At 57.3% G+C, this 56,007-nt stretch carries 56 protein-coding genes (2 of these 56 cut by a window edge); 36 read left to right on the top strand and 20 right to left on the bottom strand.

What is annotated here, in order from left to right; all coding sequences use genetic code 11:
- Positions 1-223: the 3' end of an allantoin racemase gene (hpxA, locus tag ACTJKZ_RS10235; RefSeq protein ID WP_161734546.1), read on the top strand. 509 nt of this gene lie to the left of the window's left edge; 223 of the gene's 732 nt are visible here — the last part of the coding sequence; its start codon lies off the left edge, out of view; it ends in the stop codon at positions 221-223.
- 34 nt (positions 224-257) lie between these two features.
- Positions 258-1,211, top strand: coding sequence for an allantoinase PuuE (gene puuE, locus ACTJKZ_RS10230; RefSeq protein ID WP_161734544.1), 954 nt, complete (start codon positions 258-260; stop codon positions 1,209-1,211).
- A gap of 49 nt (positions 1,212-1,260) precedes the next feature.
- Here the strand turns inward: puuE and hpxZ are convergent, their stop codons facing one another.
- The 4 genes from hpxZ to ACTJKZ_RS10210 are packed head-to-tail and all read right to left on the bottom strand — an operon-like array spanning position 1,261 to position 4,816.
- Positions 1,261-1,641 carry an oxalurate catabolism protein HpxZ gene (gene hpxZ, locus ACTJKZ_RS10225; RefSeq protein ID WP_161734541.1) on the bottom strand — a complete coding sequence of 127 codons (381 nt, stop codon included), beginning with the start codon at positions 1,639-1,641 and terminating at the stop codon, positions 1,261-1,263.
- Complete coding sequence (locus tag ACTJKZ_RS10220; protein WP_161734539.1) at positions 1,641-3,038, bottom strand: AtzE family amidohydrolase; 1,398 nt, start codon at positions 3,036-3,038, stop codon at positions 1,641-1,643. Before ACTJKZ_RS10220 ends, hpxZ begins: the two co-directional genes overlap by 1 nt.
- On the bottom strand, positions 3,035-3,217 hold the full coding sequence (hpxX, locus tag ACTJKZ_RS10215; protein ID WP_161734537.1) for an oxalurate catabolism protein HpxX: 183 nt from the start codon (positions 3,215-3,217) through the stop codon (positions 3,035-3,037). The genes ACTJKZ_RS10220 and hpxX overlap by 4 nt, the downstream gene beginning before the upstream one ends.
- A gap of 12 nt (positions 3,218-3,229) precedes the next feature.
- A complete protein-coding gene (locus tag ACTJKZ_RS10210) occupies positions 3,230-4,816 on the bottom strand; it encodes a gamma-glutamyltransferase family protein (protein ID WP_161734535.1) in 1,587 nt (528 codons plus the stop codon).
- Positions 4,817-4,954: 138 nt separating this feature from the next.
- Between ACTJKZ_RS10210 and hpxU the strand changes: the two genes are divergently transcribed.
- The 9 genes from hpxU (at position 4,955) to uraH (ending at position 12,153) form a co-directional block, all read left to right on the top strand.
- The gene (gene hpxU / locus ACTJKZ_RS10205; RefSeq protein WP_161734533.1) at positions 4,955-5,794 is read left to right on the top strand and encodes a MurR/RpiR family transcriptional regulator HpxU; all 840 of its coding nucleotides are present in this window, start codon (positions 4,955-4,957) and stop codon (positions 5,792-5,794) included.
- A gap of 191 nt (positions 5,795-5,985) precedes the next feature.
- Positions 5,986-6,771, top strand: a complete 786-nt coding sequence (locus ACTJKZ_RS10200) for a transporter substrate-binding domain-containing protein (protein ID WP_161734531.1) — start codon at positions 5,986-5,988, stop codon at positions 6,769-6,771.
- A gap of 10 nt (positions 6,772-6,781) precedes the next feature.
- Positions 6,782-7,450 (top strand): amino acid ABC transporter permease, encoded by a 669-nt coding sequence (locus tag ACTJKZ_RS10195; protein WP_161734529.1) that lies wholly within the window; start codon positions 6,782-6,784, stop codon positions 7,448-7,450.
- Positions 7,450-8,106 (top strand): amino acid ABC transporter permease, encoded by a 657-nt coding sequence (locus ACTJKZ_RS10190; protein WP_161734556.1) that lies wholly within the window; start codon positions 7,450-7,452, stop codon positions 8,104-8,106. Before ACTJKZ_RS10195 ends, ACTJKZ_RS10190 begins: the two co-directional genes overlap by 1 nt.
- Positions 8,087-8,818 (top strand): amino acid ABC transporter ATP-binding protein, encoded by a 732-nt coding sequence (locus tag ACTJKZ_RS10185; RefSeq protein ID WP_061061686.1) that lies wholly within the window; start codon positions 8,087-8,089, stop codon positions 8,816-8,818. The genes ACTJKZ_RS10190 and ACTJKZ_RS10185 overlap by 20 nt, the downstream gene beginning before the upstream one ends.
- Before the next feature lie 20 nt (positions 8,819-8,838).
- Positions 8,839-10,074, top strand: coding sequence for a pyridoxal-phosphate-dependent aminotransferase family protein (locus ACTJKZ_RS10180; protein WP_161734527.1), 1,236 nt, complete (start codon positions 8,839-8,841; stop codon positions 10,072-10,074).
- On the top strand, positions 10,071-11,324 hold the full coding sequence (gene hpxK, locus ACTJKZ_RS10175) for an allantoate amidohydrolase (protein ID WP_161734525.1): 1,254 nt from the start codon (positions 10,071-10,073) through the stop codon (positions 11,322-11,324). Before ACTJKZ_RS10180 ends, hpxK begins: the two co-directional genes overlap by 4 nt.
- 2 nt (positions 11,325-11,326) lie before the next feature.
- Positions 11,327-11,821, top strand: coding sequence for a 2-oxo-4-hydroxy-4-carboxy-5-ureidoimidazoline decarboxylase (gene uraD / locus ACTJKZ_RS10170; RefSeq protein WP_161734523.1), 495 nt, complete (start codon positions 11,327-11,329; stop codon positions 11,819-11,821).
- Positions 11,818-12,153 carry a hydroxyisourate hydrolase gene (gene uraH / locus ACTJKZ_RS10165; RefSeq protein ID WP_161734521.1) on the top strand — a complete coding sequence of 112 codons (336 nt, stop codon included), beginning with the start codon at positions 11,818-11,820 and terminating at the stop codon, positions 12,151-12,153. The genes uraD and uraH overlap by 4 nt, the downstream gene beginning before the upstream one ends.
- A gap of 23 nt (positions 12,154-12,176) precedes the next feature.
- On the opposite strand, the gene ACTJKZ_RS10160 is transcribed toward uraH, so the two are convergent.
- Both ACTJKZ_RS10160 and ACTJKZ_RS10155 read right to left on the bottom strand, forming a co-directional pair.
- Entirely contained in the window at positions 12,177-12,944 is a 768-nt protein-coding gene (locus ACTJKZ_RS10160; protein ID WP_161734519.1) for an amidohydrolase, read from the bottom strand.
- Entirely contained in the window at positions 12,932-14,092 is a 1,161-nt protein-coding gene (locus ACTJKZ_RS10155) for a pyridoxal phosphate-dependent aminotransferase (RefSeq protein ID WP_285086366.1), read from the bottom strand. The genes ACTJKZ_RS10160 and ACTJKZ_RS10155 overlap by 13 nt, the downstream gene beginning before the upstream one ends.
- Positions 14,093-14,433: 341 nt before the next feature.
- Here ACTJKZ_RS10155 and ACTJKZ_RS10150 point away from each other — a divergent pair, with 341 nt between their 5' ends.
- Genes ACTJKZ_RS10150 through ACTJKZ_RS10140 form a run of 3 tightly spaced genes read left to right on the top strand, consistent with a single transcriptional unit; the run spans position 14,434 to position 16,272 of the window.
- Positions 14,434-15,048, top strand: coding sequence for a methylthioribulose 1-phosphate dehydratase (locus ACTJKZ_RS10150; protein ID WP_260057564.1), 615 nt, complete (start codon positions 14,434-14,436; stop codon positions 15,046-15,048).
- Complete coding sequence (gene mtnC / locus ACTJKZ_RS10145) at positions 15,045-15,728, top strand: acireductone synthase (RefSeq protein ID WP_440829505.1); 684 nt, start codon at positions 15,045-15,047, stop codon at positions 15,726-15,728. Before ACTJKZ_RS10150 ends, mtnC begins: the two co-directional genes overlap by 4 nt.
- A gap of 1 nt (position 15,729) precedes the next feature.
- The gene (locus ACTJKZ_RS10140; protein ID WP_061061694.1) at positions 15,730-16,272 is read left to right on the top strand and encodes a 1,2-dihydroxy-3-keto-5-methylthiopentene dioxygenase; all 543 of its coding nucleotides are present in this window, start codon (positions 15,730-15,732) and stop codon (positions 16,270-16,272) included.
- A gap of 56 nt (positions 16,273-16,328) precedes the next feature.
- On the opposite strand, the gene mtnA is transcribed toward ACTJKZ_RS10140, so the two are convergent.
- A complete protein-coding gene (mtnA, locus tag ACTJKZ_RS10135) occupies positions 16,329-17,351 on the bottom strand; it encodes an S-methyl-5-thioribose-1-phosphate isomerase (protein ID WP_440829504.1) in 1,023 nt (340 codons plus the stop codon).
- Positions 17,352-17,472: 121 nt separating this feature from the next.
- Here mtnA and mtnK point away from each other — a divergent pair, with 121 nt between their 5' ends.
- Positions 17,473-18,672 carry an S-methyl-5-thioribose kinase gene (gene mtnK, locus ACTJKZ_RS10130; RefSeq protein WP_440829503.1) on the top strand — a complete coding sequence of 400 codons (1,200 nt, stop codon included), beginning with the start codon at positions 17,473-17,475 and terminating at the stop codon, positions 18,670-18,672.
- Between the two features lie 395 nt (positions 18,673-19,067).
- On the opposite strand, the gene fadE is transcribed toward mtnK, so the two are convergent.
- Entirely contained in the window at positions 19,068-21,518 is a 2,451-nt protein-coding gene (gene fadE, locus ACTJKZ_RS10125; RefSeq protein ID WP_161734505.1) for an acyl-CoA dehydrogenase FadE, read from the bottom strand.
- Positions 21,519-21,771: 253 nt separating this feature from the next.
- Here fadE and lpcA point away from each other — a divergent pair, with 253 nt between their 5' ends.
- Entirely contained in the window at positions 21,772-22,350 is a 579-nt protein-coding gene (lpcA, locus tag ACTJKZ_RS10120) for a D-sedoheptulose 7-phosphate isomerase (RefSeq protein WP_013356896.1), read from the top strand.
- Positions 22,351-22,401: 51 nt separating this feature from the next.
- On the top strand, positions 22,402-23,169 hold the full coding sequence (locus tag ACTJKZ_RS10115; protein WP_440829502.1) for a class II glutamine amidotransferase: 768 nt from the start codon (positions 22,402-22,404) through the stop codon (positions 23,167-23,169).
- On the opposite strand, the gene dpaA is transcribed toward ACTJKZ_RS10115, so the two are convergent.
- Entirely contained in the window at positions 23,140-23,883 is a 744-nt protein-coding gene (gene dpaA, locus ACTJKZ_RS10110; protein WP_161734503.1) for a peptidoglycan meso-diaminopimelic acid protein amidase, read from the bottom strand. The two genes, ACTJKZ_RS10115 and dpaA, sit on opposite strands and share 30 nt — an antisense overlap.
- Positions 23,884-24,127: 244 nt before the next feature.
- Here dpaA and dinB point away from each other — a divergent pair, with 244 nt between their 5' ends.
- The gene (gene dinB / locus ACTJKZ_RS10105; protein WP_440829501.1) at positions 24,128-25,183 is read left to right on the top strand and encodes a DNA polymerase IV; all 1,056 of its coding nucleotides are present in this window, start codon (positions 24,128-24,130) and stop codon (positions 25,181-25,183) included.
- Positions 25,184-25,219: 36 nt separating this feature from the next.
- On the opposite strand, the gene ACTJKZ_RS10100 is transcribed toward dinB, so the two are convergent.
- The 4 genes from ACTJKZ_RS10100 to pepD form a co-directional block, all read right to left on the bottom strand.
- Complete coding sequence (locus ACTJKZ_RS10100; protein WP_161734497.1) at positions 25,220-26,287, bottom strand: sugar ABC transporter substrate-binding protein; 1,068 nt, start codon at positions 26,285-26,287, stop codon at positions 25,220-25,222.
- Between the two features lie 25 nt (positions 26,288-26,312).
- Positions 26,313-27,314: an ABC transporter permease gene (locus tag ACTJKZ_RS10095; RefSeq protein ID WP_161734495.1), complete on the bottom strand. Its 1,002-nt coding sequence runs from the start codon at positions 27,312-27,314 to the stop codon at positions 26,313-26,315.
- A complete protein-coding gene (locus tag ACTJKZ_RS10090) occupies positions 27,311-28,816 on the bottom strand; it encodes a sugar ABC transporter ATP-binding protein (protein ID WP_440829500.1) in 1,506 nt (501 codons plus the stop codon). Before ACTJKZ_RS10090 ends, ACTJKZ_RS10095 begins: the two co-directional genes overlap by 4 nt.
- Before the next feature lie 260 nt (positions 28,817-29,076).
- Entirely contained in the window at positions 29,077-30,534 is a 1,458-nt protein-coding gene (gene pepD / locus ACTJKZ_RS10085; protein WP_161734491.1) for a beta-Ala-His dipeptidase, read from the bottom strand.
- A gap of 254 nt (positions 30,535-30,788) precedes the next feature.
- On the opposite strand from pepD, the gene gpt reads away from it, so the two are divergent.
- The 3 genes from gpt to crl all read left to right on the top strand — a co-directional run bounded on the left by gpt (position 30,789) and on the right by crl (position 33,143).
- Positions 30,789-31,247: a xanthine phosphoribosyltransferase gene (gene gpt / locus ACTJKZ_RS10080; RefSeq protein ID WP_003851171.1), complete on the top strand. Its 459-nt coding sequence runs from the start codon at positions 30,789-30,791 to the stop codon at positions 31,245-31,247.
- A gap of 115 nt (positions 31,248-31,362) precedes the next feature.
- A complete protein-coding gene (frsA, locus tag ACTJKZ_RS10075; protein WP_161734489.1) occupies positions 31,363-32,610 on the top strand; it encodes an esterase FrsA in 1,248 nt (415 codons plus the stop codon).
- Positions 32,611-32,741: 131 nt separating this feature from the next.
- Positions 32,742-33,143 (top strand): sigma factor-binding protein Crl, encoded by a 402-nt coding sequence (gene crl, locus ACTJKZ_RS10070; protein ID WP_161734487.1) that lies wholly within the window; start codon positions 32,742-32,744, stop codon positions 33,141-33,143.
- Between the two features lie 408 nt (positions 33,144-33,551).
- On the opposite strand, the gene ompC is transcribed toward crl, so the two are convergent.
- A complete protein-coding gene (gene ompC, locus ACTJKZ_RS10065; RefSeq protein ID WP_161734485.1) occupies positions 33,552-34,664 on the bottom strand; it encodes a porin OmpC in 1,113 nt (370 codons plus the stop codon).
- Between the two features lie 238 nt (positions 34,665-34,902).
- Between ompC and proB the strand changes: the two genes are divergently transcribed.
- The 11 genes from proB to ymcF all read left to right on the top strand — a co-directional run bounded on the left by proB (position 34,903) and on the right by ymcF (position 43,596).
- The gene (gene proB, locus ACTJKZ_RS10060; RefSeq protein ID WP_010255198.1) at positions 34,903-36,006 is read left to right on the top strand and encodes a glutamate 5-kinase; all 1,104 of its coding nucleotides are present in this window, start codon (positions 34,903-34,905) and stop codon (positions 36,004-36,006) included.
- Positions 36,007-36,016: 10 nt separating this feature from the next.
- Entirely contained in the window at positions 36,017-37,270 is a 1,254-nt protein-coding gene (proA, locus tag ACTJKZ_RS10055; protein WP_285086351.1) for a glutamate-5-semialdehyde dehydrogenase, read from the top strand.
- A gap of 360 nt (positions 37,271-37,630) precedes the next feature.
- Positions 37,631-38,362, top strand: a complete 732-nt coding sequence (locus tag ACTJKZ_RS10050) for a S24 family peptidase (RefSeq protein WP_161734481.1) — start codon at positions 37,631-37,633, stop codon at positions 38,360-38,362.
- A gap of 423 nt (positions 38,363-38,785) precedes the next feature.
- On the top strand, positions 38,786-39,064 hold the full coding sequence (locus ACTJKZ_RS10045) for a hypothetical protein (protein ID WP_161734479.1): 279 nt from the start codon (positions 38,786-38,788) through the stop codon (positions 39,062-39,064).
- Between the two features lie 204 nt (positions 39,065-39,268).
- A complete protein-coding gene (locus ACTJKZ_RS10040; protein ID WP_013356911.1) occupies positions 39,269-39,736 on the top strand; it encodes a glycoside hydrolase family protein in 468 nt (155 codons plus the stop codon).
- Positions 39,733-40,080, top strand: a complete 348-nt coding sequence (locus tag ACTJKZ_RS10035; RefSeq protein WP_161734477.1) for a hypothetical protein — start codon at positions 39,733-39,735, stop codon at positions 40,078-40,080. The genes ACTJKZ_RS10040 and ACTJKZ_RS10035 overlap by 4 nt, the downstream gene beginning before the upstream one ends.
- The gene (locus ACTJKZ_RS10030; RefSeq protein ID WP_161734475.1) at positions 40,077-40,370 is read left to right on the top strand and encodes a hypothetical protein; all 294 of its coding nucleotides are present in this window, start codon (positions 40,077-40,079) and stop codon (positions 40,368-40,370) included. The genes ACTJKZ_RS10035 and ACTJKZ_RS10030 overlap by 4 nt, the downstream gene beginning before the upstream one ends.
- Before the next feature lie 204 nt (positions 40,371-40,574).
- Positions 40,575-42,329, top strand: coding sequence for a glycosyl hydrolase family 28-related protein (locus ACTJKZ_RS10025; protein ID WP_161734474.1), 1,755 nt, complete (start codon positions 40,575-40,577; stop codon positions 42,327-42,329).
- Positions 42,330-42,573: 244 nt separating this feature from the next.
- Positions 42,574-42,909: an Ivy family c-type lysozyme inhibitor gene (locus ACTJKZ_RS10020; RefSeq protein WP_237566711.1), complete on the top strand. Its 336-nt coding sequence runs from the start codon at positions 42,574-42,576 to the stop codon at positions 42,907-42,909.
- A gap of 300 nt (positions 42,910-43,209) precedes the next feature.
- Positions 43,210-43,422, top strand: a complete 213-nt coding sequence (cspE, locus tag ACTJKZ_RS10015; RefSeq protein WP_003854408.1) for a transcription antiterminator/RNA stability regulator CspE — start codon at positions 43,210-43,212, stop codon at positions 43,420-43,422.
- A 3-nt stretch (positions 43,423-43,425) separates the two neighbouring features.
- Positions 43,426-43,596: a cold shock small protein YmcF gene (gene ymcF / locus ACTJKZ_RS10010; protein ID WP_098053076.1), complete on the top strand. Its 171-nt coding sequence runs from the start codon at positions 43,426-43,428 to the stop codon at positions 43,594-43,596.
- A gap of 226 nt (positions 43,597-43,822) precedes the next feature.
- Here the strand turns inward: ymcF and ACTJKZ_RS10005 are convergent, their stop codons facing one another.
- The 3 genes from ACTJKZ_RS10005 to ACTJKZ_RS09995 all read right to left on the bottom strand — a co-directional run bounded on the left by ACTJKZ_RS10005 (position 43,823) and on the right by ACTJKZ_RS09995 (position 46,895).
- The gene (locus ACTJKZ_RS10005; protein ID WP_161734470.1) at positions 43,823-45,400 is read right to left on the bottom strand and encodes a methyl-accepting chemotaxis protein; all 1,578 of its coding nucleotides are present in this window, start codon (positions 45,398-45,400) and stop codon (positions 43,823-43,825) included.
- A gap of 302 nt (positions 45,401-45,702) precedes the next feature.
- Positions 45,703-45,852, bottom strand: coding sequence for a hypothetical protein (locus ACTJKZ_RS10000; RefSeq protein ID WP_202604978.1), 150 nt, complete (start codon positions 45,850-45,852; stop codon positions 45,703-45,705).
- 80 nt (positions 45,853-45,932) lie between these two features.
- Positions 45,933-46,895: a chemotaxis protein gene (locus ACTJKZ_RS09995; RefSeq protein ID WP_013356916.1), complete on the bottom strand. Its 963-nt coding sequence runs from the start codon at positions 46,893-46,895 to the stop codon at positions 45,933-45,935.
- 167 nt (positions 46,896-47,062) lie between these two features.
- Between ACTJKZ_RS09995 and ACTJKZ_RS09990 the strand changes: the two genes are divergently transcribed.
- Positions 47,063-47,455 (top strand): YgiW/YdeI family stress tolerance OB fold protein, encoded by a 393-nt coding sequence (locus ACTJKZ_RS09990; protein WP_161734468.1) that lies wholly within the window; start codon positions 47,063-47,065, stop codon positions 47,453-47,455.
- 35 nt (positions 47,456-47,490) lie between these two features.
- On the opposite strand, the gene dbpA is transcribed toward ACTJKZ_RS09990, so the two are convergent.
- The 3 genes from dbpA to ACTJKZ_RS09975 form a co-directional block, all read right to left on the bottom strand.
- Positions 47,491-48,873, bottom strand: coding sequence for an ATP-dependent RNA helicase DbpA (gene dbpA / locus ACTJKZ_RS09985; RefSeq protein WP_161734465.1), 1,383 nt, complete (start codon positions 48,871-48,873; stop codon positions 47,491-47,493).
- A 1,104-nt stretch (positions 48,874-49,977) separates the two neighbouring features.
- A complete protein-coding gene (locus ACTJKZ_RS09980) occupies positions 49,978-51,366 on the bottom strand; it encodes an amidohydrolase (protein WP_222924463.1) in 1,389 nt (462 codons plus the stop codon).
- A gap of 90 nt (positions 51,367-51,456) precedes the next feature.
- Positions 51,457-52,317: a LysR family transcriptional regulator gene (locus ACTJKZ_RS09975; protein WP_222924461.1), complete on the bottom strand. Its 861-nt coding sequence runs from the start codon at positions 52,315-52,317 to the stop codon at positions 51,457-51,459.
- Between the two features lie 87 nt (positions 52,318-52,404).
- On the opposite strand from ACTJKZ_RS09975, the gene ACTJKZ_RS09970 reads away from it, so the two are divergent.
- The 3 genes from ACTJKZ_RS09970 to lldR all read left to right on the top strand — a co-directional run.
- A complete protein-coding gene (locus tag ACTJKZ_RS09970) occupies positions 52,405-53,574 on the top strand; it encodes a cyanate transporter (protein WP_222924460.1) in 1,170 nt (389 codons plus the stop codon).
- Positions 53,575-53,779: 205 nt separating this feature from the next.
- Positions 53,780-55,435, top strand: coding sequence for an L-lactate permease (gene lldP, locus ACTJKZ_RS09965; protein ID WP_161736670.1), 1,656 nt, complete (start codon positions 53,780-53,782; stop codon positions 55,433-55,435).
- A protein-coding gene (gene lldR / locus ACTJKZ_RS09960; protein WP_161736669.1) for a transcriptional regulator LldR crosses the window boundary here: on the top strand, positions 55,432-56,007 show its 5' portion. 198 nt of this gene lie beyond the right edge of the window; 576 of the gene's 774 nt are visible here — the first part of the coding sequence; the start codon lies at positions 55,432-55,434; its stop codon lies beyond the right edge, outside the window. Before lldP ends, lldR begins: the two co-directional genes overlap by 4 nt.

Below are 56,007 nucleotides of genomic sequence, written 5' to 3'. Positions count from 1 at the left end.
GCGGGAAGATGGCAGCGGGGCGATTGTGCTGGGCTGTGGCGGAATGGCGACGCTGGCTGCTTCGCTGACCCAGGAACTGGGCCTGCCAGTGATCGATGGTGTCAGTGCAGCAGTAAAAATGGTCGAATCGCTGGTGGCGCTTGGCTTTGGCACCAGCAAACATGGCGATCTGGCCTGGCCTTTGCAGAAACCTCTCTCAGGTGCGTTTCAGCATCTAAACTAACGGAACTTTCCCGAATCCCGAAAGGAAGCCAGTGATGACTGACGCTGCAGAGAAGAAAGAGTACAGCTTTAACAAAAACTATCCGCGCGATTTAATCGGTTATGGCGCTAATCCGCCACACGCCGCCTGGCCCAACAACAGCCGTGTGGCGGTGCAGTTTGTTCTGAACTACGAAGAAGGCGCTGAAAACAGCGTGCTGCATGGCGATGCCGGCTCGGAGCAGTTTCTCTCCGATATCATCGGTGCAGCGAGCTATACCGATCGGCACATGTCGATGGAGTCGCTGTATGAGTACGGCTCCCGCGCCGGATTCTGGCGCATCCACAATGAATTTCAGAAACGCGGTCTGCCATTAACCGTGTTTGGCGTGGCGATGGCGCTGGCACGTCATCCGGAAGTCGTTGAGGCGATTAAACAGGCGGATTACGATGTGGTCAGCCACGGCTGGCGCTGGATCCACTATCAGGGTATGGATGCAAAAACTGAACGTCAGCATATGCAGCAGGCGGTCGATGTGCTGGTGGATCTGTTTGGTAAAGCGCCGACCGGCTGGTACACCGGCCGCGACAGCCCGAACACCCGTCGGCTGGTGGTGGAGCAGGGCGGTTTCAGCTACGACAGCGACTACTACGGCGACGATCTGCCGTTCTGGACCCAGGTCACCTGTCAGGATGGCACGGTGAAACCGCACCTGATTATCCCCTATACCCTGGAGTGCAACGACATGCGCTTTGCCTCGCCGCAGGGGTTTAACACCGCCGAACAGTTCTTTACCTATCTGCGTGATACGTTCGATGTGCTGTATGAAGAGGGTGAAACCGCGCCGAAGATGATGTCGATCGGCATGCATTGTCGCCTGCTGGGCCGTCCTGGCAAATTCCGCGCGCTGCAGAACTTCCTTGATCACATCCAGCAGCATGACGATGTCTGGATCTGTACCCGCCAGCAGATCGCCGACCACTGGATCACCACGCACCCGGCACCGTAAGCCGGTTCCGGCGCTTGCCCCTGTTGAGCGGGCGAAGCGCCGGACAGTGTCAGCTCATCAGACTGACCTGCGCCGCCACGATGCACCAGCCGTGGGGCATTCGCACCCAGGTCTGCTGCTGACGGCCAATTTTATCGCTACCGGTGCGGGTAAATTCAGTGCTGCAGACCGCATAATTCTCACCAAAAGTGGTAATCACGGTGTTGCGCAGCGTCCGGTTCAGCCCGGCTGACGGACGCGCGGCACGGAAGGCCCGAATCTCATCAATGCCATACAGGTTCTCACCCGCGCCAAGGCGCACGGTTCGCGGGTCGTGCCAGAACAGGGCATCCAGTTCGGCCACATCATTGCTGACCAGCGCCTGCTCGTAGCGATAAAACTGCGCCGTCACCTCGGTAAGCACCTGCGGTAAATTAATCTCTCTGTTCATCAGGCTCCTGCCATATTGATTTGCGGCATCGTGATGCCGCGTTGTTCCAGTGTCCAGGCGGCACGTAACACCGCCTCTTCGTTAAACGGACGGGCGATAAGCTGTAATCCAATCGGCAGACCACTTCGGGTCGCCAGCGGCACGGTACAGACCGGTAATCCCAGGAAGGAGATCGGCTGCGTCAGCATCCCCATGCTCGCCTTAGCAGGCAGCGATTCGCCCTGAATCGTCAGGGTCTGCTGACCGATAGTGATCGCGCTGCAGGGCGTCGCCGGCGCGATCAGCACATCGAAGCGATCAAACAGCGGTAACACCTGCTGCTGGAAATGACGACGGAAGCGCTGCGCCTGCACGTACCAGGCACCTGGCATCATGGCACCCGCCAGCAGACGCTCACGGGAGTTTGGTTCAAACTGCTCCGGTATCTGACGCAGGGCAGGGAGATAGTGATTGCCACCTTCTGCGGCGGTCATGATAAACGCCGCCGAGCGGGCCACCTCTGCGTCCGGCATCAGCACCTCTTCCTGGGCTTCAAGCGCTGCCGCAACCACCGCGACGGCAGCGCGGGCATCCTCATCGCACCAGCGGGCAAAAAAGCCACCCAGCACGCCGCAGCGTAATCCTTCGCTGCCCAGTGACAGCCCCGGCAGCGTCGCGGCCACCGGACGATCGGCCTGAAACGTATCGGTGTGGTCTGCGCCCTGTAACAGATCATATACCAGCGCCAGGTCTTCAACCCGCCGCGCCAGCGGCCCGATGTGATCGAGGCTGGCAACAAACGGATGACTGCCGCTGCGAGATAACCGGCCAAAGGTCGGCTTAAGACCAAAAATACCGCACAGCGACGCGGGCACCCGAATCGAACCGTTGGTGTCGGTGCCGAGCGAAAAGTGGACCAGCCCGGCGGCTACCGCGGCGGCCGAACCGCCTGACGAACCGCCCGCCACGCGGCTGAGATCGCGCGGATTGTGGGTCGCACCATAATGGCTGTTTTCGGTGGTAAAACCATACGCGTAGGCATCCATGTTCAGCATGCCCGACAGCAGCGCGCCAGCATGCCGCAGTTTTCCGACGGCAAACGCATCGGCCTGTGCCGCAGGGCGATCGCGGAACAGGCTGGCACCGGCCAGCGTGCTGTGACCCGCCACATCAAACAGGTTTTTCACCGCATACGGGATGCCCGCCAGCGGGGGCAGCTTGTCGCCACGCTGCCGCTGCGCATCAATGGCGCTGGCCTCTTTTAACATGCGCGGCCCGGTGACCTCCGTCCAGGCATTCAGCGCCGGATTATGCTGCTCAACTGCCTGCAGCGTTCGCTTTGCCACTTCCAGTGCGCTGATCTCACCCTGCTGGATAGCCTGTTGCAGCGTCTGAATTGAAACGTCACCTAATCTCATGCCTGGTATACTCCTGCCACTTCCAGTCGTTCATCCAGCGGAAACGCCATCAGCGGCGCAGCCATCACCGCGATACGCGACAGCTGGATCAGCAGTTCAGCGCGACGCGCGTCATCCAGTTCCAGTTGCAGGATCTGCTCCATATGGCCGATGTAGCTGGCCCACTCGTGTTGATTCATGATTCGCTCCTGTTAAAAACCGGCGGCGCTGCCGTTACTGCGCGGATCGCTTGCGCCCTCGAACATGCCGTTGCTGTGGCGCACAATCGCGCCCGCATGGCCCACGGATTCGCTGAAATCCGGCAGCATTTCCACCTCATGGCCCCACAGACGCAGCATCAATACCGTTTCATCGTCAAAGCGGCCTTCCAGTTTCAGCGAGTCTGACGATTGCCCCCAGGTACGGCCCAGCAGCCAGCGCGGCGCACTGACCGCCTGTTGCAGCGGCAGGCCCTGAATCACATGGCGGGTGAAAATCGCCGCCTGGGTCTGCGGCTGTCCATCGCCGCCCATCGCGCCATACACCATTGTCCGGCCATCTTTCAGCCGTGCGGCGGCGGGATTCAGGGTATGAAACGGCTGCTTGCCGGGCGCAAGGGCCAGCAGATGCTCAGGGTCGAGGCTGAACGCCGCGCCCCGGTTCTGCCAGGTAACGCCCGTGCCGGGCAGCACCACACCACTGCCAAACTCGTGATAGATGCTCTGAATAAAAGAGACAGCCAGACCGCTGCTGTCCATTACGCCCATCCAGACCGTATCGCCCGGTCCGCGTCCGCTGCCCCAGGCGGCGGCCTCGCCATCGGCGATCTGGCTGGCGAGCGTGGCGAGGTGATCGCTTTCCAGCAGCGCCTGCAAATCTTCGGTGACGTGACGCGGATCGGTGATGTGTTTGTCGCGCAGGGCAAAGGCTTTTTTGGTGGCTTCAACGATGCGATGCACCGTCTGTGCGTCGTCAGCCTCGGCCATCTCCAGGCGATCGGTGATGCCGAGGATCGCCAGCGACACGACGCCCTGGGTCGGCGGAGCGATATTCCAGATGTCGCCTTCGCTGTGGGCGAGATGCAGCGGAGTCGTGCGACGGGCGCGATGCTGCTGCAGATCGGACAGCGTCACCGGCATGCCCAGCGTCGCCATCTCGTCGGCCATATGGTGAGCCAGCGGACCGCGATAAAAGCTGTCGAGTCCCTCTTCGGTGAGCTGGCTCAGGGTATTCGCCAGCGCGGGCTGGGTAAAACGGCTGCCCGGCTGCGGCACATCGCCGTCGGGCATAAAATGGGCACTAAAGCCGGGCTGATGCTGCAACTCACTGCGGAAGTTCGTGGTCGCGGCGGTCTGTGAGGCGCTCACCGGAATGCCGTCGGCGGCGTAGCGAATCGCATCCCGCAGCAGACGGGCCAGCGGCAGTGGCGGGGTGCCCATCTCCGCAGAGAGCGTCAGGGCCTCCTGCCAGCCGCTGACCGTACCGGCCACCGTCAGCGCCGCTTTCGGCCCACGATGGGGGATCTTCGGGTGATCGGCGTAAAAATCGCGGTGAGCCAGCGAACCGGCGGCACCGCTGGCGTCGATAGCGACAGGGCCGCCGCCGGGCGGCAGAATCAGCCAGAAGCCATCGCCGCCCAGTCCGTTCATGTGCGGATAGACCACAGCGATAGTCGCGGCAGCGGCTACCATCGCTTCAATGGCATTACCGCCATCACGCAGCACCGCGAGCGCACTTTCACTCGCCAGATGGTGTGGCGTTACCGCCATCCCCTGCGGGGCCATATTGCTTTGAATCATCTTTTTCTCGTTCTTTGGGTGACAGAACCCATAACAAAGCAAGAGCTGTTCCAGTTTTCATGCTCCGCTGACGATGCACCGGTTAACCTGGCGTAAATTGTGCTAGCTTCTGCTGAAACAAAAGTTACAGGACGCCTTATGAAACAGCTTGATGAACGACTCAGAAGTCACTATGCCCAGCTCTCTCCGCAGGAGCAGCGTATTGCCGACTTCGTGTTTGACCACTTCGATGATCTGATCAGCTACAACAGCGCCGAGCTGGCGCGGCTCAGTGGCGTGTCGAAAGCCACAGTCAGTCGACTGTTTAAGCGTCTGGGCTATGAGAAGTACAAGGATATGCGTGATGAGCTTCGCATCCTGCGCCAGAGCGGCATGCCGCTGACCGATAACCGGGATGCGGTGCAGGGCAATACGCTGCTGGCACGTCATTACAAGCAGGAGATGGCTAATCTGACGCAGTGGGTAAACAGCCTGGATGCCCGGCACTTTAACGAGGTGATTCAGCAGCTGGCGCAGGCTAAACGTCTCTTTATCATCGGCATGCGCAACGCCTATCCGGTAGCGCTGCATCTGCGACAGCAGCTGGTACAGGCGCGTTCGCAGGTGCATATTCTGCCGCAGCCGGGCCAGACGCTGGCTGAGGAGCTGGTGGATATCACGCCGGACGATATGGTCATTGTGATGGCGTTTCGTCGTCGTCCGCGCATCATTCGCCCACTGATGCAGCAGCTGCAGACGGCTGGCATCCCGCTGCTGGCGCTGTGTGAGCCACAGGCGCAGACGGTGATTGCGCTGACACGCTGGCAGCTCTGTACGCCGCTCGACAGCGTTTCCGCCTTCGACAGTTACAGTGCCGCCATGAGCCTGGTTAACCTGATCGCCAATGCGCTGCTGCATGAAATGCTGGCACAGGGACGCCAGCGGATTCATCAGATCGCCGACCTTTACCAGCAGTTTGACGAGCTGGAGCACCGTTAACAGGCACCGTTTTGGTGCTTTGCCCCATTTCAGAACACCCCTTCCGCGGCGTGATTGCCCCGATTACGCCCTATTTCCGTAGAACTCTCTGTCGCTTAACCCTTTTTCTGTTGCCGCCCGGATTGGCACATTAGTTGCAGATTGCTTGTCAAAGAATCTTTTGTTTCACGTTAATCTCACCGGGGTGCATAATGAAAAAAGTTTTGATGGCGGTTGCGACAGCGGCATTACTGATGGCACAAACGGGCAGTGCGCTGGCCGATCAATTGCAGGATATCCAGAAGCGCGGCGTCATCCGCGTCGCCGTGCCGCAGGATTTCCCGCCGTTTGGCTCGGTCGGCACTGACCTGCAGCCGCAGGGATATGACATCGACACGGCGAAATATCTGGCAAAGCAGATGAAACTTAAGTTGCAGCTGGTGCCGGTCAGCAGTGCCAACCGCGTGCCTTATCTGCAAACCGACAAGGTCGATCTGGTTATCTCCAGCATGGGTAAAAACCCCGAGCGTGAAAAGGTGATCGACTTTACCCGCGCCTATGCGCCGTTCTTTCTGGGCGTCTTCGGTCCGAAAGGCGATGAAATTAAAGCGGCGTCGGCTCTGAGCGGCAAGTCGATTGGCGTCACGCGCGGTGCGGTAGAGGACATGGTGCTCAGCGAAGTGGCCCCGAAAGATGCGCAGGTGAAACGCTATGAAGACAACAACACCACCTTGTCTGCGTATCTCTCCGGTCAGGTGCAGTATGTTGCGACCGGCAACCTGGTCGTCGCCGCCATTGCGCGCCAGAATCCGGCCAAAGCGCCCGTCGCGCAGTTTATGCTGAAAGATTCACCCTGCTTTATCGGCCTGAAGAAAGATGAGCCTGCGCTGAAAGCGAAAGTGAATGAACTGATTGAGCAGGGCATTAAAGATGGCACGCTGAATAAACTCTCTGAAGAGTGGCTGAAAGCACCGCTGCCTGCGAACCTCGGCGCCTGAGGACGGATTCATGATCGGGCAACTTAACTTTCCCGCCCTGTGGCCCTACTGGCCGGAGCTGCTCTCCGGTCTGTGGGTCACCATCCAGCTGACGGTGCTGGCGACCACCGGTGGCGTGGCGCTGGGCATTGCGGGCGCCGCGCTGCGCAGCGGCAAACCGAGCTGGATGAGCCGTCTGTGGGGCATCTATGTCGAGCTGATCCGCAATACGCCGTTTGTGGTGCAACTGTTCTTTATTGTTTTTGGTCTGCCTGCGCTGGGGCTGAAACTCACTGCGGGTGAGGCGGCGCTGCTGGCGATGCTGATCAATCTTGGCGCCTACAGCACCGAGATCATCCGCGCCGGGATCCAGGTGACGCCCAAAGGGCAGTGGGAAGCGGGACGGGTGCTGGGATTAACCCGCAGCCAGACCTTTCTGCGGGTCGTGCTGCCGCCTGCGCTGCAGCGCATTTATCCGGCGCTGGTGAGTCAGTGCATCATCGTCATGCTGGGCTCGTCGGTGGTGTCGCAGGTCTCCTATGAGGAGCTGACCTTCGCAGCCAACCTGATTCAGTCGCGCACCTTCTTAAGTTTTGAGGTCTATCTGGTGACCACGCTGATCTACCTGGCGTTGTCGATTGCGATGCGCCATCTGCTGCTGGCGATTGGCCGTAAATGGTTTGGAGTGCAGGCATCATGATGACGACCTTTACCGACTGGGACATCCTGCGCAATCTGCTTCTGGCGGCGCGCTGGACTCTGTTGCTGTCGCTGGTGGCCTTTGTCGGCGGCACGCTGGTGACGCTGCCGCTGCTGTTTCTGCGACTGCTGCAGCGTAAGTGGCTGACACGCGCGGTACGCGGTTACACCGCGCTGTTTCAGGGCACGCCGCTATTGATGCAGCTGTTCCTGGCGTTTTTTGGCGTCGGCCTGTTTGGTATTGATGTCGCGCCCTGGACCGCCGCCTCGCTGGCGCTGACCTTTTACACCAGCGCCTTTCTGGTCGACATCTGGTACGGCAGCATCCGCGCCCTGCCGAAAGGGCAGTGGGAAGCGTCGCGCTGCCTCGGCCTGACCTTCGGTCAGACGCTATGGCGGGTGGTGGCACCGCAGGCGATCCGCATCGGTATCGCCCCGACCGTAGGATTCGCGGTCCAGGTGATTAAGGGCACCGCGCTGGCGTCAATTATCGGCTTCATCGAGCTGACTAAAGCCGGCACCATTCTGAACAACGTGACCTATCAGCCGTTTAAAGTCTTTGGGCTGGTGGCGCTGGGCTACTTCCTGATGTGTTATCCGCTGTCTCGCTACAGCCAGTATCTGGAGAAAAAATTCAATGCCGCTCATCACCATTAATCAGGTGCAAAAATATTACGGCGACAACCATGTGTTGAAAGGCGTGGATCTGGATATCGACATGGGCGAAGTGATCTCGATCATCGGTCGCAGCGGATCGGGTAAAAGCACGCTGCTGCGCTGCATGAACGGTCTGGAAGGCTATCAGGAGGGCAGCATCAAGCTCGGCGGGATGACGATCACCGACCGCGATTCGCAGGCGCGTGAAATCAGCCGCTCGGTCGGGATGGTGTTTCAGAGCTTCAACCTGTTCCCGCACATGACGGCGCTGGAGAACGTCATGCTGGCGCCACGCCGTGTGCTGAAGAAAAGCGAGGCCGAGTGCCGGGCGCTGGCTGCGCAGATGCTGGAGAAGGTCGGGCTGGGCGAACGCCTTAACTACTATCCTGCCAGCCTCTCCGGCGGTCAGCAGCAGCGCGTGGCGATTGCCCGTGCGCTGGCGATGACGCCGAAAGTTTTACTCTGTGATGAGATCACCTCCGCGCTCGATCCCGAACTGGTGGGCGAAGTGCTCAAAGTTCTTGAGCAGCTGGCGGCAGAGGGAATGACGCTGATCCTCGTCACTCATGAAATGAACTTCGCCCGCGACGTGGGCGATCGTGTGGTCTTTATGCATCAGGGGCGCGTCTGGGAGCAGGGCGACAGTAAAACGCTGTTCGCCCAGCCGCAGACGCCGGAACTTAAGCAGTTTATCTCTTCGGTTCGCCTCTGATTCTGAAAAAGGAAAGGAAGATGGATATCAATCACTACCCGCAACTCAATCCGCCACAGCGTCTGCTGATGGGACCTGGGCCGATCAACGCGGATCCCCGCGTGCTGCGCGCCATGTCGAGTCAGCTGCTGGGGCAGTACGATCCCGCGATGACCCACTACATGAATGAAGTGATGGCGCTCTATCGCGGCGTGTTTCGCACAGAGAACCGCTGGACGCTGCTGATTGACGGCACCTCCCGCGCCGGTATCGAAGCCATTCTGCTGTCATCGATCCGGCCTGGCGACAAAGTGCTGGTGCCGGTGTTTGGCCGCTTCGGTCATCTGCTGTGCGAAATTGCCCGCCGCTGTCGTGCGGAAGTCCACACCATTGAAGTGCCGTGGGGTGAAGTCTTTACCCCGGACCAGATCGAAGATGCGATTAAAAAAGTGCGACCGCGCCTGCTGCTGACCGTGCAGGGTGACACCTCGACCACCATGCTGCAGCCGCTGGCGCAGTTAGGCGCAATCTGCAAACAGTATGACGTGCTGTTCTACACCGATGCTACCGCGTCGCTGGCGGGTAACGCGCTGGAAACGGACGCCTGGGGACTGGATGCCGTCTCGGCGGGGATGCAGAAATGCCTGGGCGGCCCATCGGGTACCTCGCCGATCACCCTGAGCGCAGAGATGGAAGCCGTGATCCGCAAACGCAAATGCGTAGAGCAGGGGATCCGCACCGAAGCACATCAGGATGGCGAAGAGGAGATGATCTACTCCAACTATTTTGATCTCGGCATGATCATGGATTACTGGGGCCCGGAGCGGCTCAACCATCATACCGAAGCCACCAGTGCGCTGTTTGGCGCGCGCGAGTGCGCCCGTCTGATCCTGCAGGAGGGTCTGGATAACGGCATCGCCCGTCACAAACTGCACGGTGAAGCGATGCTGAAAGGCATTCAGGGGATGGGGCTGGAGACCTTCGGCGACCTGAAAAACAAAATGAACAACGTGCTGGGCGTGATGATCCCGTCTGGCGTGAATGGCGATCAGGTGCGCAAACTGATGCTGGAAGATTTCGGCATTGAGATTGGCACCTCGTTTGGCCCGCTGCATGGCAAGGTGTGGCGCATCGGCACCATGGGCTACAACGCGCGCAAAGACTGCGTGATGCAGACGCTGTCCGCGCTGGAAACGGTGCTGACCTATGTCGGCTATCGCACGCCACAGGGTGCCGCCGCGCAGGCCGCCTGGGATCACTACGGGAGCCACGCATGATGATGAGCGCCAGCGAAGCCCAGGCCGCTGCACAGCGCGTTATGGCGCGCTGCGATGCGCTGGCGGCGATCAGCGAAACGGCTGAGGGGCTGACCCGCGTCTACCTCTCCCCAGAACATCTGCGCGCCAACGCCTGCGTCGGTGAGTGGATGCAGGCGGCGGGGATGCAGGTGTGGCAGGATGCGGTCGGCAATATCTGCGGGCGCTACGAGGCGGCAGAAGCGGGTGCGCCTGCGCTGCTGCTTGGCTCGCATCTCGACACGGTGCGCAACGCCGGTCGCTACGACGGGATGCTGGGCGTACTCAGCGCCATTGAAACCGTGCAGTGGCTTAACGAACATCAGTGCCGCCTGCCGCTGGCGATTGAGGTGATTGGTTTCGGCGACGAAGAGGGCACCCGTTTTGGCATTACGCTGCTCGGCAGTCGTGGCATTACTGGCAGCTGGCCGCAAAGCTGGGTGACCCATCCTGACGGCAACGGCATCACCGTAGCGCAGGCGATGGCCGATGTCGGGCTCGATAGCGACAGAATCGCCTCTGCGGCACGGCGGGTTGAGGATATCGTCGGGTATCTTGAGCTGCACATCGAGCAGGGCCCCTGCCTGGAGCAGGAGGATCTGGCGCTGGGCGTGGTTACGGCGATCAACGGTGCGCGCCGGCTCAACTGCCGTTTTACCGGAGAAGCGGGCCATGCGGGCACCGTGCCGATGACCCATCGCAAAGATGCGCTGGCCGCCGCTGCCGAGTGGATGGTGTTTATCGAGCAGACGACGCGTGAGCAGGACCCGCAGCTGGTCGCCACCGTCGGCACGATTAACTGCGCGCCGGGGGCGGTCAATGTCATTCCGGGTGAGATATCACTGTCGCTGGACGTGCGTGGTCCGCTGGATAATCCGCTGGAGACGCTACTCTCCAGCCTGTTAACCCAGGCCGAGGCGATTGCGCTTCGCCGTGGACTTCGCTTCGAGTCGAACGAATATTATCGCATCGGTGCCACCGCCTGTGACTCTGCGCTGCAACAGGCGCTGAGCCATGCGGTTGAAACGGTGCAGGGTCGCAGCCTGTCGCTGCCGAGCGGCGCCGGGCACGACGCTATCGCCATCGCTGAACGCTGGCCGGTCGGCATGTTATTTGTGCGTAACCATCGCGGCATCAGCCATCATCCGGCGGAGTCGGTGGCGGTGGAAGATGTGGCACCTGCGCTGCAGGCTTATTTACAGGCGGTCTCGCTGATTGCCGGACGGAGCTGAACATGGAATTAGCCGCATTTAATCAGCTTTCCGCTGACGAAGCGCAGGCGGCCATCCGGCACTGTGTGGCGCTCCCGCACTGGCAACAGGCGCTGGTGGCGGCCCGGCCTTTTGCCACCACCGATGCATTACTGGCAACTGCCGATGCGCTGGCGCGTCAGTGGCAGCAGCCTGAACTGGAGGCCGCACTGTCGGCACATCCGCGCATCGGTGAACGCGCAAACGGTGCAGATAAAGAAGCCGCGTTGTCGCGCGGCGAGCAGTCTGCAATGCAGCAGGCCGATCACGCTCTGCAACAGGCGATGCAGCAGGGCAATCAGGCATATGAAGCGCGTTTTGGCCGGGTGTTCCTGATACGCGCCAGAGGGCGCAGCGGCGAGCAGATGCTGGCAGAGTTGCAGCGCCGGTTGCAGAATAGTGAGGTTACCGAGCAGCAGGAGGCGCTGGACCAGCTGCGTGAAATTACTCTGTTACGCCTGAAGGAGACGATGCAATGAGTACCGTGACGACCCATATTCTTGACACGGCGCTGGGCAAACCGGCCAGCGGTGTGGCGATTTCACTGGAGCAGAACAGCCCGGAAGGGTGGTTTCCGATTTCTCAGGGTGAAACGGACAGCGACGGACGTCTGAAAGATCTGACGCCTGAGCCGCTTACGCCGGGTCATTACCGTTTAACGGCGGAAATTGGCGACTATTTTGCCGTCGCCGGTCGGGATGCGCTCTACGTCAGCGCGCAGATCGATTTTGTCATTGCCGAGGCGGGCAGCCACTTTCACCTGCCGTTTCTGATTTCGCCCTGGTCGTGGTCAACTTATCGCGGCAGTTAAAGGCTGATGGCCGCGCCTGCGATTTACAGCGAAAAACGATCCGCATCCTGCCAGGCCGGAAAACGCTCGCGGTAAGCATTAAGTGCGTCCAGCGACAGCTCAGCATCCAGTCGGGCGCGCTGATGCGGCTCGGCTGCGCTAAGGATCTCGCCCTGCGGCGAAATAATCTGGCTGTCGCCACTATAGTGATGCTGATTGCCGTCACTGCCGACGCGGTTACAGCCTGCCACATACGCCTGATTTTCAATCGCCCGCGCTAACAGCAGCGCCTGCCAGTGCAGCGCGCGTGGCGCAGGCCAGTTGGCGACATAGAGCGCCAGATCGTAATCGTTGCGGTTGCGCGAGAAGACCGGGAAGCGCAGGTCGTAACAGATTTGCGGCAGGATGCGCCAGCCGCGCCACTCAAAGACCTGACGCTGCTCACCAGGCAGATAGTGATGATGCTCGTCCGCCATGCGGAACAGGTGACGCTTGTCATACTGATGCAGCGTGCCGTCCGGCTCGACCAGCAGGAAACGATTTACCGCGCCGTTTTCGGTCTGGATTGCCGCGCTGCCGCCGATCAGCGCATCGGTGCGACGGGCATGCTGATGCAGCCATTCAACCACCTGCGCCTCTGGCAGGGAGCTCTTTGCCGCCTCCATCGCAAAGCCGGTAGTAAACATCTCTGGCAGCAGAATCAGATCGCGTCCGGTGAATCCGGCCAGCTGCGCGTCAAAATGGCGCAGGTTGGCCTCGCCATCCATCCAGCTCAGCGTCTCCTGCAAAACGGTAATTTTTAAAGCTGACATAAGCGCTCCGCGGCGGCATCTAATGTCGCCGGCTTTTTGGCAAAACAGAGGCGGATCAGTTTATAGGGGAAAGCATCGGCGCAGAACACCGACAGGGGAATCGCGGCGACGCCCACTTCGCGGGTCAGCCACTGGCAGAAACTGACATCATCCAGATCGGAGATGGCGCTGTAATCGACCAGCAAAAAGTAGGTGCCTTCGCAGGGCAGTACCTTAAAGCGGCTGTTGCTCAGTGCCGTCGCCAGTCGATCGCGGCGATCGCGATAGAACGCCGGCAGCTCAAGATAGTGTTCCGGATGCTCACGCAGCATATCGGCGATCGCCAGCTGCGCCGGGGTATTCACCGAGAAGGTCAGGTACTGATGCACCTTGCGCAGTTCGGCGCTGATTGCCGCAGGGGCAATGCAGTAACCCACTTTCCAGCCGGTCATGTGGAACGTCTTGCCAAACGACGATACCGCAATGGCGCGCTGCCGCAGTTCAGGATGGGCCAGCACGCTGGCGTGGCCCGTCTCATCGAAGCAGATGTGCTCATACACTTCGTCGCTCAGCACATAGATTGGGTGCTGAGCAATTGCCTGCCACAGCGCGGCGAAATCCTGCTGCTGCCAGACGGTGGCCGAAGGATTGTGCGGCGTATTCAGGATCACCAGCCGGGTTTTGTCACTCAGTAGCGCAGCAAACGCCTGCCAGTCCACCCGAAAAGCGGGCGGTTGCAGCGTAATGCGTTTCATCACGCCGCCCGACAGCTCCACCGCAGGGGCATAGCTGTCGTAGCTGGGATCAAAGCAGATCACCTCATCGCCTGGCCGCACCAGCGCGGTAATCGTCGCATAAAGCGCTTCTGTTGCGCCCGCCGTCACCGTGATTTCCGCCTCAACATCCGGACGATAGTCATAAAGTCGCGCGGTTTTCTCTGCAATCGCCTCACGCAACGGCAGCGCACCGGTCATCGGCGCATACTGATTCGCGCCCTGGCTGACGTGATACGCCAGTCGCTGCTGCAGATAGTCCGGGCCGCTGAAATCGGGAAAGCCCTGTGAGAGATTGATGGCGTTGTGCTGCTGCGCCAGCGCACTCATCTGGCTGAAAATCGTGGTGCCGAGCAGAGGGAGTTTACTCTCGGGGATCAGGTTGTGCTGCGTCATGGTGTCAGGCCTTAAGCGCGAAGATTGATGCGGTGTCACCCGGTGTTTGTGCCACTATAAACAGGATGGTAGTATTTGGCAATCAAGACGCTTAGACGGCTAAATGCGTCATGCTCCACACCTCAGCTTCGTTAGCTTCGTTTGCTTACCCCGGTCACTGACAAGTGTCAGCTCACGGGGATGCGCGCACTTGCTGCCTCGCTGAGATGCGGATCATTTCGCATTTACATGCGCCATGTTACACACGGTCCATTTAGCATTTACATGCGTCATGAGCTGCGCGTCGGCGGCGTTGGCTACCCGTACTTATCCGGAATTATATTTCACCGCAAGGAACCTTTATGTCGCAGAGTCTTCCGTTAGATCAACTGGTCGCCGCCTGTCACTGGATTGGGGCGAAAGGCTGGGCACCGGCCACCGGCGGGAATATGTCCGTGCGCCGTGATGAACATGTCTGCCTGCTGAGTGAATCGGGCAAAGATAAAGGCACGCTGACGCGGGATGACTTTATCGAGGTCGATATCGCCACCAGCCAGTCGCTCTCTGGCCGTAAGCCGTCGGCAGAAACCGGGCTGCACACGATGATCTATCGCCTCTTTCCGGAGGCAGGCGCGGTGCTGCACACCCACACGGTCAATTCGACCGTACTGTCGGGGGTGGAGCAGGGTGCGGCGCTGCTGCTGCATGGCTATGAGATGCAAAAATCGTTAAGCGGCCAGCACACCCACCTGGATACCCTGGCGATTCCCGTTTTCGACAACAGCCAGGACATTACGGCGCTGGCGTCAGAAATTGAAGATTACGCTGCCCGCTTTCCGCTGCGTTATGGCTTCCTGCTGCGCGGCCACGGCTTAACCTGCTGGGGCCAGGATGTCAGCGAAGCCCGCCGTCATCTGGAAGGTCTGGAATTTTTATTCGAATGTGAACGTCAACGTCGCCTGCTGGAGAAAGCATGATTCGCGCCATTGTTACTGATATCGAAGGCACCACCAGCGATATCCGCTTTGTACATAACATCCTGTTTCCCTATGCCCGCCAGCACCTGCCGGACTTCGTGCGTAACAATGCGCACCAGCCCGAGGTGGCAGCGGCGCTGCAGTCGGTGCGTGAAGAGGCCGATCAGCCGCAGGCTGATCTGAACGGGGTGACGGACATTCTGCTGAGCTTTATGGACCAGGATCGCAAATCCACCGGCCTGAAAGCGCTGCAGGGGATGATCTGGCGTGACGGCTACGTGAACGGCAGTTTTACCGGTCATCTCTATCCCGATGTCCTGCCTGCGCTGCGCCACTGGAAGGCGCAGAGCATTGAACTTTATGTATATTCCTCCGGCTCGGTTGCGGCGCAGAAATTGTTATTTGGCTACAGCGACGAAGGTGATATTACTGGCCTGTTCAGCGGCTATTTTGATACGCACGTGGGTGCCAAACGCGAAGTCGCGGCTTATCGCGCCATCGCCGCTGAAATTGGTCGGCCAGCGGCGCAGCTGCTGTTTCTCTCCGATATTCATCAGGAGCTGGATGCCGCCGCAGAGGCGGGCTGGCAGACAATGCAATTACTGCGTGGCGAAGCGGACGACGAGAGCCGCCATCGTCAGGTGACTGATTTTACCCAGATTAACCCGGAGTCGATTTAGGATGAGCGCACTGACTATTTTTACCGACCGCGAAGCCAGCCAGCCGGTGTGGCACAGCACTGACGCGGAAGCGATTCGTGACCGCCTGAATGCTAAAGGTGTCCGTTTTGAGCGCTGGGAAGCCGATCGCGATTTGGGTGAGAACCCGGATGCCGAAACGGTGATCAACGCCTATCAGCATGCGATTGATCGGCTGGTGGCGGAGAAGGGCTATCAGAGCTGGGACGTGATCAGCATGCGTGCCGACAATCCGCAGAAAACCGTGCTGCGCGAGAAGTTTCTCAATGAGCATACGCACGGTGAAGATGAGGTGCGTTTCTTTGTCGAGGGGGCCGGGCTGTTCTGCTTGCATCTGGATGGTGAGATCCTGCAGATCCTGTGCGAGAAAAATGATCTGATCTCGGTGCCCGCGGGCACGCCGCACTGGTTTGATATGGGATCGTCACCGCACTTCACGGCTATCCGTATTTTCGATAATCAGGAAGGCTGGGTAGCGAACTTTACCGGCGATAAGATTGCGGATGCCTATCCGCGTCTGGCGTAATCAGCCCGTCGTTTTCGCAAGGCGTTTGCCGCTCACGGTAAACGCCTTGCAGACCGTTACTGCGGCTGGAAGATGCCGTTCTGTACCTGGTCAGGCGTGACCACGCCGGTATCCAGCACCCAGCCGCTGATCAGGGCGGCGGGCGTAACATCAAACGCCGGATTGTAAACCTTTGCCGCTTCCGGTGCCCACTGCACGCTGCCAAAACTGCCGGCTACGCCCGTCACTTCGCTGGCGGCGCGCTGCTCAATGGGAATCGCTGCGCCATCAGGACAGCTGCGATCCAGCGTAGTGTGTGGGGCCGCTACGTAAAACGGAATCTGATGATAATGCGCCAGCACCGCCAGGCTGTAGGTGCCGATTTTATTCGCCACATCGCCGTTGGCGGCAATGCGGTCAGCGCCGACCCACACCGCATCCACTTCTCCACGGGCCATCAGGCTGGCGGCCATGGAATCGGTGATCAGCGTGTAAGGAACCGCCAGTTCGCCCAGCTCCCAGGCGGTTAACCGGCCGCCCTGTAACAGCGGGCGGGTTTCATCCACCCAGACATTCTTAATCAGCCCCTGCTGATGGGCGCGGGCAATCACGCCCAGCGCCGTACCGACGCCAGCGGTGGCCAGCCCGCCGGTATTGCAGTGGGTCAGCAACTGGCTATGGGGTTTCACCAGCGTGCAGCCCGCGTCAGCGATGGCATCACACAGCAGCTTATCCTCCTGCACCAGCCGCCAGGCTTCTTCAGCCAGCGCGGGGGTAAAGTCTGGCTGTGCCAAGGCCACTTTCATCCGATCCAGGTTGTTCATCAGATTGACCGCAGTAGGGCGGGCGGCACGCAGGGTCTCCAGTGCCTGCGCCAGTTCAGCGCGCGTCAGTCCCTGTTCTGCCAGCAGCGCCAGCAGCAGCGAGGCGGAGAGGCCGATCAGCGGCGCACCGCGCACCCGCAGCGCGTGGATATGTTCAATCAGCTGAGGCACGCTGTGCGCGGGCAGCCAGTTCTTCTGCTGCGGCAGCGCCTGCTGATCCAGAATCCAGAGCTGATTGTCACGAATCTGTAAACTGGTGGTTTGAAGTCTCTGCATTGTGGGTGAAATCCATGTTGCGTTAATGATGCGTATTGTGCCAACATGCTGAACGGATGTATAGACGTCTGAACGGCTTATTATCCCTGAGTGACCCCCTTCGAATGATAAGGAACAGGCAATGTCGCAATACCGTACCTTTACTGCTGCTGGTGCTGTGGAATATGCCCGACAATTTGGCGGCGTGGACAATCCTGCCGCGCTGAGCAGCGCAGAAGAGATTGGTGATGGCAACCTTAACCTGGTGTTTAAAATTTATGACGATCAGGGCAACAGTCGGGTGGTGGTCAAGCAGGCGCTGCCCTATGTGCGCTGCGTAGGGGAGTCCTGGCCACTGACGCTGGATCGGGCGCGGCTGGAAGCGCAGACCCTGGTCGAACACTACAAATATTGTCCGCAGCATACGGTGAAGATCACCCATTATGATGCGGAGCTGGCAGTGATGGTGATGGAAGATCTCTCCAGCCATCGCATCTGGCGCGGCGAGCTGGTGAAAGGCGCGTATTACCCGCAAGCGGCGCAGCAGTTAGGCGACTATCTGGCGCAGACCCTGTTCCATACTTCCGACTTCATCCTGCATCCGCATCAAAAAAAGGCGGAAGTGGCGCGTTTCATTAATCCGGAAATGTGTGAAATCACCGAAGATCTTTTCTTTAACGATCCTTACACCAACCATGAGCGCAACAGCTATCCCGCTGCGCTTGAGCCCCTGGTCGCCAGCCTGCGTGATGACGATGCGTTGCGCATTGCGGTGGGCGGCCTTAAACATCGCTTCTTTGCCCATGCTGAAGCGCTGCTGCATGGCGATATTCACAGCGGCTCGATTTTCGTTGCGGACGGCAGCCTGAAAGCGATTGATGCAGAATTTGGCTATTTTGGCCCTATCGGTTTTGATGTCGGCACCGCCATCGGCAACCTGCTGATTAACTACTGCGGCCTGCCGGGTCTGCTGCCTCCGCGTGAGGCCGCCGATGCACGCGAGCAGCGTCTCAGCGATGTTCACACCCTCTGGACGACCTTTGCGTCAGGCTTCCTGGCGCTGGCGGCAGAGAAGACCCGCGATGAGGCGCTGGCTTATCCAGGCTATTCGCAAGCATTTCTGCGTAAAGTGTGGGCCGATACCATCGGTTACTGCGGCACCGAACTGATTCGCCGCACGGTGGGGATGTCTCACGTGGCGGATATGAAGCTGATTGCCGATCCGGCAATGCGTACCGACTGCATCCGCAATGCGATTAACCTGGGACGTACGCTGATTCTGGCAGCCGATCACGTCGAAGATGTGGATGCGCTGATTGCCCGCATCCGTCAGGCGGGATAAAAAAAGCCGACATGATGTCGGCTTTCAGGTAAATCAAAGGCTGGCTGTAAGAGTGTGCCTGCGCCGGTAACAGGGTCAGACCGGAAAGTCGCTAAAGCCATCCCTGGCTCGCTCGGCCCGCGCAATTACGCACCTCATCCCTGAGGTGCGCCCGTAAACGGGCCAACGCTTTGCGTTGTTCAAAAACGCTCCCGGCGTTTTTGTCCGTGGCACGGGACGCTTTCCTCTTCTGACCCTGCTCCCTGCGCCTTAAGCTAATCGATTGTGGTCAGATTCACCTGGATTTGTCATTGTCAGCTCTTTTTGGCCGACGAGGCGTCGACCTCTGAAAACAGTGCTGACTCCCATCGCTTTAAGTTCAGTACCCGATGCTGATATCACATCGGCCCTGAATCTTATGCCGCCTCACTTGCCCGTGACGCAGGCTGAGGGGCTTTCTCTGGCACCGGTACGGCCAGTGCCTCCGGCTCAAACTCATCGACGTTAATCGAACGCAGACGACTGGCTTCAGCACGCTTCAACACGTCAGCCTCTTTAGCATCAATCCAGCCCTGCTCCAGCGCACGCTTCGCCAGCGCGTCCAGCCGGGTAAAGGAGAGGTGCTGTTTCGTCTGTTTACACAGCCTGTCATGGATCACTTCTGCCGCCATCACATCCTGCAGCGCCTGTTCCAGCTGACCGGCAGGGTTGTGCTCACTCGGCGTCAGATACATGCCACGGCCCAGACGGCTGCGGGTAGCCGACGGCTGTTGCAGCATTTTCGCCAGCTGATGATCCAGGCGATCAGATGGCGCAGGGCAGTGATGACCGCCAGCAAAAATGGTCATCCGCAATGCACCCGCCACCAGACGGTTCGGGAAGTTACGCAGCAAATCGTCGATAGCCACTTCCGCCTGATGCAGCGCATCCTGCACGCCCCAGTGAACCAGCGGCAGATCGGCTTCGTTGCGGCCTTCATCGTCATAGCGTTTCAGCGTCGCAGAGGCAAGATAGAGCTGGCTCAGCACATCGCCCAGACGCGCCGAAATACGCTCGCGGCGTTTCAGGCTGCCGCCCAGTACCGCCATCGACACATCAGAGAGCAACGCCAGATTGGCACTGATGCGGTTCAGGTGCTGGTAATAACGGCGGGTGCCATCCCGGGTCGGACTGGCGCTGGTGCGCCCTGCGGTTAAGCCCAGCCACAGGCTGCGCATAGTGCTGCTGCCCACGTGCCCGATATGGCTGAACAGCGCCCCGTCAAACGCATTAACATCGTTGCTGGCTGCGGCCGCCATCTCCTGCAGCACATAAGGATGGCAGCGAATCGCGCCCTGTCCGAAGATAATCATGCTGCGGGTCAGAATGTTAGCGCCTTCCACCGTGATAGCGATCGGTGCGCCCTGATAGGCACGGGCCAGGAAGTTGCTGTTGCCGAGCATGATGCCTTTACCGCCCGCAATATCCATGGCGTCGATAATGGCGCGCTGACCGCGATGGGTGCAGTGATATTTCACAATCGCCGACAGCACTGCCGGTTTTTCACCCTGCATAATCCCGGCGGTAATCAGCGTGGCCGCCGCATCCATCACGTAAGCGTTACCGGCGATGCGCGCCAGCGGCTCTTCAATCCCTTCCATCTTACCGATTGAAACCCGGAACTGACGGCGGATATGGGCATAGGCACCTGTCGCCAGCGCCACACTTTTCAGGCTGCCGGTTGAGTTCGATGGCAGCGTAATACCGCGGCCTACTGACAGACATTCCACCAGCATCCGCCAGCCCTGGCCGGCCATTTCCGGCCCGCCGATAATATAGTCAATCGGTACAAAGATATTGTTGCCACGCGTCGGCCCGTTCTGGAACGGTACGTTAAGCGGGAAGTGGCGATGGCCAATTTCCACGCCGGGAGTATTCGTTGGAATCAGCGCACAGGTAATGCCAGGATTCTCATTGTCGCTGAGCAGATGCTCCGGGTCGGAAAGCTTGAATGCCAGGCCCAGCACGGTGGCGATTGGCGCCAGCGTAATGTAGCGCTTGTTCCAGGTCAGGCGCATGCCCAGCACCTGCTGACCCTTCCATTCGCCCATGCAGACGACGCCGGTATCGGGGATCGCACCGGCATCTGAACCCGCTTCCGGGCTGGTCAGCGCAAAGCAGGGGATCTCATCGCCGCGTGCCAGCCGCGGTAAATAGTGATTTTTCTGATCTTCGGTGCCGTAGTGCTGCAGCAGTTCGCCCGGACCCAGTGAGTTAGGCACGCCCACGGTAATCGCCAGAATCCCGGAAACGCCTGACAGTTTTTGCAACACGCAGGCCTGTGCATAGGCGGAGAAATCGAGTCCGCCATACTCTTTCTTAATGATCATCGCGAAGAAGCGGTGCTCTTTCAGATAAGCCCAGAGTTCCGGCGGCATATCGGCCAGCTCATGGGTAATCTGGAAATCGTTAGCCATGCGGCACGCTTCTTCAACCGGGCCATCGAGGAAAGCCTGCTCTTCGGCAGTCAGGCGCGGCTGTGGATAGTTGTGCAGCTTCTGCCAGTCCGGTTTGCCCTGGAACAGATCGCCTTCCCACCAGGTGGTGCCCGCATCAATCGCTTCTTTCTCGGTGCGTGACATCGGCGGCATCACCTTCTGGAAGCGCTGAAAGATCGGCTTTGAAAACAGGCTGCGGCGCAGTGACGGCAGGTTAAATGGCAGCAGGATGATCGCCAGCGGCAACAGCAGCCACGGCGTCCAGAGATGAGCAACAGCCATCGCCGCAGTCCACAGCAACAGGATGGCGCTGCTGAGCCGCAACGACAGGCGGTGATAGAACAGGGCGCCAATCAGCGCCACAGTGGCAAGTATCGAAACAACCATCATAATGAACCGCTCCAAGTAGTAAGAGGTCTGACCTGTTATGTAGAGAGGTTTAGAGTAGTTGAAGGGATTTATCAATTTGTTTACATCGCAATTACAACCTGCCTCACAAAAACCGTTTTTAGCCCATTTTTGCATCAACTGTGGCAATGATCATCGCCGCCACTATCTGGCCGGACATGGCATGACGCTTTGCGCTGACCGGCCATTCCGTTAAACTTGCTGCGATTAACCTCTCCTAAAAAAGGACATCCCTATGTACCAGGACATCATCCGCTCTGAGCTTAATGAAGCTGCGGATACGCTGACTAAATTCCTCAGCGATGACGCCAATATTCATGCGATTCAACGTGCTGCGGTGCTGCTGGCTGACAGTTTCAAGGCGGGCGGCAAGGTGCTTTCCTGCGGTAACGGCGGTTCACATTGTGATGCGATGCATTTCGCCGAAGAGCTGACCGGTCGCTACCGTGAAAATCGTCCTGGCTATCCGGCGATTGCTATCTCTGATGTCAGCCATCTCTCCTGCGTCAGTAATGACTTTGGTTATGACTATGTCTTTTCGCGCTATGTGGAAGCGGTAGGACGACCAGGCGATGTGTTGCTGGGCCTCTCAACCTCCGGCAACTCTGCCAATATTATTAAAGCGATTGAAGCTGCGCGTGCGCAGGGGATGAAAGTGATCACCCTGACCGGTAAAGATGGCGGTAAGATGGCAGGCAGTGCCGATATTGAAATCCGCGTGCCGCACTTTGGTTATGCCGATCGCATCCAGGAGATCCACATTAAAGTGATCCACATCCTGATGCTGCTGATCGAAAAAGAGATGGTGAAATAACTGCGCTGGCCTCCTGCCTGACGGGAGGCCGCAAAATCAGAGGTGGTGGCTATGTGCGAATTGCTCGGGATGAGCGCCAATGTTCCCACGGATATCTGTTTCAGCTTTACCGGACTGGTTCAGCGGGGCGGTGGAACCGGGCCTCACAAAGATGGCTGGGGCATTACCTTTTACGAAGATAAAGGTTGTCGTACGTTTAAAGATCCGCTGCCGAGCTTTAACTCGCCGATTGCGCGTCTGGTGCAGGAGTATCCGATCAAATCACATTCGGTGGTGGCGCACATCCGCCAGGCGAATCGTGGTCAGGTGTCGCTGGAAAACACCCACCCGTTTACCCGCGAGCTGTGGGGCCGAAACTGGACCTACGCGCACAACGGTCAGCTTAAAGGCTATCGTCAACTGGAGACCGGTACATTCCGGCCCGTGGGCGAAACGGACAGTGAGAAGACGTTCTGCTGGATCCTGCATCAGCTGGCGACACGCTATCCACGCACGCCGGGCAACTGGCCTGCGGTGTTTCGTTTTATCGGAGAGCTGGCCGGTTCGTTACGGCAGAAGGGCGTGTTTAACATGCTGCTGTCAGATGGCCGCTATCTGATGGCCTTCTGCTCCACCAACCTGTTCTGGATAACCCGCCGCGCACCCTTTGGCCGGGCGCAGTTACTGGATCAGGATGTGGAGGTTGATTTTCAGCAGCACACCACGCCGCATGACGTGGTGACGGTGATTGCTACGCAGCCACTGACGGCCAATGAAACCTGGCAACGGATTGCGCCAGGTGAATGGGCGTTATTCTGCCTTGGAGAGCGCCAGGAATGAACGTGAAGCGGCTTCGGGACTGGCTAACACCGGTGCCGGGCTGCTGTTCATCACATATTTCCCGCTGGCGACATTGACCATCGGCGGCTGGTGATATTTCGCAAAGTACGCATAGCCCGGCTGCAACTGTTGCCAGAAACTGGCATCGCTGGAGTAGCGGTGACGCTGCATGTTGCTGTCGGTCATGCGGAACGGATAGATGCTGATGCTGACATCCTGCTGGCCGTTACGCAGCGCCGCGTTCACATAAGTAAAAATCTCATCCATATAGGCGTTGGTCATGGCATAGCAGCCAATCGACTTACAGTCGCCATGAATCATCAGGTAGTTGCCGCTATAGCCCTGATTACGATCGTACTGATTCGGAAAGCCAATATTAATCGCGCGATAAAACCGGCTGTCCGGCTTCAGCTGATTCAGCTTCACGTTGTAAAAACCTTCCGGGCTTTTGAAATCGCCTTCACGACGTTTCGGGCCGAGGCCGCCAGAAAAGTTACAGATGCGATAGGTATCCAGCAGGCGGAATTCATTACCGATTTTGCCGTAGAGTTCGAGCGTGCGTTCTTCCTTGAAAATCTGGATATAGACCGGGGTACCGAGTAACTGCTTCTTTAATTCTTTGCTGACCGGTGCCGCTGAGACGGGTTCGGGTGTCATTGCCATGCTGAGGGCTGGCAGTAAAATCATCGCAAACAGGAGTGCGATTTTGCCCATGCTGTGTATACCTTGAGGTGAAGAGAACATGACGCAAAATGTGCGTCTTTGTTTGCATTATCGGAACTGTCCGCTACCGCAGCGCAACATTAAACATTGTCTGTTTTTTTAGCAAGACGCCGACAGCCAGATTCGCGATTTACTGAAAGATATTCGGCCACAAATTTGTAAACTTTAATTGTGGGCGCGACAAATATTGCAGTTACCCCTGCCAACTGTATACTTATCCAGTGCCGGAGGGGGTATGCGTAAAATCATTCATGTCGATATGGACTGCTTCTATGCCGCGGTGGAGATGCGTGATAATCCCCAGCTGCGCGATATCCCGATCGCTATTGGTGGCAGCCGCGAACGCCGCGGCGTGATCAGCACCGCTAACTATCCGGCCCGCAAATTTGGCGTGCGCAGTGCCATGCCAACCGGCATGGCACTTAAGTTATGTCCGCATCTGCGTCTGCTGCCAGGCCGTTTCGACGCCTATAAAGAAGCCTCCGCACAAATTCGCGATATCTTTACCCGCTACACGCCGCTGATCGAACCGCTCTCCCTCGATGAAGCCTATCTGGATGTCACCGACAGTCCGCACTGTCACGGCTCCGCCACGCTAATGGCGCAGGCGATCCGCGCCACCATCTACCGTGAAACCGGGCTTACCGCGTCAGCGGGTATCGCGCCGATTAAGTTTCTGGCAAAGATCGCCTCGGATCTGAATAAGCCGGACGGACAGTATGTGATTACCCCGCCAGAGATGGCCGGTTTTCTGCTGACCCTGCCGCTGGCGAAAATTCCAGGCGTCGGCAAGGTCTCGGCCAAAAAGCTGGAGGAGATGGGGCTGGTCACCTGTGGCGACGTGCAGAAGGCAGATTTAGCGCTGCTGCTGAAGCGCTTTGGAAAGTTTGGCCGGGTGCTGTGGGAGCGCAGTAACGGCATTGACGATCGCGAAGTTATCGTCGAGCGCGAGCGTAAATCGCTGGGGGTGGAACGCACGCTGGCAGAAGATATCAGCGACTGGGACGCCTGCATGGAGATTATCGACTTTCTCTATGCTGAACTGGATCGCCGGCTGACGCAGATACGACCTGACAAACAGGTGGCGCGGCAGGGCGTGAAACTGAAATTCAGCGATTTCCAGCAGACGACCCAGGAGCATATCTGGCCGGTACTGAATAAAGAGGACATGATTGCCATCGCCCGGAAAACCTGGGATGAGCGTCGTGCCGGGCGTGGCGTGCGGCTGGTGGGACTGCATGTCACCATGGTGGATCCCCAGCTGGAGCGTCAGCTGCTGCTGGGTCTGTAACGATCAGCCTCACCGCCCGATGAGGCTGACCTCCGATTACTTCTTATATTTCGCCGCCAGAGTCGCAAACCACGGGGCAACGAAATCCTCATTGCTGCCCCAGCCCGGAATAATCCTGTTCAGCGATGCAACGTTCACCGCGCCAGGCTGACTGTTGAGCTGCTGCTGAGAGATTGACGCGGCTTTAAACTGGTAAGTCGCTGGTGTCTCTTCACCGGCAATCTTCTTCGCGACCAGACGCATATTCACCGCGCCGATGGTTTTAGGATCGACCGCCACCGTCTGCACCCACGGGCTGTTTTTCTCGCGCATCAGCTGCAAATCCTGGTTCGAGACATCGATGCTGTAGAGCTTGATCTCAGTACGGCCATTCTCCTGTAGCGCTTTGTAAGCGCCCTGGCTGAAGGCATCCCACGCACCCCAGATCGCGTCGATTTTGCCTTTCGGGTATTTCGCCAGAATCGCACCAATCTTGTTGGCCGTATCGCCCTGAACATCCGTCGACACTGCGCCAATCGACTCCAGCTGATGAATGCCCGGATTCTCTTTCAGCAGTTTTTCATACACCACCTGACGGCGCTCCATCGGCGGGAAACCGGCGACCCACAGCTTGACGATATTCGCCTTGCCGTTGAAATCGTGAATAAGCTGGCCGAGCGACAGCTGTGCCAGTGAAGCATCATCCTGCGCCGTGACGGTGACGCCCGGAATCGGATTATCCACCGGGGTATCAAACACGGATAGTTTGATACCGGCATCGGCAATACGCTTCACCAGTCCGCTGGCGTAAGGCGCTTTACCGTGCGACAGCACGATGCCGTCATATTTCTGGCTGATCGCCTGATTTACGAAATCCTGGAAGCGCGCATCGTCGCCGTTGCTGAGAAAGGTGCTGACTTTAAAGCCCAGCTGGCGACCCTGCTGAATGGCACCGGCAACAAACTGGGTGGTGTTGTCATCGGAGCCGAGATTGCGGATCACCGCAATGCGAATCGGGCCATCATGGCTGGCGATTGCCGCAGGCACCGGGGTGACGGTGTCTGCGAAGGCGGCGCTGGCGTTCAGCAGGCTCAGGGCCAGTAGCGAGAGTGTTATTTTTTGCATTGTTATCAACTCCGGTAAACGCGCCTCAGCGGCGCTGGATATAGGTGATCGCCAGTGCTAACGCCAGCACCAGCCCTTTAATAATGTCCATGGCGTAATAGGGCACAGAGAGCATGACCAGGCCGTTCTGCAGCACGCCGAGGATGACCGCGCCAACCAGCGTGCCCAGCGCGTTGGGCTTGCCGGAGCCGGCCAGCGAGAAGCCAATCCACGCCGCCGCGACCGCATCCATCAGGTAGCCGCTTCCGGCGTTGACCTGCGATGAACCGATACGCGAGGCGAGCAGGATGCCGCCCAGACCGGCCAGCAGAGAGGCAATCACATAAGCCAGCACCCGGTAGCGGGTGGTGCGGATGCCGGAGAGGCGCGCCGCTTCCGGATTACCGCCCAGCGCATACATCCGGCGACCATGTTTAGTCAGCGACAGCGCCAGCTGTGCGGCGACGGTCACCACCAGCATAATGATGACGATGGTCGGCACCTGGCCGAGCAGGCCAAACGTCGCTGGAATGGTGCCTTCTGCCATATCACCGCTCGGCAGCACCATATTCTCGGTGATCGACCCGCCAAAGCTGTAGGTCATTGCCACACCCTGAATCACAAACAGGGTTGCCAGCGTCGCCAGCATGTCGGGAATGCGCAGGATCACAATCAGGAAGGCGTTAAACAGCCCGACCAGGGTGCAGAGCGCCAGGGTGAGCAGGATGGCGGTGGTCGTGCCGAAGCCGTACCAGACAAACAGCGAAATCACTAAGGCATTGGCGAGCGAGGCGGTCGAGCCGACCGACAGATCAAAGCCGCCAACCGTCAGGGAGATGGACACGCCGATCGCAATCACCGTAACAATCGCAATCGAGCGCAGAATGTTGATGATGTTGTTGGGTTCAAGGAAGCTGTCGGAGGCCAGGCCAAAGGCAGCGATCAGGAGCACCACCGTAAGCAACATGCCCCATTTATAGAGAAAGTCGAACAACTGGTGACGCCACGGCGAGGGGGTCAGGTTCAGGCGGGTTTCTTTACTGCTCACGCAGGGGTTCCTCCGGTGGAATAGAGCAAAAGCGTCTCTTCGGTCACGTCGCGTGCAGCCAGCTCGGCCACAATGCGTCCATCCCAGAGCACGCAAATCCGGTCGCATAAGCCGACCAGTTCAGAAAATTCCCCCGACGCGTAGATAATGCCTTTCCCTTCGCGCGCCAGGTTATCGATCAGGGTGAACAGCTCGGTTTTGGCTTTGATATCCACGCCTTTGGTCGGCTCATCAAAAATCAGCACATCAGCGTTGTTGCGCAGCCATTTGCCAATGGCCACTTTCTGCTGGTTGCCGCCGGAGAGACGCCGCAGTGTCTGTGCCGGGCCAGTGGTGCGTACCTGCAACTGCTGGATAACCTGCTCAGCCCAGCGCCACGCCTGACGATGCCCGAACAGGCTCCAGCGCGAAAAGCTGTCGTCCGCGCTGACGCTGAGGTTCATCGCGACCGACTCATCAATAAAGATCCCCTCTTTGCGCCGTTCTTCCGGCACCAGCGCCATGCGGCGACTGACGGAGTCGTACGGCGAGCGGGGCTGCCACGGCTGACCATGCAGTTCCCCGCGACTGACGCGGCTTTTGCTGGCACCAAACAGGGCTTTGCAGAGTTCGGTTTTGCCCGCACCGGCCAGACCGGCGATGCCCAGAATTTCGCCTTTGTGCAGCCTTAGCGAGATATCCTGCAGCAGCTGTTCATCGTGAAGGCCTTCTACCGCCAGCAGCAGTAGTTGTGCCTGCTGTGCACGGCGGGCCGGGAAGATATCGGTGAGCTGATGGCCCAGCATCTTCTCCACGATCTGTTCGCCGCTCAGCGCCGCCATCGGGCCGGTTTCAATCAGGCGGCCATCACGCAGCACCGTCAGCTGGTCGCAGATTGCTTTTAGTTCATGGATGCGGTGAGAGATAAACACTACGCCGATCCCACTGGCCTGCAGACGACGCACCACGGCAAACAGCCGCTCGCTTTCGTGCTGATCCAGCGGGGCGGTGGGTTCATCCAGAATCAGGAAGCGGCAGTGGTGCGACAGCGCCCGCGCCAGCAGAATTTGCTGTTTTTCCGCCAGGGTGCAGCGCTCCACCAGTCGGTTGACGTCCAGTGCCACGTCGAGCTGCGTCAGCAAGGCCTGAGCCTGACGGCGGATCTCGCCCCAGCGATAGCGGTGGCCTGGTTCTGCCAGCCGATCCAGCAGAATGTTTTCCGCCACGCTGAGCTGCGGCACCAGGGCGACATCCACTTCCTGCTGAACCAGATGGATACCCAGCTGTTTTGCATCACGCGGCGTGCGGATGGAGACCGGCTCACCATCCAGCAGGATCTCGCCGCTGTAGTGGCTATGCGCGCCGGACAGGATCGCCATCAGCGTTGACTTCCCCGCGCCGTTCGCGCCGGTCAGCGCATGGACTGAATGGCCGTCACTGCGGAAATCCACCGACGATAGCGCGGCAAACCCGCCAAAAGCGATGGAGATGTTACGCATCTCAAGGCGGTTTAACCCTGGCATGTCATTACTCTCCTGAAGAAACACTGGCCGCATTTTTTCCTGAACATTCAGGCGCGGCAACAGCCGAAAGCGCATAAGCTAGCACGAAATCTTATTAGCCATCCAGACATCCGGACATAATGGCGGCTGTGACCAGCGAACCGCGGGAACGTGGCGGAATTGCGGGGTAAAGCGCGGAAAAGGCAGCGGATTATGCTGGGCGTGAATGACAGGCATAAAAAAACCAGGCCGGAGCCTGGTTGACTTTTTTTGTGACAGAATTACTTTTCTGGCACCACATTCAGCAGGGTGGTCAGCAGTTTCCAGTAAAGACCAACGCTTTCGATGTGAACCTGCTCATCCGGCGAGTGCGGCCCGGTGATGGTCGGCCCAATCGAGACCATATCCATATCCGGATAAGGCTTTTTGAACAGACCACACTCCAGACCGGCGTGAATCACCTGAATGTTCGGGGTCTTATCAAACAGCGCGATATAGGTCTGACGGGTCAGCGCCATGATGGCGGAGTCCGCATCCGGCTGCCAGCCTGGGTAGCCGCCTTTCGCTTTGGTCTGCGCGCCAGCCAGCTGGCCCAGCGAGGTCAGCATCTGCACCACATAATCGCGGCCGGTGTCGATCAGCGAACGGATCAGGCAGTTGATCTCTGCGTGATCGTTTTCCATCGTCACCACACCGATATTCAGTGAGGTTTCGACCACGCCTTTCGCCACGTCTGAATTGCGGATCACGCCGTTTGGCGTGCTGTTCAGCAGGTTCAGGAAGCGATCGCGGCTGTCAGTGCTCAGGGCATCACCCTGATGCGCCAGCGGCTCGGTGACCAGAGCGATGTTTGGCTCTTTAATGCCGTGCTCGTTTTTGATGGCGCTAAGGAAGTGCGCCGCCGCGGATTTCAGCGCATCCGCTTTGTGGCTCTCGACCGCCACGGTGGCAAAGGCTTCACGCGGAATTGCGTTGCGCAGCGTACCGCCGCTGAACGCCAGCAGACGCAGATCCAGATCAGCCGCGTGTGCCGCCAGGAAGCGCGCCAGCAGTTTGTTGGCGTTGCCGAGGCCCATATGAATATCAGCGCCGGAGTGACCGCCACGCAGTCCTTTCAGCGTCAGCTTCAGGGTCTGGAACTCAGCAGGTACGGTTTCACGGGTCAGCGGCAGGGTAGAGACGAAGTCGATACCGCCTGCACAACCCATGTAGATCTCACCTTCTTCTTCGGAGTCGGTGTTGATCAGGATTTCAGCCTGCAGCCAGTTGGGTTGCAGACCGAAAGCGCCATCCATGCCGGTCTCTTCGGTCATGGTCAGCAGCACTTCCAGCGGGCCATGCGTCAGGCTGTTGTCAGCCAGTACCGCCAGCGCAGAAGCCATACCGATGCCGTTGTCCGCGCCCAGCGTGGTGCCGCGCGCTTTTACCCACTCGCCGTCAATCCAGGGCTGAATCGGATCTTTGGTGAAGTCATGAACGGTGTCGTTATTTTTCTGCGGCACCATGTCCAGATGCGCCTGCAGCGCAACCGGAGTACGGTTTTCCATACCTGCGGTGGCGGGCTTACGAATCAGGATGTTGCCGACCTGATCGCGCTCACACCAGAAGCCCTGCTCTTTAGCCCAGCCGGTGATGTAGTTCGCCAGCGCTTCTTCGTGAAAAGAGGGATGGGGAATCGAGCAGATCTTAGCGAAAATATCCCACAGTGGCTGTGGAGAGAGTTGAGACAATTCAGACACGACAGGTCTCCTGTGTCAGTGTACCGGCGAGGCCGGACATCGCGAGTTTCCAGTGAAAAATCGCCGTCAGAGAATCTGACGAGCCAGGCCTGAGAATATCACTGTTTTTTACCGGGTGCGCTCTCAGACGCGCTAAAAAGCCGCAACCAGCGCGCGGGTGCTGGTTTTTAGTGCGTCAACTCCTTATAATCTCGCGCAACCTTTTCCCCGTTGCACATTTTTACGCCACTTCGGTTGGCTGGGATTTCTATTCTATGAGCGAAAAATACGTCGTTACCTGGGACATGCTTCAGATTCATGCCCGTAAACTGGCCCAGCGCCTGCTGCCTGTTGAGCAGTGGACAGGCATTATCGCGGTGAGCCGCGGCGGTCTGGTACCGGCTTCGCTGCTGGCACGTGAACTGGGTATCCGCTACGTTGATACCGTCTGCATCTCCAGCTATGACCACGATCATCAGCGCGAAATGAAAGTGCTGAAGCGCGCAGAAGGCGACGGTGAAGGCTTTATCGTGATCGATGACCTGGTAGACACCGGCGGCACCGCTCAGGCGATCCGCGAGATGTACCCGAAAGCGCGTTTCTGCACCATTTTCGCGAAACCGGCTGGTCGCTCACTGGTTGATGATTATATCGTCGATATTCCGCAGGATACCTGGATTGAGCAGCCGTGGGATATGGGTGTGGTCTACATCCCGCCGATTGTAAAAAACTGATTGATACACATCAGACAACGCCCGGTTTTCCGGGCGTTGTGCTTTCTGAGCCTCGCACCCCGAATTGGCGTACAGTACACTTAGCCATCGCCGTTTTGTTGCAGGAGAAGTGAGTATGTCGAGCAAAAATCTCAGCGAGGAGCTATTCAAGCCGCGCTTTAAGCATCCTGAAACCTCTTCCCTGGTTCGCCGCCAGCATCACGCTACCCCGGATGTCCACTCAGCCCTGGACGGTGATAGCCAGCGTGGCTGGTATCGCATGCTGAATAAGCTGATGTGGACATGGCGCGGCCTGACGCCGCAGGAGATCAGTGAAGTGCTGGCGCGTATCGCCATCAGCAACGTTGAACATACTGATGAGACGCTGCTCGACACGGTGATTGGTTTCCGCGGCGGCAACTGGCATTTTGAATGGTGCAGACAGGCAGGCATCTGGCAGCAGAAGGCGCTGGAGGCGACCGAAGACAGTGAGGCGGGCGACTACTGGCTGCACGCGGCGCACCTTTATAGCGTTGCCGCTTATCCCTATATAAAAGGCGATGAGCTGGCTGACCAGGCACAGACGCTGGCCAACCGCGCCTATGAAGAGGCCACTCAGCGGTTGCCAGGCGAACTGAAGTCCCTGACGTTTGCCATCACGGGCGGCAGCCCGGTCAGCGGCTTTCTGCACATACCGCCGGATGTTGAAGCGCCTTATCCCACCGTGCTGTTCTGCGGCGCGCTCGACTCGTTACAGAGCGATCATTACCGTCTGTTCCATGACTATCTCGCCCCGCGCGGCATTGCGATGCTGACCATTGATGTGCCGTCGGTGGGTAACTCGGTGAAATGGACGCTGAATCAGGACACCAGTTTTCTGCATCAGCAGGTGCTGCGCGATCTGAAAAATGTGCCCTGGGTTGACCACACCCGCGTGGCGGCGTTTGGCTATCGCTTTGGCGCGAACGTGGCGGTGCGGCTGGCCTATCTGGAATCGCAGCGGCTGCGCGGCGTCGCCTGTCTTGGCCCGATTGTGCATGCGCTGCTGACGCAGACGGCGTTGCAGGATGAGATCCCGGATATGTACATGGATATGCTGGCCAGCCGGTTAGGCATGGCGACCGCTTCCGACAGCGCGCTGCGCACCGAACTCAATCGCTATTCGCTTAAAACTCAGGGATTGCTGGGCCGCCGGACGCCGACGCCGATGCTGTCGGGCTACTGGCAGAACGATCTCTTCAGCCCGGAAGAGGAGAGCAAGCTGATCGCTAACTCGTCGTCTGACGGCAAAGCGTTGCTGATTCCGGTGAAGCCGATGATGGCCAGCTTCGATAAAGCGCTGAATGAGATTTGCGACTGGCTGGAGAAGCGTTTAAAAAGGTAACTGGCAAAATTTACAGTATTTGCTACAACTAGTAGCGGAATTCTTCCGGGCTGCCCTATAAAGGCTTATGACGTAATCAGGCCGCCCGGAAATCAGGGCTGTATAGCGGTCAAAACCTATGGAGAATCAGCATGACGTTACCAAGTGGTCATCCCCGCAGTCGCCTGCTTAAGCGTTTTACCGAGCTTGGGCCTTATATTCGCGATGGGAAATGTGACGAAACCCGGTTCTTCTTCGACTGTCTGGCTGCCTGCGTCAATGTGAAACCGGCACCGGAACTTCGTGAGTTCTGGGGCTGGTGGATGGAGCTGGAAGCGCAGGCTGACCACTTTACCTATGTCTACCATATCGGTCTGTTCGATAAAGAGGGTGACTGGTCGGTGGCAACCATCAAGGGCAAAGAGAACACGGCGCGCGTGGAAGAGACCTTACGGAATTTCCATACCCGCCTGAAGGCGATGCTGAAGGAGTTAGATCTGGACCTTATCCCGGCCAGTGATTTCGATGAGAAACCGGTGAAGCTGAGCGCCTGATAGGGTGTTTAGCGATAAAAGGGTGAGTTAAAACGCTCGCCCACAAACTGCTGACAACTCTCAATCAGGGTGAATCTGGCAGCAACGAATAAGCTCAACGCGCAGGTAATCGGGTCAGAAAAGGAAAGCGTCCCGCGGCAGGGACAAAAACGCCGGGAGCGTTTTTGAACAACGCAGAGCGTTGGCCCGGCAACGGGCGCACCTCAGGGATGAGGTGCGTAATCGCGCGGGCCGAGCGGCCATGGATTGGCGTAATCGCCTTTCCGTTCTGACCCGATTACCTGAGCGGGCTCGATCTCACAGCAAACCGGGCCAGATGGTTGAAATAACAAAAGGGCGAGTTGAAAAACTCGCCCTTTTCGATGCTCACAAATTCTGTCGCTCATGCTATGCGGCATGAGCCTGACATCAGAACTGGTAAGTCACACCCATCGCCACAATGTCGTCGTTGTTGATCGACAGCGCGTTGTCATCATCCAGCTGGTTGATTTTGTAATCCACGAAGGCGGACATGTTTTTGTTGAAGTAGTAGGTTGCACCCACATCGATATATTTCACCAGATCCGCATCGCCGATACCGTTTTCGATATCCTTGCCTTTAGTCTGCACATAACCAATAGAAGGACGCAGGCCGAAATCAAACTGATACTGCGCCACCAGTTCGATATTCTGCGCTTTGTTGGCTGCGCCCGCGACGGCAGCGCCGGTATTACGGTTGGTGCCGCTGATTGGCGTCATGTTGCGGGTATCGGTGTAAATCGCCGCCAGGTAAACGCTGTTGGCATCATACTTCACGCCTGCGCCCCAGGAATCTGCACGGTCACCGCCGCCATAGGCGCGCGCCTGCTGCTGGTTGGTGCGATCAGATGAGGTGATGGCACCCATCAGGCTCACGCCGCTATCACCCAGCGCGTAGCCCAGTGAAGCACCATAGCCGTCGCCGTTCTGGCGGTTAATATCGGTGCGGCTGTTGGCGCTGGTGGCGTCGTTCTTGCCCTGATACTGCAGTGCAAATTTCAGGCCATCGACCAGACCAAAGAAGTTGTTATTGCGGTAAGTCGCGACGCCGGTGGCGCGCTGGGTCATAAAGTTATCAGAGCGTGCCGTGCCATCACCACCGAATTCCGGGAACACGTCTGTCCAGGCTTCAACGTCATACAGCACGCCATAGTTACGGCCATAATCCACCGAACCATACTGCGAGAATTTCAGGCCAGCAAAACCAAGGCGGGTTTTGTTGCCGTTATTGGCGTCGCTGCCTTCAGAGTTATTAACGTTGTACTGATATTCCCACTGACCGTAACCGGTCATCAGGTCATTAATCTGCGTCTGGCCTTTAAAGCCGATACGGGTATAAGACTTGTCACCGTCTGTGCTGGCATTATCGCTGATGTAGTGCTCAGCTTTAACTTTGCCATATAAATCCAGTTTATTGCCGTCTTTGTTATAGATTTCGGCAGCGTGCGCGGCAGAAGCCAGCGTCAGCGTGGAGACGATCATGGCCAGTGTGCTTTTCTTCATTTGCTATCAATCCCAATGTGAACGCCGTAAAAAAATGAAAGTTTTTGTAAAACACCGACTTTTTACCCGTCCGTGATGAACTTTTTATGACACTTTTCCGGATTTCTTGTTAATGCTGAACTTTTGGTCTACTGCCTTGTCCGCGTAAATTCGTGCTTTTCCCCCGCTGGCTGTTGGCTTCCGTATCGACTCCTGTTAAAACGTCCTTTCGTAAAAATTTTTCACTACGGCAGGAAATATGAGTGGCAGTCAGACCTTAGTGGTCAAGTTGGGTACCAGCGTTCTTACCGGCGGCTCTCGCCGGTTAAATCGGGCGCACATGGTGGAACTGGTTCGTCAGTGCGCGCAGCAGCACGCAGCCGGCCACCGCATTGTGATTGTTACGTCTGGCGCAATGGCCGCAGGACGCGAACATCTGGGCTACCCCGAACTGCCACCGACCATCGCCTCAAAGCAGCTGCTGGCTGCGGTGGGGCAGAGCCGTCTGATTCAGCTGTGGGAACAGTTATTCTCTATCTACGGCATCCATATTGGTCAGATGCTGCTGACCCGTGCTGACATGGAAGATCGCGAACGTTTCCTTAATGCCCGCGACACGCTGCGCGCGTTGCTGGATAACCACATTGTGCCGGTGATTAACGAGAACGATGCGGTTGCGACTGCCGAAATCAAAGTGGGCGACAACGACAATCTTTCGGCGCTGGCAGCGATGCTTGGCGGTGCCGACAAGCTGCTGCTGCTGACCGATCAGCAGGGACTGTTTACTGCCGATCCGCGTAACAATCCAGAAGCTGAGCTGATCAGCGATGTCCATGTGATTGATGATGCGTTACGCGCGCTCGCGGGTGACAGCGTGTCCGGCCTGGGCACCGGCGGCATGTCGACCAAGCTTCAGGCGGCGGATGTTGCCTGCCGGGCAGGAATAGACGTGATTATCGCCTCGGGCAGTCGCAGCGGTGTGATCAGTGATGTGATTGACGGCAAGCCGGTTGGAACGCGCTTTCATGCGCAGCAATCGCCGCTGGAGAACCGTAAACGCTGGATCTTCGGTGCGCCACCGGCAGGCGAACTCACCGTCGATGACGGTGCGCTGGCTGCCATCATTGAACGCGGCAGTTCGTTGCTGCCCAAGGGCATTCGCGCTATTCAGGGGAATTTCTCGCGCGGTGAAGTGATCCGCATCCGCAGCCTGCAGGGCCGGGATATTGCTCACGGTGTTTCTCGCTACAACAGCGACGCGATGCGCATGATTGCCGGTCATCACAGCCAGCAGATCAGCGAAATTCTGGGATACGAATATGGCCCGGTGGCCGTTCACCGCGACGACATGATCGTCAGTTAAGGAGCGGACAATGCTAGAAGAGATGGGAAAAGCGGCGCGTGCCGCAGCTTACACCGTGGCCGATTTGTCGACGGCTGAGAAGAATCAGGTTCTGATGACCATTGCCGATCGCCTTGAGGCGGAAAGCGCAGACATTCTGGCAGCCAATGAGCTGGATTTAGCTGATGCGCGTCAGAACGGCATGAGCGCCGCATTGTTAGATCGGCTGACACTCAACCCGCAACGCCTCAGCAGCATCGCCAGCGATGTGCGCCAGGTCTGTCAGTTGGCCGATCCGGTGGGACAGTTAATCGACGGCGGTCAGCTCGACAGCGGTCTGCGCATTGAACGCCGTCGCGTGCCGCTGGGGGTGGTGGCCGTGATCTACGAGGCGCGTCCCAATGTTACGGTGGACGTCGCCAGCCTGTGCCTGAAAACCGGTAACGCCGCCATACTGCGCGGTGGCAAAGAGACCTGGCGCACCAATGCGGCCACCGTCCGGGTCATTCAGAACGCGCTGCAGCAGCACGGTTTACCGGCAGCTATCGTACAGGCGATTGAAAATCCGGATCGCGAGCTGGTGAATCAGCTGCTGAAGCTGGATCGCTACGTCGATATGCTCATCCCGCGTGGCGGAGCCGGGCTGCACAAGCTGTGCCGGGAAAACTCCACTATTCCGGTGATTACCGGCGGCATCGGCGTCTGTCACATCTACATTGATGAGACGATGGAGATTGAACCGGCTCTTGATTTGATCGTTAACGCCAAAAAACAGCGTCCCAGCGCCTGTAATTCGCTGGAAACGCTGCTGGTGAATCAGGCGATGGCCGAACGCTTCCTGCCCGCCTTCAGCGCGCGTATGGCGCAGGAAGGGATTGCGCTGCATGCGGACAGTAACGTGCTGGCGCAGCTGCAGCAGGGTCCGGCGGCGGTCAGACAGGTCAATCCACAGCAGTACAATGATGAGTGGCTGTCGCTGGATCTTAACGTCAGATTAGTGGCGGATATGGATGAGGCGATCGATCACATCCGCACGCACGGCACGCAGCACTCGGATGCTATCCTGACCCGCGACACCCGCAACGCCGCGCGCTTTGTCCGTCAGGTCGACTCTTCCGCGGTCTATGTTAACGCCAGCACCCGCTTTACCGATGGTGGGCAGTTTGGCCTGGGTGCGGAAGTGGCGGTCAGTACCCAGAAACTGCATGCACGCGGGCCAATGGGATTAGAGGCGCTGACCACCTATAAATGGATTGCCTGGGGCGACGACACACTCAGGTCATAACGACGATAATTTTTAACAAAACGGGAGTCTTTCAGAGACTCCCGTTTTTTTTAGCCCTATTTTTCGATCCAGTGAAAGGTAGAGTTTTCTCCCTGTCTGATTAAATTTCATTCCGATCCCGCCACCGTTGCCCGTTAAGCTGGCTGAATTTTACGCAATTTCTTACGGAACATTCCTGAAAGCCGGGGCTGTATGCGGCCTGAGGCAATATTTTTTGTTCAGATGCAGACCGAAGCGGATAATGATAATTAGAAATGCTTGATAAAGCGGTTAGGTAGTAAACGAGCGGTAATATAAAATGAACTGGTAGCAATAATGAAAATAACATCCAGTATCTCTTCTATGGCTGATTATTAACTAATGGTTAAAAAAGAAAGTACAAGACAAGCTTTCACCACCAGGCTGATAGCGGCCTGTGAGAGTGCCGGCATTGCCGGACATGGACGAAACAAACAGGTTGCCAGAGCCCTGCAGCAGCAAGGCTGCAAGATTTCAACGCCGGGAGTGTGGAAGTGGTTTAACGCGCAGTCAGTGCCTGATGGCGGCAATTTACTGGCGCTCAGCCAGTTGCTGGGAGTCAGGGTAGAGTGGCTGCAATACGGTATGGATCAACCCGCTGACCCGGTAACGCTGAGCACGTTCACCGGCCATAAGAATGTGTTTCGGGTTGATAGCCTCGATATCGGGCAGCGAAGTGCTGCGGGACTGCCCGCGCGTGATGAGTTTGTGGAGACCATCCAGGCGATCGAATATGGTCTGGATGAGGCGCGGGTGCTGTTCAATGGGCGTCCGGCGGAGAACATCCGGTTAATTGCCATCAATAGCGACTCTATGGCTGACACCTTTGCACCGCGCGATCAGCTGTTTGTGGATATCAGCGTGCGGATGTTCGACGGTGATGGCATCTACATTTTTACCCTTGATGAGCAACTCTATCTCAAGCGCCTGCAGCTGCAGCATAAGAAAATTGCTGTGATTTCAGACAATAAACGCTATGAAACCTGGTATCTCAATCATGATGACGTCACCAGCCTGAAGGTCCTGGCAAAAGTGATCATGAGTCAGGCGCGTCACTATCAAATCCTCGGCTAAGGCCGCTTTTGCTGCCTTTCTCAGACGGGCTGCAAAAAAATAATCGACATAAATTCATAAATTTAACCAGCGGTAAATAAAAAATTAACCAACAGTGTTTGATAAAGCATAAGAACCTGTTAATAATTTGGATATGGATGAACGAACCAGTTCTTTCACGGATGAGCCGCTCTTAAACAATTGAGGCGCTGCACAAGCGCGAATCATACCACCCAAAAGTCAGTGAACTTTGGGATGGGGTGGATGCGCAAAATGCAGCGTCGTCAGATGCCGTTTATTTCCCCCTCGCTTACTTTCCACCTGGCTGCTAACGCAGCCGGGCGGCGAGCGTGCGAGCGCGATACACGTCATTCGGGCCCGTTCGGATCACCGAAAGCTCGCGCCTGCCACCCCATCGCCAAAGACTCATTCACAGGAGGAGTTATGGCGATAATTCACTATGGCAAAAGCGTTTTTGTGGGCAACGCACGTACTCGTCGCCATCGGCGGCGCCAACCTCTCAGCAGCCTGACTCAGAGCATCGACCAGGCCCTTAACTTTCCAACTGAACCCCCTGTCCTGAGACGTGCAGAGCAAATCTGCCAGCGTCAGGTCGCCCCGCGTGTTGATCGCGCAATCACCGCACCCCGCGTCACCAGTCAGGAAACACCCAGTTTCGACAATTGCTGTCTTCCCCACGTTCATCTCTACGTCGTGAGCTGAAGCGCGAAGACAGCATGCTTTTCCGTTCCGGCTAACTCTTCGTTATCTCCAGCTCTCACTGGACGCAATGTGCTGAATTACTGTTCAGTTTTGCTGCAGGGTCAGTAAGGCCTCTTGCTGCGCCTGAACGGGTAATGATCAGCAGGCGTTATGTATTTCTTTTCACAATGGTGAATTGCTTTAACCCGTCATTAAGGAGTCGTTATGAGCCAGATAATTGCAGTGCTGAATTTTGAAGAGGGGTATGTCGACACGCCTTACCTCGACACGCTGGGCTTTCCCACGGTGGCAGGCGGTATCCGCATCGGACCTAAGGGGGCATCACTGAGTAATTACACTTTCCGCGTGCCGCGGCGCGTCGGGGACGTCTGGAAGCAGTGCATTCTTGAAAACAAAGTTCAGGAGATGCAGGGCAGGGATCTGCTGCGTAATGCGCTGGCGAAGTGTAATGACGCCCGAACGGATGTGTTGCTGAGCATGACGTATCAACTGGGCGTCGAAGGCGTTATGCAGTTTAAAAACATGCTTACCGCCATCGCGGCTGAACAGTTCAATGAAGCGGCTGACGCGATGATGAACAGCCTCTGGGCCCGCCAGACACCGGGCCGCGCCCGACGTCATGCGGAGATGATGCGCAGCGGAACCTATGCGGTTTACAGGGGGCTGCTATGAGATGGCTTATGTTTCTCGTTGCCGTGCTGGCGGCGATCGTCATCCTGCTGCTCTTACAGCGCTTCACTACCCTGCAGTTTGTCTCTCATGCCCGGCTCCTCTTCAAAACCTGGTCCGTCTGGCTCGCGTCACTGGGTTCGATGCTCAGCGCCTGGGCGCAGTCGTTTCCTTCTGCTGCCGTTGATGCCTGGAGCGTACTGCCGGAGGACGTGAAAACGATTCTGCCGCACGACTACCTGGGGCTGGTGGGCGCATTTATGGTGGCGATGGGGGTGATTGCACAGTTTGTTCGTCAGAAAAACCTGCTCAACGCGAAGGAGCAGGCTGAAGGAGCGAAACCATGACTCTGATTACCACCTTACTGGGCGGCAGCTGGCACTGGCTTGCTGCACTGGCAGGCGTTATTGCTGCACTGGGCGCCACTTATTTCGGCGGCAGGAAAATCGGCAAAGTGCAGCAAAAAGCGCGATCTGACGTCGATAACGCACAACAGGAGGCGTCCCGCGTCAGCGCGGTGGCGCAGCAACAACAACATAACCGCGAGGAGGCTAACCGTGTGGCGACCGATAACCACAGTCTTGATGACGCTGCTGCTCGCGACAAGCTGCAGCAGTCGAAATACCACAAACCCTGAGCCGGTGGCGATCACCGACTCTGCCTGCGTACTTTTTTCCCCTCTTTATACCTACGGCGATGACGCGCAAAAAATGGACGTCAGGACAGTGCGCGCCATCAATACCCACAACGATATGTGGGACACCCTTTGCGGCCATCCGGCTGCGGCTAAGTAGTGCGCTGACAATCAGCGCGATATCACATTGATCCTGAGGAGGATTCTATGATCGAAGTTAACTCTTTTGCTGAACTGCGTACCACGGTCCCGCCAAAATCAGGTGAAGTCGCGAGCCTGAAACGCTATTACGACAAAGACTCCAGCTTCCGTGGCGGTGCTGACTTTGTCGGTTTTCTCTCCACTACTACGCTGAAAGATGATGGCGGTACGGTGGCAGTGGGTAATGGTTTCTACTGGAAGCGCACCATCAACGACCCTACTGAAGTGAATGTTCTGCACTTTGGCGCGAGAGGGGATGGCGTGACCGATGACACTGAAGCCTTTAAGCGGATGCTGGCATGGACGCAGTCCTATAACGCCTATGCGAAAGCGATGCCGGTGCGTTTTCCGGGGGGCCGCTTCCTGATTTCACCCATTGATATCAGCGATACAGAGTTGCCGTTTTTTGGTCTGGCAGGTGATGATATCGAACTCGGATCGTCACCGCGCACCACCATTGTCTCTGATAAAAGCGCGAGTGCGGTGTTTAAGGTTAATGCACGCAAAATCGTCATCAAAGGCATCTGCTGGCACGGACAAGCTAATGCCGGGACTGTCGACACCACTCAAAAAGTCACCGTTACGCCTGAACAGTGCAGCAACGTGCAGCCGTTCTTCGAAAATACGATTGTCGGCGGCCAGATCGTCAATATCTTCTGCTTCAAGGCGCAAAGTACCGGTGGAACCGTCTTTAAGCTGCAGGATACGCTCGACAGTAAGTTCGATCAGATTTACAGCTCCTCGACCTATTCACGGGTGTTTGATATCGGCTGGTCAAACACACCGAAGGGGAACTGGGACCACTCAACCGCCATTGAGCTGTGTAATGCCAACTTCCAGTCGGGCTATGGCGACGCCACACTCTACATGCCGCGCGTCACGCAGGGTATCATGCGAAACGTCTGGATTGAGCACACGACCAACCCGGGAGACCTGTCGGATGGTGGGTGGACCATTGATACGCTCAACATTGAGGATTGTGCCGCACCATTCAATCTTAACAATGCCCGCGTGGTGATGCGTCAGATTAACCTGCAGGCGGGGGCGAAAATTACCAATGATCTGGCCGGAAGTAAGTGGTTATCGACCTTTGAATATGGCTATCGTCGGGATGAGAACTTCGGCACGTTCATGACGGGTTCGCTGCGTGCCGGCTATTACAGCGGCTATAAAGTGGTGAACAACACCGATACCGATAACTGGTATCGGCTGGGGCAGCTCTTTTTCCCGGCGCCTAACCAGCAATGGGTGATGGAGTTGATCGGGAAAGCGGATGCCACTACGCCGTCCGGCACCGCCGCTTCACCCGTAAATATGCCTGCTACCGGTAAAACGCTGATCAACCTGCAGCGGCTGGAAACGGTCTGGGCGGATGCTTACCACATGGGGCAGCCTTCCGTGCTGGACATCCGTTATAGCCGGGTAGGAACCACCTATGCAGCGGTATGGGTCAAGCTGAAAGCCAGCAGTGGCGAGACCATGTTCAACCTGAAGACGACCGGTCCGACCCGCTTCGATACCGGCTCCTGCTCGTTGTTCCAGTCCGATATGTCGGTGGTGACGGACATTACCAAAGTTGGCACTCTGAAACCCGCTGCACGCTTCGGCATGCACAATGGACTGGCGGGCATCGGTGCCAATGAAAAAGGGGTCGTTACGCTCGCTACTGCGGCGGGTACACCGACCAATAAAACCGCGCCAACCGGTTTTGTGCTGATCAATATCAACGGCGTTGACCGCAAGGTTCCTTACTACGATTGATGTTCGGCATGTTTTGGGCGAGGCTCCGGCCTCGCCCTTTTTTTGATTTGCCTCTCTGAAGCTTCAATGGCAAGTGTTCCCCACCTGACAAACAGTGGCAAAGCCGATAATGTCCTGTTTAACACAGGCAAAACTCAGCGGGTAAGAGGGGCGCGCGATGAATAAAGGTTTACTGGTAGCAGTATTAGCTGGCATGCCAATGTTAGTAAATGCTGCAAATCAGACTTATCTTTCTGATTTCATAATGAATAAACAGACCAGCCAGGCGTATCACCAGCTTATCGCCGGACATGATTTCCCTGCCTGGGTTAAGCAGGGCGGAACCAGTACACCGGCCAGTACAGTTACCCTCCAGGGTGAAACCTGGCAGCTACTCTCCGGCTGTAAGCCACACAACTGTCCGGCACAATCTATTGCTCTCCTTTACTCTCCGGAGAAAGGGGAGATTCATGGTGTTTACTCTGACTACGATCAGAAAAGAGATCGTCAGACGCTGACCTGGCTTAATCTCACTCCAGCAGATGAGGCAAAGATGCGAAACGTGCTGTTCAGGCGGCTGGAGGGTGACGTAGCAGAGTGATCTTTTCTTTCAGGCCGCAGTGTGGGGCAGAGCAGGCTGTAACATAGCAACGTCGCTGTGCGGCTTTCGGGCAACGCTATTTGAGTTTAATTTTAATTACGGCTTGCGTCGCCTGGTGAAGTGTGGCCTAATGAATTGTCGGTTTGATTAACAGACACTATCAAAGTAAGTAACCAAAGCAGTTCTCATCTCTAAGTTTGTCGCGAGACATCCCTTCTTTTTGAGTCTTCTCTTACGTTCTGATTAAAATCTGTTCTCAGGCCATTATGCCGGAAGGCTCGATATATTAAGGATTTAAGCATGTCTAACAAAATTCGCGGTACCGTTAAATGGTTTAACGCAGAGAAAGGCTTCGGTTTCATCTCTCCTGCAGACGGCAGCAAAGATGTATTCGTACATTTCTCTGCAATCCAGGGCACCGATTTCCGTTCATTAGACGAAGGTCAGCAAGTTGAATTCACAGTAGAAAATGGCGCCAAAGGCCCAGCTGCTGCGAACGTTGTTGGTCTCTAAGGACTGAAAATTACTTTTAAATGTCCTCACTGTAATGGCTCACAGTTTCGTACATCACATTTTGATGTTACAAGAGCCAACCCGCATGGAGCGAAATGCATTTTCTGCAAATCTGTCGTTGTTCAGGTGAACGCGGCGAGGATTGCAATTCAGAGCCAGCTTCGCGCTCTCTGATAAAGGCTAGTGAGCTTTATAGCGTTGTTGCATTTACAGTAATAAAAGGCTGCCTCTGGCAGCCTTTTTTGTTTCTGCTGTTTCCATCCGCAATCCCTAATCCTTTCTTCTATAACCCCCGGAATACCTTAGCTTCCCTGCGCAACTTTTTGGTCAACCATCTGTAACCTGTTCGTTTACTGTCACCGATCTGAAAAGGCCCGCCGGAGCAGGCCATTAAAGGGAATCAGCGAAGCACGGGTTGCAGTGCGAGCTTGCCGGTATTAAACACGCTCATTGCCTGTGCCATACGCTCAGCCTGATCCTGCAGTGCCTGTGAAGCGGCTGACGCTTCCTGAACCAGCGCGGCGTTCTGCTGCGTTACCGCTTCCATCTGGGTAATCGCCTGATTGATCTCATTGATACCGCTGCTCTGCTCGCTGCTGGCAATGGTGATTTCGCTCATGATATTCGCCACGCTCTGCACGCTGTTCACCACCTCACCGATGGTCGAACCCGCATGGGTTACCAGTTTGCTGCCTTCATCGACTTTAGCGACCGAATCTTCAATCAGGACCTTAATCTCTTTGGCCGCGGAGGCTGAGCGCTGTGCCAGATTACGCACTTCACTCGCAACCACCGCAAAGCCGCGACCCTGTTCACCCGCACGCGCAGCTTCAACGGCGGCATTCAGTGACAGAATATTGGTCTGGAAGGCGATGGAGTCGATGACGCTGATGATATCGACAATTTTGCGTGAGGAGAGCGCGATCGCTTCCATCTTCTCGATCACTTTCTCCATGACCACGCCACCTTCACGCGCTACGCTGGACGTCGTCGATACCAGGTGATTAGCTTCACGCGCATTGTCGGCATTGTGTTTCACGGTCGACGTCATCTGCTCCATGGCAGAGGCGGTCTCTTCCAGCGAACTGGCCTGTTGCTCAGTGCGGGTTGAGAGGTCAAGGTTACCGCTGGAGATCTGATTAGAGGCGACCGCGATAGTGTCGGAGCCGGTGCGTACTTCAGTCACAATCGACAGCAGGTTATCGTTCATGCGCTGCAGCGCCTGCATCAGGACGCCGGTTTCATCACGCGAGGTTACCTGCATCTGGGTACTCAGATCGCCCGCGGCAACACGTTCAGCAACGTCAACCGCTGCAACCAGTGGACGGACAATAGAGCGGGTCAGGAAGTAGCCCAGCATAATCGCGGCCAGAATGGCCAGCGCGGAGAAAATCAGGGTGATGGTGATGGCTGACTGTCCATTTTCCACAATACCCTGGCCTTCACTGCGCAGCTGGGAATCCTGTGAGTTGGCAAAATTCACCGCATCCTGAAGAAACTTATTCTGTGTAGCGGTCATCGATTTCAGGACATAGGTGCTGGCAGCATCAAAATCGCCTGCTTTAATCAGGGTGATCAACTCAGCTTTAACCTTCTCAAACGCCTGAGAAGAGGCCAGCAGACCGGCGATCTTTTTCTTACCTACGGGCGTGACCTGGATATCCTCAATCTTTTTCATCGCGATGTTAGTGCGTTGCGTCGCTTCATCAAGCTGACCATAACGCTTCACATTCATTTCCGGGCGTGTTGTGTCGATCACCATGCCGCGCAGGTATTTGATCTGATCGTTGACGCCATCGCGCACATCAAATGCCAGTCGTACTTTTACATAGCGATCGTCAACGATCGATGAGATCGCGGTATTAATACTGTTAATTCTGGTAATGGATGTTACGCCAATCACTATCAGTAAGGTCACAATAATACCGAAGGCTGCTGCGAGCCGCATTCCCACCTTCATATTCTTGATACTGAACATGTTCTCTTCCCCGTTTTATTATTAATCAATTTGTTAGCAACGCTCAGGTTCTCTGCTGTTGTGCGCAGTGCCTTGCTGATGTCTGTGGTCACAGCCGCAGGCAAAAAGGTGATCTCGCGCATACAGTTATCGGAATACGAACATGTACCTTTAATAATTTTTAAGTAATAACGGTGCGTGAATAAATAGTCACTGAAAAGCTTCAGAAAAGGTTAACAAATAAACAAAGGGGGAAGCGCAGGCAAAAAAAAGGGCCGTCAGCAGGAGTGCTGACGGCCCGATCCAGACAAGCATGACCGGATTCAGAAAACTAAGAAGTAGAGGCCTGTCCAGAATGCGACACTTAACGTGACGGCGGTAATCCAGGCCAGCTGGCGTAAACGGCCACGCAGTGCTTTCTGAGGAGCAGGGGTAGCAGGTGCCGGTGTAACAGGTAAAGTTTCAATGTGCATAGTCGGTTCCTGGTCAGGCCAGCTATTTTGCTGGCTAAAAAGTAAAAACATACCGGGCATTCTTTGCGGCCCGGATTTGTTTAGCGGGCAGTGTCGAGAACGTTGAAAATCACGTCTGACAGCTCATTCAGTTCAAACTTCGCCACATAACCGTCGGCACCCACTTTGCGCACATGATCTTCGTTGGCGCTGCCAGAGAGTGAGGAGTGAATGACGACCGGCAGAACCTTGAGAATCGGGTCCCGCTTGATGTTGCGGGTCAGCGTAAAGCCATCCATCTCTGGCATCTCCAGATCGGTCAGGACCAGCGCAATTTTGTCGTGAATCGACTCTCCCGCGGCCTGTGCTTCCTGGCTCATCAGCTTAATTTTTTCCCAGGCTTCCAGACCGGTGTTAAACATCAGCGCCGGAATGCCCATGCTCTTCAGGCCCTGTTCCAGCAGCTGACGCGCCACTTTGGAATCTTCTGCCACAATGGCGACCGCACCAGGGCGATAGTTGAAGGCACGCGGTCTGGCCGCTTCCGGTTCAACGCCGCGCACTGAAGGGATGATGTCATACAGAATCTGCTCAACGTCCAGCACCATCGCCAGCTCGTTGCTCTGCTTGTCGCTGTCCAGGCAGGCGATGCTGGTAATATTGCGGCCACCGATACCGGCTTCGGCGGTATGCACCTGGCTCCAGTCGAGGCGCACGATGTTCTCTACTGACTCCACGGCAAACGCCTGGGTGTTACGGGCATACTCGGTCACCAGCAGCAGGTTAAGACCGGTTTCAGGTACACAGCCCGCTACCGCTGGCAGGTCGATCACCGGAATGAACTGACCACGAATACTCGCCATACCCAGCAACGGCGAACGCATGCCCGCGGCTTTAGTGATGGTCGGCATCGGTACAATTTCACGCAGCTTGAAGACGTTAATGCCAAACAGTTCAGACTTGCCTTTCAGCTGATCGGAACCTAAGCGAAACAGCAGCAGCTCAAACTTGTTCGATAACGCGAGGTTCGCTCTTTCATCGATCTCTTTTTGAAAATTATCCATGGTTGCCTCTGCATTAACGCAGCTGGTGAAATAGGGTGTGAACAGGTTATCGGCAGCAAACGGAAAAAGGTGAGAAGAGAAGGGTGAAATAAAACGGATGCCAATTATTGTGCCAGGCTTAACCCTGAAGGTTCAACATGGACACCTTTCCAATAAAGGAGTGTGAAATGAAAAAAGTGATTTTAGCGTCGTTGCTGGTGATGATGAGCGCGGGCGTTTCAGCTGAAGAGGGCGGATACAAAGCTGGTGATACGCCGCCGCCGCAACACAAGCAGGATGCCGGCTATAAAGGTTCGGAAGATACCGGTCAGACCCACATCGATCAGATCCGCGATTTCCGTCAGGGCGGGTATGTGACGCTGGAAGGTTACATTTTGAAGAAAGAGCAGGGCGAGCGGTATCAGTTCCGTGACAACACCGGCACGTTACCCATTATCGCCCCAAAGAAAACCTTTGATGGTAAAACCTACACCGCTGAAGACAAAGTGCGCGTCAGTGGTAAGGTACAGGGCAAAGGGGATAAAACCACGCTGCATGTGTCCCGCATCGAAGAGCCATAACAAAAAGGGCGAGGTCATAACCTCGCCCTTTTTTCTTAGTCTTTCAGCAGAATCGCCCGACAGGTTTTACCTTTGATTTTGCCCTGCTTAAGTTTCACCAGTGCCGCTTTAGCCTGATTTGCCTCAATCGCTACGTAGGCATGGGTCGGGGTCAGAACAATTTTCCCGATCTGCTCAGCGCGATAACCTGCTTCACCGGTCAGTGCACCCAGAATATCTCCCGGACGTATCTTGGCTTTACGGCCACCATCAATGCATAGCGTCATCATGGCGGCAGGCAGTGGCTTGCTGCTGCCCTTTTTCAGCGTGCTGGCCGAGACCCACGGCAGCTTCTGCTGCAGAAAATCTTCCAGCGCGTGCGCGCGCGCCATTTCATCAGCCGCGACCAGGCTGACGGCAACGCCATGTTCGCCTGCCCGCGCCGTACGACCGATGCGGTGGAGATGGACTTCAGGATCCCATGCGAGCTGATAGTTGACTACCATCGCCAGCGATTTGATGTCGAGTCCGCGCGCAGCGACATCGGTAGCGACCAGCACGCGACCGCTGCCGTTCGCGAAGCGGATCAGCACACGTTCGCGATCGCGCTGCTCAAGATCACCATGCAGTGGCAGAGCACTGATATCACGCGCGTTAAGCGCCGCGGCGACATCGTCACATTCACGTTTAGTGTTGCAGAAGACCACGCAGGATGAAGGCTGACGATCGCCGAGCAGTGCGATGAGCAGACCCAGTTTTTCATTGTGACTGGCTTCAAAGAACTGCTGGTCGATTGACGGGAGTTCACTGACATCTTCAGTGACGACGCTCAGCGCATCACGCTGGAAGCGGGTGCTGATGGCTGTGATGCCGTCGGGCCAGGTGGCGGAGAAGAGCAGCGTCTGGCGCGAGGCAGGCGTCGCTTCAATGATGGTTTCCATATCATTGAGGAAACCCATCTCCAGCATCCGATCCGCCTCATCCAGTACCAGCGTGTTGAGCTGGTCGAGCTTGAGGTTCTCACGATTGATGTGGTCGAGGATACGACCCGGCGTGCCAACCACGATATGCGGTGGATGCACCAGTGAATCACGCTGTGCGCTCATCGGCTGTCCGCCACACAAGGTGAGGACTTTGATGTTGCGGGTGAAGCGCGCCAGCTGGCGCAGGACATTGCCTACCTGATCCGCCAGTTCACGGGTCGGACAGAGGATCAGTGCCTGCGTCTGAAAGCGGGTGCTGTCGATATGGTGCAGTAAACCAATACCAAAGGCAGCCGTTTTACCGCTGCCGGTTTTCGCCTGCGCGCGCACGTCGCGTCCCTGCAGAATGGCGGGCAGCGTAGCGGCCTGCACGGGCGTCATGCTGGTGTAGCCCATCTCGCGCAGGTTATCGAGCTGGCTATCGGGAAGCGAATTGAGGGTAGAAAAAGCGGTCACGGGCGCGGCCTCTGAGGCTGAAAGTGTAGGGCATTATTGCGGGGCAAGTCTGGCAGAAAGCACGCCTGACAGCAACGGGAACCTCGATGGTTAGCAGTATGCAACTATATCTGCCGGTACGCTTAGGAATAAGCTGAAGTTTACTGAAAAAAGGTGGTTTATTTTTATAGATTAATGCCGGCTTAACGAAGGTGTTCCGGATTGACGATCGGTTAATACCAATGATTATTTTATAAGTGACCGTTTTTAAAAAAATATTTCATTGTTAATCAGACAAATCCTTAACTATGACTCCAGTAATAGAATTAATCATTAAAAAATATCACCACTAGTGCCGATAAAAATCCTGATCTAATTGCTTTATATTTATCGCGCCATATTCCTGGTACAACGACCGGTAGAGGGTATTTGCATTGAGTAATAGCATCCAGGGACCACATGAAAATGTGCTTAAAATAGTAGGCCGCGCCGTACTGACACTGCATGTTCATGGAGAGAGTTTATCTGCGGATAAAATCGCATCCATGATCGGCTGTTATGCGGAAGATGAGCCCTGTGATCAGGAAGATCGTCGCTTATACGCGCTGGCAATGGAACTAATGTCGAATAATCAATGGGCCAAAAGCGCGTAACCCGCACTCCGCTCAGGTAAATGCAGAGCCTCCCTTGTGGAGGCTCTGTTGTTTTTGGGGGCCGTAGCAGGGAACAGGTTTGGGCAGTAAGGCCGCTGCTGGTAAACCACGGGCACTGAGAATCTATCAGCAATAAGCAAGCTTAAAGCGCAGGGAAGCCGGTCAGAAGAGGAAAGCGTCCCGCGCAAGGGACGGCACGCGCCGAGCGGCCATGGATGGCTTAAGCGTCTTTCCGATCTGACCGATTTCCCTGAGCAGGCTCGATCTCTTCGCATTTGCTGAGAAGGCTCAGCGCGGGCGATTACGCACCTCATCCCTGAGGTGCGCCCGTAGCCGGGCCAACGCGTTGCGTTGTTCAAAAACGCTCCCGGCGTTTTTAGTACGCATCTCATCCCTGAGATGCGCCCTCCCGGGCCAACGCGTTGCGTTGTTCAAAAACGCTCCCGGCGTTTTTGTCCGCAGCCCTGCTGTTTCAGGTCGATGCCAGCGCAAATACCGGTTTACCGCGCGAGAAGGTCGCGACTACCGGTGACATGCGTGCCACGGCTTCGGCAGAACAGCTCGCTGCTACCAGCATCATGCTCGCTTCATCGCCCGGCGCAGGCCACTGACGTTCGCCCTGAGCAGAGAGCGGCAGCCGATCGTCTGTGGCGATGGCCAGCGCCCGCGACAGCGAGAACTCATCTGAACCGCGATAGAGCTGTGCATAGAGATTCGCTTTTTCCAGCATGCTGCCGGTGCCAAACGGAGACCAGTGATCGATCACGCTGTCGGTGCCGGTCATCACTTTAATTCCCGCCGCCTGCAACTGTGGAACTGGCATAGCGAGCTTGCCAATCGGCAAGGTGGAAGCGACGCTGAACTGCTGCTCCGCCAGCCCTTCAATCATTTTATCCAGCGCACTGCCGGTGAGCGTCGCCAGCGCAAAACCGTGGCTCAGCGTCACTTTGCCTTTCAGCGCCGGAGTCTTCGCAACGGTGTCAACCATATACTGAATCGCCGCCACGCCAGCCGGTGAGGTTTCATGCAGATGAATATCCACGCCGCGCTGATAGTCGAGCGCAATCTGAAACATGGCATCCAGCGACTTCTCCATCGCGCCATCCACGTTAGTAGGATCCAGTCCGCCGACATACTCAACGCCGTGCTGCATCGCCTCACGCATCAAGCCATCGACCTGCGAGTGCAGCAGACCGTGCTGCGGGAAGGCAACGATCTCGCACGCAAAGGCGGGATGACGGGCTAATGCCGCCTGCAGATGTTCCAGACTTTTCAGGCCACTGACCGGGTCGATATTGCAATGGCTACGCGCGCGGGTGGTGCCTTTGGCATGCAGCAGGGCGATCAATCCTTCGGCGCGGGCCTGCGAGTGCGGCAGCAGCTGCGGAATCAGTACCTGCTCGCGCGCAATCATATCCATGATGGTTTTGCCCTGACGTGGACGTGGAGCCTGCCACGGACCGCCGTAGAAGGTTTTATCGAGATGGATATGCATGTCCTGCGTAGCGGGCAGCAGCAGCGCCTCCTGCGCATCCCACGACGGCAGCGTGCTGTTACCCTGGCCCGCAGAGGTCAGCTGGTCAATTTTGCCGTCGCGCACGCTGATGTCATAAAGACCGGTCCGGGTCGCGACGACGTCGTCATCTTCGCGGATAAAGCCCTCTTCCAGTCGCACATTGCGCAGCAGATAGTGATCCTGCCGGGGCAGAGTGGCGGCCTGGTCGGGATTGATGGCGGACAACGATGGGGGAATGGCGGCACTGACCTGACCGAGACCGGCGGCCAGCAAGCCGCCTGCAGCGGTCCAGCGAACGCTTTGCCCCAGGAAATCACGGCGACTCGGCGAAGAGGAAATAGGCATCAGAGGCTCCTGCAAAGAGAACAAGGCTTTAATCTGACAAACGACGCTTCACTCTGCTGCGTTATTTTCCACTGATGGCTATTCGCTATCTCACTGCCAGCGCAGCTTGCCAAACGCCGCCAGTGACGCTGCCAGTTCACGTTGCAGCGGATCATGCGGATGACGGCAGAACAACGCCAGTTCAAAGGTATCAATCACCGGCAGACCCTGTTCAGGACCTAATACCCGATGTGCCGGCAGGCGGCAGCTGGCAGGCAGTAACGTCAGACCCAGCCCCTGTGCACTGGCGGCGGCCAGCGCGACCAGGCTGGCGCTGCTGTAACCTATGCGCCAGCTTCGACCCAGCGCATCAAGCGTCTGACAGACCTCATCGCGATAGAGCCCCAACTGGGGAAACAGCACCAGCGGCACCGGCGTCTGCTCAAAGCAGGGCCATTCTGCGCTGTCGAGCCACAACAGCGGTTCAGGACGCGATGCCAGTGGCCTCTCGCCGTACGGCTGTTTAATCAGCATGATGTCGAGCTCTTCACGCTGCCAGGCGCGACGCAGCTCCACCTGCATGCCGCTCATCACGTCCAGCCGCAGCTGCGGATGGTCGCGACTGAAGTGCGCCAGCAGACCGGCCGTGGGCGCGGCGAAATCTTCCGGCACGCCAAGGCGTAGCACGCCATCGCGCCACTGGTCACTCAGCACATCGTGCGCTTCCCCGTTCAGGGCAATAATTCGCCGGGCGTAGCCTAAAAGTTTTTCGCCCTCCTCGGTGATCTGCACCTGATGCGAGGAGCGGACCAGCAGCTCTTTGCCGACCATCTCCTCCAGCCGCCGCACCTGCTGGCTGACGGTGGACTGCGACAGGTGCACCCGGTCGGCGGCGCGGGTAAAGCTGGCGGTTTCGCACACCGCGACAAAGCTGAGCAGCTGTTGCGGAGTAAACATCGGCTGACGATTCATTTTTCCACTACCTGGCAGAGTAATATTTCATTTCCAGATAGTAACGACTGCTGCCAGGCTGGCAACTTTTAATAGCGTAGATTTTATATGAAGAGAGAGAACAACCTGCTGCTGGCGGCGCTGGTGCTGGCCGGGCTCAATATGCGACCGCTGATGACCTCGGTCAGTCCGTTACTCGGCGAGCTGCGGCAGAGCATCGGTCTGTCGCCGCTGGCGGCATCGCTCTTGCCTGCGGTGCCGATGATGATGATGGGTGCCATTGCGTTAGTCAGCGCCCCGCTGATGCAGCGCTTTACGGTGCGTAAACTGCTGCTGGGTGGCCTGTTGCTGCTGTTGCTGGCGCTGGTGAGTCGGCTGTTTGTGGCTGACGGAGGCGGGCTGGTGCTGAGTACTGTGCCGGGAGGAGCGGGCATTGGCATCGTGCAGATGGCGATGCCGGGATTGATCCGTCAGCGATTTGGCGGCCGCAGTGCCGGCGTGACCGGACTGTGGGCAGCGGCGCTGATGGGCGGCGGTGGGATTGGCGCGGCGATCTCGCCGTGGCTGAATGGGCAGCTTGGCTGGCAGGGCGCACTGAGCAGCTGGGCGCTGCCGGTGGTGCTGGCCATCCTGCTCTGGCTGTTTATCACCACCCCACGTGCAGCCCGGACGGAGTCCGCCGCTCTGCCTTCGCTGTGGCGGAAAACCCGCGCCTGGACGCTGGCGTTGAGCTTCGGTCTGGTGAACGGCGGATATGCCATCTGTGTCGCCTGGCTGCCCGATTTTTATCATCAACTCGGCTGGAGCGCGCAGGCGGGCGGTTCACTGCTTGGCATGATGATCGGCTGTCAGGTCACGGGTGCGCTGCTGTTGCCCTTGCTGGCGCGGGGCCGCGATCGCCGTCCGCTGCTGCTGCTGACACTATTGATGCAGTTCAGCGGCATGCTCGGTTTCCTGTTTGCGCCACAACTGGCACCGTGGCTTTGGGCAGGGATGGCGGGCTTCGGGCTGGGCGGGGCATTTCCGCTGACGCTGGTGCTGGCGCTGGATCATCTGGAGCAGCCGCAGGCTGGCGCGCGGCTGGTGGCTTTTATGCAGGGCGTCGGCTTTATTATCGCGGGCAGCATGCCGTTTATCGCCGGTCAGCTGCATGCGCTCACCGGAAATTTCACCAGCGTCTGGATTCTGCAGGCGACGATCACGCTGCTGCTGATTGCGCTTAATCTGCGTTTTCATCCGCACAGCTATCAGCGCGCCTTTCGGGATACCAATCCCTGATTTTGGTCCGACCAATCCCGGCAATATTTTTCTCTGGTTCACACTCCGGGAAAATTCGCGCATCTTTTGTTGCCACAGGTTAACAATGCGTTAACTATCTGTTGCCATAAGCCCCGACACAGCGGTTTGGTCTGACCAATCCGGGGCAGATGGCACCAGCGCTGCGGCTGCGTGCCACGTCACCTTTTCCTCTGGAGATACTGGCATGCAGATCTGGCAACAAAACTACGATCCGCTGGGTAATATCTGGCTTTCAAGCCTGATCGCACTGATCCCGATTCTCTTTTTCTTCTTTGCGCTGATTAAGCTGAAGATGAAAGGCTACCTGGCGGCCACCACCACCGTGGTGCTGGCGCTGCTGGTGGCGCTGTTTCTCTATCAGATGCCGGTTGCACAGGCGCTGGCCGCCGTGGTGTATGGCTTTCTCTATGGCTTGTGGCCGATTGCCTGGATTATTGTCGCCGCGGTGTTCGTCTACAAGATCTCAGTCAAAACCGGCCAGTTCGACATTATCCGTGCCTCTATCCTGTCGATTACGCCCGATCAGCGTCTGCAGATGCTGATTGTCGGCTTCTCGTTCGGGGCGTTTCTGGAGGGGGCTGCGGGCTTTGGTGCGCCGGTGGCGATTACCGCCGCGCTGCTGGTGGGACTCGGCTTTAATCCGCTCTACGCCGCCGGGCTCTGCCTGATTGTGAATACCGCGCCGGTGGCCTTTGGCGCGATGGGAATCCCGATTATTGTGGCGGGGCAGGTAACCGGGCTCGACAGTTTTGCCATCGGCCAGATGGCCGGACGCCAGCTGCCGCTGCTCACCCTGATTGTGCTGTTCTGGATTATGGCGATCATGGATGGCTGGCGCGGCGTGAAAGAGACCTGGCCGGCGGTGGTCGTGGCAGGTGGCTCGTTTGCCCTTGCCCAGTTCCTCAGCTCCAACTTCCTGGGTCCGGAGCTGCCCGATATTATCTCGTCGCTCGCCTCGCTGATTTCGCTGACGCTTTTCCTGAGGGTCTGGAAGCCGGTGCGCATCTTCCGCTTTGCCGATGCAGAGGCGAAACAGGGTGCTCCGTTGCTGCCACCGCAGAAGTATCGGCTGGGGCAGGTGATCCGCGCCTGGATGCCATTCCTGTTTCTCACCGCTACCGTCACGCTCTGGAGTATCCCACCGTTTAAAGCGCTTTTCGCCAAAGGCGGTGCGCTCTATGAGTGGGTGTTGGCTATGCCGGTGCCGATGCTGCATGAACTGGTGGCGCGGATGCCGCCGGTGGTCAGCAGTGCGACCCCTTATCCGGCGATCTATAAGCTGGATCTGGTCTCTGCGACCGGCACCGCGATTTTAATTGCGGCGATTATGGCGATGCTGTTCCTGCGTATGAAGCCAAAGGCGGCGCTGCAGACCTTTGGAGAAACGCTGAAAGAGCTGGCGCTGCCGATCTATTCCATCGGGATGGTACTGGCCTTTGCGTTTATCTCCAACTACTCCGGCCTCTCTGCCACGCTTGCCCTGGCGCTGGCGCATACCGGTCACGCATTTACCTTCTTCTCGCCGTTTCTGGGCTGGCTGGGCGTCTTCCTGACAGGATCAGATACCTCATCAAATGCGCTTTTCGCCGCGTTACAGGCCACCACCGCCCAACAGATCGGCGTTTCCGATATTCTGCTGGTGGCGGCCAACACCACCGGTGGCGTGACGGGTAAGATGATCTCGCCGCAGTCGATCGCTATCGCCTGTGCAGCGGTCGGGCTGGTGGGGAAAGAGTCCGACCTGTTCCGGTTTACGGTTAAACACAGCCTGATTTTCACCTGTATGGTGGGTGTGATTACCACGCTTCAGGCCTATGTCTTCCCCTGGATGATCCCATGAGCAACACTGCCGATCCGCTGGTGACACGCCTGCGGACCTATATCACCGAACATCAGCTTGAGCCGGGCATGCGTCTGCCCGCCGAGCGCCAGCTCTCTGCTGAACTCGGCGTCTCGCGATCTTCGCTGCGTGAAGCGATACAGCAGCTAATCAGCAGCGGCATGCTGATTAGCCGGCGCGGCGGCGGCACCTGGATTCGTCAGCAGCTGGCACCCTGGTCGGAACAGCGCATCGTCGAACCGATTCGGCAGCTGCTGCGCGACGATCCCGACTACCGCTACGACATTCTGGAAGCGCGCCATGCCATTGAGGCCAGCACCGCCTGGCATGCGGCATTGCGGGCTACTGACGCCGACAAAGAGAAGCTGCAGTACGCCTTTGACGCCACCCTGAAGCTGAAAGAGAGTGACGATCCCGACCTCGCTGCCCAGGCAGATGTGCGCTTCCATCTGGCGATTGCCGAGGCGTCGCACAATGTAGTGCTGCTGCAGACCATGCGCGGCTTTTTCGAGCTGCTGCAGTCGTCGGTGATGCAGAGTCGTCAGCGCATGTATACCCAGCCAGATATTTTC

The organism is Pantoea sp. 22096, from assembly GCF_052045955.1.
Lineage (GTDB): Bacteria > Pseudomonadota > Gammaproteobacteria > Enterobacterales > Enterobacteriaceae > Pantoea > Pantoea alfalfae.
This window is presented reverse-complemented; position numbering and strand designations above follow the sequence as displayed.

Bases quoted from the DNA above. Each gene is read 5' to 3' on its own strand.
- ACTJKZ_RS10025 (WP_161734474.1), top strand. From the start codon at position 40,575: ATGATCGAAGTTAACTCTTTTGCTGAACTGCGTACCACGGTCCCGCCA.
- hpxU (WP_161734533.1), top strand. From the start codon at position 4,955: ATGAAACAGCTTGATGAACGACTCAGAAGTCACTATGCCCAGCTCTCT.
- ACTJKZ_RS10155 (WP_285086366.1), bottom strand. From the start codon at position 14,092: ATGACGCAGCACAACCTGATCCCCGAGAGTAAACTCCCTCTGCTCGGC.
- mtnC (WP_440829505.1), top strand. From the start codon at position 15,045: ATGATTCGCGCCATTGTTACTGATATCGAAGGCACCACCAGCGATATC.
- crl (WP_161734487.1), top strand. From the start codon at position 32,742: ATGACGTTACCAAGTGGTCATCCCCGCAGTCGCCTGCTTAAGCGTTTT.
- ACTJKZ_RS09995 (WP_013356916.1), bottom strand. From the start codon at position 46,895: ATGGATAATTTTCAAAAAGAGATCGATGAAAGAGCGAACCTCGCGTTA.
- cspE (WP_003854408.1), top strand. From the start codon at position 43,210: ATGTCTAACAAAATTCGCGGTACCGTTAAATGGTTTAACGCAGAGAAA.
- ACTJKZ_RS10115 (WP_440829502.1), top strand. From the start codon at position 22,402: ATGTGCGAATTGCTCGGGATGAGCGCCAATGTTCCCACGGATATCTGT.
- hpxX (WP_161734537.1), bottom strand. From the start codon at position 3,217: ATGAATCAACACGAGTGGGCCAGCTACATCGGCCATATGGAGCAGATC.
- hpxK (WP_161734525.1), top strand. From the start codon at position 10,071: ATGATGATGAGCGCCAGCGAAGCCCAGGCCGCTGCACAGCGCGTTATG.
- hpxZ (WP_161734541.1), bottom strand. From the start codon at position 1,641: ATGAACAGAGAGATTAATTTACCGCAGGTGCTTACCGAGGTGACGGCG.
- uraD (WP_161734523.1), top strand. From the start codon at position 11,327: ATGGAATTAGCCGCATTTAATCAGCTTTCCGCTGACGAAGCGCAGGCG.
- ACTJKZ_RS10020 (WP_237566711.1), top strand. From the start codon at position 42,574: ATGAATAAACAGACCAGCCAGGCGTATCACCAGCTTATCGCCGGACAT.
- lpcA (WP_013356896.1), top strand. From the start codon at position 21,772: ATGTACCAGGACATCATCCGCTCTGAGCTTAATGAAGCTGCGGATACG.
- ACTJKZ_RS10210 (WP_161734535.1), bottom strand. From the start codon at position 4,816: ATGATTCAAAGCAATATGGCCCCGCAGGGGATGGCGGTAACGCCACAC.
- mtnK (WP_440829503.1), top strand. From the start codon at position 17,473: ATGTCGCAATACCGTACCTTTACTGCTGCTGGTGCTGTGGAATATGCC.
- dinB (WP_440829501.1), top strand. From the start codon at position 24,128: ATGCGTAAAATCATTCATGTCGATATGGACTGCTTCTATGCCGCGGTG.
- ACTJKZ_RS10050 (WP_161734481.1), top strand. From the start codon at position 37,631: ATGGTTAAAAAAGAAAGTACAAGACAAGCTTTCACCACCAGGCTGATA.
- dpaA (WP_161734503.1), bottom strand. From the start codon at position 23,883: ATGGGCAAAATCGCACTCCTGTTTGCGATGATTTTACTGCCAGCCCTC.
- ACTJKZ_RS10090 (WP_440829500.1), bottom strand. From the start codon at position 28,816: ATGCCAGGGTTAAACCGCCTTGAGATGCGTAACATCTCCATCGCTTTT.
- ompC (WP_161734485.1), bottom strand. From the start codon at position 34,664: ATGAAGAAAAGCACACTGGCCATGATCGTCTCCACGCTGACGCTGGCT.
- proA (WP_285086351.1), top strand. From the start codon at position 36,017: ATGCTAGAAGAGATGGGAAAAGCGGCGCGTGCCGCAGCTTACACCGTG.
- ACTJKZ_RS10005 (WP_161734470.1), bottom strand. From the start codon at position 45,400: ATGTTCAGTATCAAGAATATGAAGGTGGGAATGCGGCTCGCAGCAGCC.
- ACTJKZ_RS10195 (WP_161734529.1), top strand. From the start codon at position 6,782: ATGATCGGGCAACTTAACTTTCCCGCCCTGTGGCCCTACTGGCCGGAG.
- ACTJKZ_RS10190 (WP_161734556.1), top strand. From the start codon at position 7,450: ATGACGACCTTTACCGACTGGGACATCCTGCGCAATCTGCTTCTGGCG.
- fadE (WP_161734505.1), bottom strand. From the start codon at position 21,518: ATGATGGTTGTTTCGATACTTGCCACTGTGGCGCTGATTGGCGCCCTG.
- ACTJKZ_RS09975 (WP_222924461.1), bottom strand. From the start codon at position 52,317: ATGAATCGTCAGCCGATGTTTACTCCGCAACAGCTGCTCAGCTTTGTC.
- ACTJKZ_RS10220 (WP_161734539.1), bottom strand. From the start codon at position 3,038: ATGAGATTAGGTGACGTTTCAATTCAGACGCTGCAACAGGCTATCCAG.
- ACTJKZ_RS10180 (WP_161734527.1), top strand. From the start codon at position 8,839: ATGGATATCAATCACTACCCGCAACTCAATCCGCCACAGCGTCTGCTG.
- ACTJKZ_RS09970 (WP_222924460.1), top strand. From the start codon at position 52,405: ATGAAGAGAGAGAACAACCTGCTGCTGGCGGCGCTGGTGCTGGCCGGG.
- frsA (WP_161734489.1), top strand. From the start codon at position 31,363: ATGTCGAGCAAAAATCTCAGCGAGGAGCTATTCAAGCCGCGCTTTAAG.
- ACTJKZ_RS10160 (WP_161734519.1), bottom strand. From the start codon at position 12,944: ATGTCAGCTTTAAAAATTACCGTTTTGCAGGAGACGCTGAGCTGGATG.
- lldP (WP_161736670.1), top strand. From the start codon at position 53,780: ATGCAGATCTGGCAACAAAACTACGATCCGCTGGGTAATATCTGGCTT.
- uraH (WP_161734521.1), top strand. From the start codon at position 11,818: ATGAGTACCGTGACGACCCATATTCTTGACACGGCGCTGGGCAAACCG.
- ACTJKZ_RS10035 (WP_161734477.1), top strand. From the start codon at position 39,733: ATGAGATGGCTTATGTTTCTCGTTGCCGTGCTGGCGGCGATCGTCATC.
- ACTJKZ_RS10185 (WP_061061686.1), top strand. From the start codon at position 8,087: ATGCCGCTCATCACCATTAATCAGGTGCAAAAATATTACGGCGACAAC.
- mtnA (WP_440829504.1), bottom strand. From the start codon at position 17,351: ATGCAGAGACTTCAAACCACCAGTTTACAGATTCGTGACAATCAGCTC.
- ACTJKZ_RS10040 (WP_013356911.1), top strand. From the start codon at position 39,269: ATGAGCCAGATAATTGCAGTGCTGAATTTTGAAGAGGGGTATGTCGAC.
- ACTJKZ_RS10150 (WP_260057564.1), top strand. From the start codon at position 14,434: ATGTCGCAGAGTCTTCCGTTAGATCAACTGGTCGCCGCCTGTCACTGG.
- ACTJKZ_RS10140 (WP_061061694.1), top strand. From the start codon at position 15,730: ATGAGCGCACTGACTATTTTTACCGACCGCGAAGCCAGCCAGCCGGTG.
- ACTJKZ_RS10030 (WP_161734475.1), top strand. From the start codon at position 40,077: ATGACTCTGATTACCACCTTACTGGGCGGCAGCTGGCACTGGCTTGCT.
- puuE (WP_161734544.1), top strand. From the start codon at position 258: ATGACTGACGCTGCAGAGAAGAAAGAGTACAGCTTTAACAAAAACTAT.
- proB (WP_010255198.1), top strand. From the start codon at position 34,903: ATGAGTGGCAGTCAGACCTTAGTGGTCAAGTTGGGTACCAGCGTTCTT.
- ACTJKZ_RS10045 (WP_161734479.1), top strand. From the start codon at position 38,786: ATGGCGATAATTCACTATGGCAAAAGCGTTTTTGTGGGCAACGCACGT.
- ACTJKZ_RS09980 (WP_222924463.1), bottom strand. From the start codon at position 51,366: ATGCCTATTTCCTCTTCGCCGAGTCGCCGTGATTTCCTGGGGCAAAGC.
- gpt (WP_003851171.1), top strand. From the start codon at position 30,789: ATGAGCGAAAAATACGTCGTTACCTGGGACATGCTTCAGATTCATGCC.
- ACTJKZ_RS10100 (WP_161734497.1), bottom strand. From the start codon at position 26,287: ATGCAAAAAATAACACTCTCGCTACTGGCCCTGAGCCTGCTGAACGCC.
- ACTJKZ_RS10200 (WP_161734531.1), top strand. From the start codon at position 5,986: ATGAAAAAAGTTTTGATGGCGGTTGCGACAGCGGCATTACTGATGGCA.
- ACTJKZ_RS10000 (WP_202604978.1), bottom strand. From the start codon at position 45,852: ATGCACATTGAAACTTTACCTGTTACACCGGCACCTGCTACCCCTGCT.
- ACTJKZ_RS09990 (WP_161734468.1), top strand. From the start codon at position 47,063: ATGAAAAAAGTGATTTTAGCGTCGTTGCTGGTGATGATGAGCGCGGGC.